Annotated in this window: 48 protein-coding genes and 1 riboswitch; of the genes, 17 read left to right on the forward strand and 31 right to left on the reverse strand. The window is 44.8% G+C overall.

All coding sequences use genetic code 11. From position 1 onward, the window contains the following. Positions 1-243 precede the first annotated feature (243 nt). Positions 244-747, reverse strand: a complete 504-nt coding sequence (locus SSCH_RS14500) for a zinc ribbon domain-containing protein (protein WP_044666099.1) — start codon at positions 745-747, stop codon at positions 244-246. A gap of 551 nt (positions 748-1298) precedes the next feature. Here SSCH_RS14500 and SSCH_RS14505 point away from each other — a divergent pair. Next, a complete protein-coding gene (locus SSCH_RS14505) occupies positions 1299-2111 on the forward strand; it encodes an SPL family radical SAM protein (RefSeq protein WP_044666100.1) in 813 nt (270 codons plus the stop codon). A 12-nt stretch (positions 2112-2123) separates the two neighbouring features. Here the strand turns inward: SSCH_RS14505 and SSCH_RS14510 are convergent, their stop codons facing one another. From SSCH_RS14510 to SSCH_RS14525, 4 genes are read right to left on the reverse strand one after another with little or no spacing between them, the layout of a single operon-like run. Continuing rightward, positions 2124-2417 (reverse strand): hypothetical protein, encoded by a 294-nt coding sequence (locus tag SSCH_RS14510; protein ID WP_044666101.1) that lies wholly within the window; start codon positions 2415-2417, stop codon positions 2124-2126. Further along, the gene (locus SSCH_RS14515) at positions 2414-3469 is read right to left on the reverse strand and encodes a hypothetical protein (RefSeq protein WP_044666102.1); all 1056 of its coding nucleotides are present in this window, start codon (positions 3467-3469) and stop codon (positions 2414-2416) included. Before SSCH_RS14515 ends, SSCH_RS14510 begins: the two co-directional genes overlap by 4 nt. Beyond that, positions 3466-7203, reverse strand: coding sequence for an ATP-binding protein (locus SSCH_RS14520; RefSeq protein WP_156972333.1), 3738 nt, complete (start codon positions 7201-7203; stop codon positions 3466-3468). The genes SSCH_RS14515 and SSCH_RS14520 overlap by 4 nt, the downstream gene beginning before the upstream one ends. Beyond that, positions 7154-9601: a hypothetical protein gene (locus SSCH_RS14525; RefSeq protein WP_156972334.1), complete on the reverse strand. Its 2448-nt coding sequence runs from the start codon at positions 9599-9601 to the stop codon at positions 7154-7156. Before SSCH_RS14525 ends, SSCH_RS14520 begins: the two co-directional genes overlap by 50 nt. A gap of 421 nt (positions 9602-10022) precedes the next feature. Between SSCH_RS14525 and SSCH_RS17810 the strand changes: the two genes are divergently transcribed. Further along, on the forward strand, positions 10023-10775 hold the full coding sequence (locus SSCH_RS17810) for a CAP domain-containing protein (protein ID WP_084711222.1): 753 nt from the start codon (positions 10023-10025) through the stop codon (positions 10773-10775). Between the two features lie 222 nt (positions 10776-10997). Here the strand turns inward: SSCH_RS17810 and SSCH_RS14535 are convergent, their stop codons facing one another. Next, positions 10998-11210, reverse strand: coding sequence for a DUF6199 family natural product biosynthesis protein (locus tag SSCH_RS14535; RefSeq protein ID WP_198142523.1), 213 nt, complete (start codon positions 11208-11210; stop codon positions 10998-11000). A gap of 646 nt (positions 11211-11856) precedes the next feature. Here SSCH_RS14535 and SSCH_RS14540 point away from each other — a divergent pair. Continuing rightward, positions 11857-12288, forward strand: coding sequence for a hypothetical protein (locus SSCH_RS14540; RefSeq protein WP_052835707.1), 432 nt, complete (start codon positions 11857-11859; stop codon positions 12286-12288). 331 nt (positions 12289-12619) lie between these two features. Here SSCH_RS14540 and SSCH_RS14545 read toward each other — a convergent pair whose 3' ends face one another. Beyond that, the gene (locus SSCH_RS14545) at positions 12620-13066 is read right to left on the reverse strand and encodes a peptidylprolyl isomerase (protein ID WP_044666106.1); all 447 of its coding nucleotides are present in this window, start codon (positions 13064-13066) and stop codon (positions 12620-12622) included. Between the two features lie 131 nt (positions 13067-13197). Then, entirely contained in the window at positions 13198-14430 is a 1233-nt protein-coding gene (locus SSCH_RS14550; protein WP_044666107.1) for a putative manganese transporter, read from the reverse strand. Positions 14431-14460: 30 nt separating this feature from the next. On the opposite strand from SSCH_RS14550, the gene SSCH_RS14555 reads away from it, so the two are divergent. Together SSCH_RS14555 and SSCH_RS14560 are read left to right on the forward strand one after the other, a co-directional pair. Then, positions 14461-14721, forward strand: coding sequence for a hypothetical protein (locus SSCH_RS14555; RefSeq protein ID WP_044666108.1), 261 nt, complete (start codon positions 14461-14463; stop codon positions 14719-14721). Positions 14722-15083: 362 nt separating this feature from the next. After that, entirely contained in the window at positions 15084-15635 is a 552-nt protein-coding gene (locus SSCH_RS14560) for a hypothetical protein (RefSeq protein ID WP_044666109.1), read from the forward strand. 72 nt (positions 15636-15707) lie between these two features. Here the strand turns inward: SSCH_RS14560 and SSCH_RS17015 are convergent, their stop codons facing one another. Then, entirely contained in the window at positions 15708-16529 is an 822-nt protein-coding gene (locus SSCH_RS17015) for an HD-GYP domain-containing protein (protein ID WP_052835708.1), read from the reverse strand. Then, the gene (locus tag SSCH_RS17020; RefSeq protein WP_232294512.1) at positions 16507-18045 is read right to left on the reverse strand and encodes a sensor domain-containing diguanylate cyclase; all 1539 of its coding nucleotides are present in this window, start codon (positions 18043-18045) and stop codon (positions 16507-16509) included. Before SSCH_RS17020 ends, SSCH_RS17015 begins: the two co-directional genes overlap by 23 nt. Positions 18046-18253: 208 nt before the next feature. Between SSCH_RS17020 and mscL the strand changes: the two genes are divergently transcribed. The 3 genes from mscL to SSCH_RS14575 all read left to right on the forward strand — a co-directional run bounded on the left by mscL (position 18254) and on the right by SSCH_RS14575 (position 19878). Further along, positions 18254-18649 carry a large-conductance mechanosensitive channel protein MscL gene (gene mscL, locus SSCH_RS14570; RefSeq protein WP_044666110.1) on the forward strand — a complete coding sequence of 132 codons (396 nt, stop codon included), beginning with the start codon at positions 18254-18256 and terminating at the stop codon, positions 18647-18649. Further along, positions 18650-18808, forward strand: coding sequence for a hypothetical protein (locus tag SSCH_RS18495; protein ID WP_156972336.1), 159 nt, complete (start codon positions 18650-18652; stop codon positions 18806-18808). A gap of 530 nt (positions 18809-19338) precedes the next feature. Continuing rightward, on the forward strand, positions 19339-19878 hold the full coding sequence (locus tag SSCH_RS14575; RefSeq protein ID WP_044666111.1) for a zinc ribbon domain-containing protein: 540 nt from the start codon (positions 19339-19341) through the stop codon (positions 19876-19878). A gap of 468 nt (positions 19879-20346) precedes the next feature. On the opposite strand, the gene srtB is transcribed toward SSCH_RS14575, so the two are convergent. From srtB to SSCH_RS14590, 3 genes are all read right to left on the reverse strand, one after another. Next, positions 20347-21090 carry a class B sortase gene (gene srtB, locus SSCH_RS14580; protein ID WP_084711223.1) on the reverse strand — a complete coding sequence of 248 codons (744 nt, stop codon included), beginning with the start codon at positions 21088-21090 and terminating at the stop codon, positions 20347-20349. 175 nt (positions 21091-21265) lie between these two features. Beyond that, positions 21266-22291: an NAD/NADP octopine/nopaline dehydrogenase family protein gene (locus SSCH_RS14585; protein WP_044666113.1), complete on the reverse strand. Its 1026-nt coding sequence runs from the start codon at positions 22289-22291 to the stop codon at positions 21266-21268. Positions 22292-22795: 504 nt separating this feature from the next. After that, positions 22796-23968 carry an SAM-dependent methyltransferase gene (locus tag SSCH_RS14590; RefSeq protein WP_044666114.1) on the reverse strand — a complete coding sequence of 391 codons (1173 nt, stop codon included), beginning with the start codon at positions 23966-23968 and terminating at the stop codon, positions 22796-22798. 787 nt (positions 23969-24755) lie between these two features. Here SSCH_RS14590 and SSCH_RS14600 point away from each other — a divergent pair. The 5 genes from SSCH_RS14600 (at position 24756) to SSCH_RS14620 (ending at position 30530) form a co-directional block, all read left to right on the forward strand. Next, positions 24756-25631 carry a DUF1002 domain-containing protein gene (locus SSCH_RS14600; protein ID WP_044666116.1) on the forward strand — a complete coding sequence of 292 codons (876 nt, stop codon included), beginning with the start codon at positions 24756-24758 and terminating at the stop codon, positions 25629-25631. Between the two features lie 767 nt (positions 25632-26398). Beyond that, positions 26399-27397 (forward strand): ABC transporter substrate-binding protein, encoded by a 999-nt coding sequence (locus SSCH_RS14605; protein ID WP_156972337.1) that lies wholly within the window; start codon positions 26399-26401, stop codon positions 27395-27397. Positions 27398-27575: 178 nt separating this feature from the next. Then, a complete protein-coding gene (locus SSCH_RS14610) occupies positions 27576-28490 on the forward strand; it encodes an ABC transporter permease (protein WP_232294513.1) in 915 nt (304 codons plus the stop codon). Further along, positions 28483-29298 (forward strand): ABC transporter ATP-binding protein, encoded by an 816-nt coding sequence (locus SSCH_RS14615; RefSeq protein ID WP_044666117.1) that lies wholly within the window; start codon positions 28483-28485, stop codon positions 29296-29298. The genes SSCH_RS14610 and SSCH_RS14615 overlap by 8 nt, the downstream gene beginning before the upstream one ends. Before the next feature lie 740 nt (positions 29299-30038). After that, positions 30039-30530 carry a prolyl-tRNA synthetase associated domain-containing protein gene (locus SSCH_RS14620; protein WP_044666118.1) on the forward strand — a complete coding sequence of 164 codons (492 nt, stop codon included), beginning with the start codon at positions 30039-30041 and terminating at the stop codon, positions 30528-30530. Between the two features lie 121 nt (positions 30531-30651). Here SSCH_RS14620 and SSCH_RS14625 read toward each other — a convergent pair whose 3' ends face one another. The 6 genes from SSCH_RS14625 to SSCH_RS14655 all read right to left on the reverse strand — a co-directional run bounded on the left by SSCH_RS14625 (position 30652) and on the right by SSCH_RS14655 (position 36594). After that, the gene (locus SSCH_RS14625; RefSeq protein ID WP_273701360.1) at positions 30652-32406 is read right to left on the reverse strand and encodes a UGSC family (seleno)protein; all 1755 of its coding nucleotides are present in this window, start codon (positions 32404-32406) and stop codon (positions 30652-30654) included. 79 nt (positions 32407-32485) lie between these two features. Continuing rightward, positions 32486-33055 (reverse strand): DoxX family protein, encoded by a 570-nt coding sequence (locus SSCH_RS14635; protein WP_052835710.1) that lies wholly within the window; start codon positions 33053-33055, stop codon positions 32486-32488. A gap of 292 nt (positions 33056-33347) precedes the next feature. After that, entirely contained in the window at positions 33348-34289 is a 942-nt protein-coding gene (locus SSCH_RS14640) for a cache domain-containing protein (RefSeq protein ID WP_232294514.1), read from the reverse strand. Between the two features lie 84 nt (positions 34290-34373). Continuing rightward, complete coding sequence (locus SSCH_RS14645; RefSeq protein ID WP_044666122.1) at positions 34374-35060, reverse strand: cytochrome c biogenesis CcdA family protein; 687 nt, start codon at positions 35058-35060, stop codon at positions 34374-34376. After that, positions 35060-35482 carry a thioredoxin family protein gene (locus SSCH_RS14650; RefSeq protein ID WP_052835711.1) on the reverse strand — a complete coding sequence of 141 codons (423 nt, stop codon included), beginning with the start codon at positions 35480-35482 and terminating at the stop codon, positions 35060-35062. The genes SSCH_RS14645 and SSCH_RS14650 overlap by 1 nt, the downstream gene beginning before the upstream one ends. A 146-nt stretch (positions 35483-35628) precedes the next feature. Next, positions 35629-36594, reverse strand: a complete 966-nt coding sequence (locus SSCH_RS14655; protein WP_044666123.1) for a cache domain-containing protein — start codon at positions 36592-36594, stop codon at positions 35629-35631. A 632-nt stretch (positions 36595-37226) separates the two neighbouring features. On the opposite strand from SSCH_RS14655, the gene SSCH_RS20535 reads away from it, so the two are divergent. Together SSCH_RS20535 and SSCH_RS17815 are read left to right on the forward strand one after the other, a co-directional pair. After that, complete coding sequence (locus tag SSCH_RS20535) at positions 37227-37919, forward strand: LysM peptidoglycan-binding domain-containing protein (RefSeq protein ID WP_052835712.1); 693 nt, start codon at positions 37227-37229, stop codon at positions 37917-37919. Continuing rightward, positions 37835-38251, forward strand: coding sequence for a C40 family peptidase (locus SSCH_RS17815; protein WP_198142526.1), 417 nt, complete (start codon positions 37835-37837; stop codon positions 38249-38251). The genes SSCH_RS20535 and SSCH_RS17815 overlap by 85 nt, the downstream gene beginning before the upstream one ends. 690 nt (positions 38252-38941) lie before the next feature. On the opposite strand, the gene SSCH_RS14670 is transcribed toward SSCH_RS17815, so the two are convergent. The 4 genes from SSCH_RS14670 to SSCH_RS14685 form a co-directional block, all read right to left on the reverse strand. Continuing rightward, positions 38942-39727 carry a hypothetical protein gene (locus SSCH_RS14670; protein WP_044666124.1) on the reverse strand — a complete coding sequence of 262 codons (786 nt, stop codon included), beginning with the start codon at positions 39725-39727 and terminating at the stop codon, positions 38942-38944. Further along, complete coding sequence (locus tag SSCH_RS14675; RefSeq protein ID WP_156972338.1) at positions 39728-40465, reverse strand: hypothetical protein; 738 nt, start codon at positions 40463-40465, stop codon at positions 39728-39730. Next, positions 40452-41354 carry an ABC transporter ATP-binding protein gene (locus SSCH_RS14680; RefSeq protein ID WP_044666126.1) on the reverse strand — a complete coding sequence of 301 codons (903 nt, stop codon included), beginning with the start codon at positions 41352-41354 and terminating at the stop codon, positions 40452-40454. Before SSCH_RS14680 ends, SSCH_RS14675 begins: the two co-directional genes overlap by 14 nt. Positions 41355-41548: 194 nt before the next feature. Beyond that, on the reverse strand, positions 41549-41923 hold the full coding sequence (locus tag SSCH_RS14685; protein WP_044666127.1) for a GntR family transcriptional regulator: 375 nt from the start codon (positions 41921-41923) through the stop codon (positions 41549-41551). Between the two features lie 288 nt (positions 41924-42211). Here SSCH_RS14685 and SSCH_RS22585 point away from each other — a divergent pair, with 288 nt between their 5' ends. After that, the gene (locus SSCH_RS22585) at positions 42212-42406 is read left to right on the forward strand and encodes a peptide-methionine (R)-S-oxide reductase (RefSeq protein ID WP_084711230.1); all 195 of its coding nucleotides are present in this window, start codon (positions 42212-42214) and stop codon (positions 42404-42406) included. A gap of 226 nt (positions 42407-42632) precedes the next feature. Here the strand turns inward: SSCH_RS22585 and SSCH_RS14690 are convergent, their stop codons facing one another. The 4 genes from SSCH_RS14690 to SSCH_RS17825 form a co-directional block, all read right to left on the reverse strand. Then, positions 42633-42833, reverse strand: coding sequence for a hypothetical protein (locus SSCH_RS14690; RefSeq protein ID WP_044666128.1), 201 nt, complete (start codon positions 42831-42833; stop codon positions 42633-42635). Between the two features lie 49 nt (positions 42834-42882). Continuing rightward, positions 42883-45669: a cell wall-binding repeat-containing protein gene (locus tag SSCH_RS17030; protein WP_052835714.1), complete on the reverse strand. Its 2787-nt coding sequence runs from the start codon at positions 45667-45669 to the stop codon at positions 42883-42885. 815 nt (positions 45670-46484) lie between these two features. Then, a riboswitch (molybdenum cofactor riboswitch) is annotated at positions 46485-46604 on the reverse strand. A gap of 415 nt (positions 46605-47019) precedes the next feature. Further along, positions 47020-47220 (reverse strand): sortase, encoded by a 201-nt coding sequence (locus SSCH_RS14700; RefSeq protein ID WP_198142524.1) that lies wholly within the window; start codon positions 47218-47220, stop codon positions 47020-47022. A gap of 341 nt (positions 47221-47561) precedes the next feature. Then, entirely contained in the window at positions 47562-47723 is a 162-nt protein-coding gene (locus SSCH_RS17825) for an aspartyl-phosphate phosphatase Spo0E family protein (RefSeq protein WP_156972340.1), read from the reverse strand. A 163-nt stretch (positions 47724-47886) separates the two neighbouring features. Here SSCH_RS17825 and SSCH_RS14705 point away from each other — a divergent pair, with 163 nt between their 5' ends. Then, entirely contained in the window at positions 47887-48279 is a 393-nt protein-coding gene (locus tag SSCH_RS14705; protein WP_044666130.1) for a helix-turn-helix domain-containing protein, read from the forward strand. A gap of 120 nt (positions 48280-48399) precedes the next feature. On the opposite strand, the gene SSCH_RS14710 is transcribed toward SSCH_RS14705, so the two are convergent. The 4 genes from SSCH_RS14710 to SSCH_RS14725 form a co-directional block, all read right to left on the reverse strand. Next, complete coding sequence (locus tag SSCH_RS14710) at positions 48400-48579, reverse strand: Sec-independent protein translocase subunit TatA/TatB (RefSeq protein ID WP_044666131.1); 180 nt, start codon at positions 48577-48579, stop codon at positions 48400-48402. Positions 48580-48895: 316 nt separating this feature from the next. Then, positions 48896-49783: a DegV family protein gene (locus tag SSCH_RS14715; protein ID WP_044666132.1), complete on the reverse strand. Its 888-nt coding sequence runs from the start codon at positions 49781-49783 to the stop codon at positions 48896-48898. 632 nt (positions 49784-50415) lie between these two features. Beyond that, on the reverse strand, positions 50416-50658 hold the full coding sequence (locus SSCH_RS14720) for an EamA family transporter (protein ID WP_198142525.1): 243 nt from the start codon (positions 50656-50658) through the stop codon (positions 50416-50418). Further along, a complete protein-coding gene (locus SSCH_RS14725) occupies positions 50652-51173 on the reverse strand; it encodes a DMT family transporter (RefSeq protein WP_044666134.1) in 522 nt (173 codons plus the stop codon). Before SSCH_RS14725 ends, SSCH_RS14720 begins: the two co-directional genes overlap by 7 nt. Between the last annotated feature and the right edge of the window lie 214 nt (positions 51174-51387).

Consider the following 51387-nt stretch of genomic DNA (forward strand, 5'->3'; position numbering starts at 1 on the left):
ACTTTGTATCCCATATTGGCCAAGATCGCCGCGGCCAAAAACGATTTATCACTACATTTACCTGAACTCAGCTAAAAGTTTGGGCTGGAAACGATGCAAGCCGGTAAGTCCAGATGATAGGGGATAGCTCCGCCAACAAAACTCTGAACGAATTCGACTTTCTGAACCGAATCAAGATTTTCTTTTTCAGCTTGCATGTCAAGCCACTGGGCAATATAGCCAGTGAATTGGTAATTATTACTTTCAGTTACCCAAGGAACGTAATTTTTTTTGGATTGCATCCTGGAGATATTTTTTCTGAACACTGGGCATCACCTTGTACATGGCTTGCCGTTCAGATTTGCCTGCATTCAGGTACTTCTGAAGATCATTAGTAATCTGGCGGTCATAATTCAGAAGGCTTAAGGGTATTTCGACCTCCCATTGATAGGACTTGCCCCGGTAATCCCAGGTGTAGTTCTTGGATTCGACGGGCGTACCCTTGGAGAAAGCCAGAACTGGCATTGTAATGGTGCGGGTTGAAGAAATAGCAATTAGGATGATGCCTATTACAACAGCCACCAGGATGTTTTTCCAGCTTAAAAGGGAGCGGCTATTGCTTGTTTTCTTAAAATAGCTGCCGCGGATGACCGGTGTCGCTTCGTTAATCGTATCCAAAAGCCACTGGCCACACTTCAGACAATATTTTATTTCCGTGGGATTGACTGTTTTGCAAATCGGACAACGGTATCCGATGATCCGCGGCATTTACTTCACTCCCATCTTCCCCGCGGTCAAACTTTATAGCAACACTTAAACCATGAAAACTTTGTGCAACAACCAGATAATCCTGATATAAACTCCATTGGTAACAATAAATGCTATTAATGTTACTTACTATCAACAATTCGGCGCAAAACAAGAAATTCCTTTTTGAAGTTGCTTAACAGCAGGCTATAACACTGGCGGTGACCGTTGGCGATGACACGCACCTGGGGCGGTAACACTGGTGGTGACCGCGGGCAGTGACACACACCTGGGGCGGTTACGCTGGCAGTGACACGCACCTGGGAGATACAACCTGAATACACCTGTATATACATATTTGCCCAAATGGTGACAGTCACCAAAGGCGTAACTTGTATATACAAATTCAGCTAAATTGTGACAGTCACACCGGAGAAGTCACCGGGGTGAACCTGTAGTTGTTAGTTGGTAATAGCTAAATGGTGACAGTCACCGTTAATGCTGTCACTGGTAATGCTAGCAGTATGCTAAGATAAGAAGGTGAAAATAAACCGTGAAAGGGGTAGGCCTTTGTGCTGATTACCGAAAAAGAATGCCGCAGTGCTTTGAACCGCTGTGGTATTCCGGGAATCGATTACTGTCTTAACCCATATACAGGGTGCAGTCATGGATGCCTTTACTGTTACGCCAGTTTCATGAAGAAGTTTTGTCACATCCCGGAGGAATGGGGTTCGTTTGTGCAGGTTAAGGTGAATTTCGTCGACCGCCTAAAAGCAGCTTTAAGAAAAAGCAAACACGGCTGTGTTACCCTTTCCAGTGTTACTGATCCCTACCAGCCGCTGGAACGGAAGTACAGGCTAACACGCTCCTGTTTAGAACTGCTCGCTGACACCGATCTAGCTATCAATATTCTCACCAAATCTGACCTGGTGCTTCGAGACCTGGATATACTAAAAAAACTTCCACAAGTGAAAGTAGGGTTAACAATTACCACCTTAGACCCATATACCGCAAAAATACTTGAGCCTGGGGCACCTTTACCTGAAAATCGTTTGCATGCACTCGACCGCCTTACCGCAGCAGGAGTTAAAACATGGGTTTTCATCTCCCCAGTAGTGCCAGGTCTTGCTGATACCGATGAAAACCTGGCGTCCATTCTGAAAAAAGCCGCAGCAGCCGGCGTCCAGGAAGTACACTATGACCCCCTAAATTTTTACCCGGCGGCTGTATCCAATCTGAGAGCGGTAATTCAACGGCACTGGCCGAAACTGCGTCTTCTTTTTGAGGCAGCTTGTCGGGACCCCTATTATTACAAGGAGCAACTGCGCAGCATGGCAGATGAGATCTGGCCTGTATATGGGTATGACTCGAATTTAACACCCTAGTATTGATGACGGCTAATTGGTGACAGTCACCAAGCTCTCCACCTTCTTTACTTCACTGATCATCTGCGAAAATTGTAACCAACCCAGGGGTTCGTAGTGTGCCAGGTTGTTTCTTGCCAGGCGCAGATAATCGACTGGTCTGCGCAGTTGTTTCAGCACTTTGCTTTTGCTTTCATTCAGCCGAAAAAAGTCAACAATAACGCTGTATTCTGCGACACCATTTTGACAGGAAGCATCGCCGGGGAGGTTTGGGTTTCTATTGGCTTCACAAAAGGAGACCCATTTCTGTTTGAAATTCCTGTTCAAGTAGTCGCATATCTCCTGTCTGACTCTATCGAGGAGTGGAAGGAGAACCCTGGCTTGTCCTCTCCAAATTCGGTGTTCAAGGGTTGCGGTATCCCCCTGCAAGGCAAGGGTGGCGGAATGGATGAACACACCATCATTATCATTCCAGTTAGCCATCCCTGCACACCACAGAGGGTCAAGATCTGGAAGGGGGTGTCGAGGGGGCGGTTCTGGGCGAATTCGTTATTGTTCCCACCTGTGTCAAGACCAGCACTGACTTGTTCCTCAGCCCACCCCTTCTCCTCACAAAAAGCAAGCAGTTGTTCGTTCATCTGATCCCGCGTTATCACATCCCCTGTTATATCCCGCGTTATCAGATCCCGCGCACTGGAAATATCAGTCACACGACAGCGATCCAGCAGCCAAAACAGCAATTCGGGATCTGTTCCGGCTAGCTCCACAAAAACAGATTCCACCCACAGGCTTTCCTCCAGAGTAAGCCCCAGTTCCCAGGCAATACTCCTTGCCACCAAAAGCAGTTCCACAGTGGAAATCCAACCCCAAAAATAATACCTCTTCAGGTACACATCATCTTTTACACTTCTGCTCAATTCCGCTTGATTGATAACCACCATCAGTGCCCTGGGACACTGTTTTGTCCTGGCTTGATATGTGCGGGCATATGCCGACCACTGCCGTAACATCCTCGTCCAGTGCCTCACCATATCAGAAGATAGTTCAGAGAGGGTGATGATGGTCACATCTGCAATCCCACCCTCTTCAAAGATCTGCTCTATACTGACCTGTTCACCGGGAGAAAGCCTTACCCCACAACATTGGGCAATATAGTTTTCGGGTAATAACTCAGAGGCGTCATAGGCGAAAATTTTACACTCCACACCAATTTTTCGACACTCCTCAGCGATGACTAAATAAAAAACATCTTGCTTGATCGGGACAGGTAAAGTACAAATTATACTTATACCGTCACAGAGATCGCTCACAATTTCATTCAATCTTCTCCTGGGTTCCGGCAAATATAAAAATTCTTCGAGCTGTTCAGGGGTTATCATCTTTTCCCGATCACCCCCGCAGCAATGGCTTCTACCTCCAGTCCCGCTTCACTTTCAACCAGCACATTTAGCCTGTGCAGTGTTTCTAAAGAAACCCCCACCTTTTCCCGAGAAAGATCAAGGAGTTTAGCATTGCCATAGGTCTTGATACCGTCATCAATCTCATTGCGGGAAATGGAACCCAGCTCCTTGAACATGTTGACCATTTCCAGGCCACATTCCACTTCATCGACTCCCAGGGCTGCCAGAAAGCCATCTGCAATCCCATCAGCGTTATCAGCCAGCCTTTCTTTGAGCAGATCAGCAGGCTTGCGTGGATCCTGGATGTTTGCAGGATCCTTCATCAGTTTCCATAACTCATTTAACAGGTACGGCCAACCGCCTGTTACCTCGTATATCTTTTCAACAACCAGCGGTGTAGCTAAAATATCACGATCAGCCAAATACTTCTTGATCATCTCTTGGTCCCAACGCATCAAATAAACCACAGCATCAATTTGGCTCTCTACTTCCATCCAGTTCTCAGGAGACTCCTCAAACCATCTTCGGATAGCAACGGCATCGAAAATAAGAACCCAGCGCACGATGCTGCTGCGCCTGCTGTATTTGGATAAAAACCGTGAGGTGTCACAAATAGTGTCCACAAGTGAAGCATCCAGAATCGGAATATCGCTGGCAAAAGTATAGAAAAGATCACTGCCAGCCTGTTTTCGAGATATCGAATTGCTAAACAGGCGGAACAGCTGGTCCAGGGTAACTATGTCAGGGGGCAGCGGCTGACATCTCTCGCTGAAATTAGAGCCCATCAAAAACTTCAGTGTGTGAGGCACAGCAGTAATACCGGTGGCAGCGCTACCGAAAACTATCCCTACACCGGAGCAGGTCTTAGTTAATTCATTTGATTGTTGTACAGTTAGCGGGCTTCTCTCCTCGCTATTTAGTTTTAAGCGGTAACAGCGCGCATCTTCCACTGTATCTGGTGCAGGCTGTTCAGCCATATTGATCAGGCGCTCAGAGATCTCCTGCTCAGAGCCCAGTGCCCTGACCACATTACCATTTTTCAGGCGGTACTTGCCATTGATCCGCTTGACAAGCACCCCCAAACCAATCAGTTCATCCAGTAAGGCCTTTGCCTCATCCAGCGATACGGCAGCAAATCCACGAGACCACCAATAGGTAGCACAATCAAGGGCCTCTGAAACCGTAAACTCCCTCCTGTATCCATCCTTATCATGCAACTGTTTGGCGATCATAGAATAAACCATCACCTGATACCTTATATCCAGATCCAGTGTCCAATTAAACCGCTCCCGCATAAAACTGCGGACATCTTCCCTGCGGTAAATGCCTTCAACATCGGTAATAGTTACCTGATAAGGGGGTTCCTGCTGCCGCTTCCGCACCAGTTTAACAAGCTCACCACAAAAATACTGTATGAGAGCCGGGTGATAATTTGTATAACAAAGGATCCTCAGCACTGCATCCCTGGATTCATCCCCATCAAAGGAGAAACCTATAGCCTCCATGGGCTCCGTAATGAGCGAACGAGCCTCAGCGGGTTCCAGTGGGCCAATAACCAGGGGGCGCGACATCATCTGGGCAAAGGGGTGATTCTGTCCGGAACAATAGCGCTGAACACTATGCAAACCGCAGAAAACCACCTTAAAACGCCGCTCTGTCTGATCCATGATCCGCCGCAACTCATGAACCTCTTCGAAGTTATGTTTGGCATCAGCAGCAAGAAAATTGTCAGACTCATCAAGCAGCACAATCACCTGCATCGTTTTGTTTTTATTCAATTTTTCAATGATTTTCTGGGAAATGTGCTCGCGGTCGTGCCTGACACCTTTATACAAAATACCTCTTCTGATCAACATTTCTCTAAGCCGGTTCCAAAGATCCTCCGGGTGATAATGACCCTGGGGATCCCCCAGCGGCTTAATATCATCATAAATTACAGAGACCTCCCGCTCAGGATTATCATATTCTCGCTGGACCATATGCAGGATTACAGTCTTGCCGAACTGCCGGCCACCGTAAACGATGCAGCTTCCCCCAGGTTCGGCTAATTCCTTCACCATCAGGTTCCTCCCTTTAAAAATTTCGGGAGGGATCACCCCGAAAGAGCGATAGGGAATCAAATACCCCCAGGCAGCTCCACAGGAAATAAGCGCAGGCAGTCTGCTCTCCCTCTGCGATGCCAGATAGTAGAGAAGCAGTTCATCTACCAGCAGGGCGGTAAGCCCTTCCCTCCTGCAGTAGTTGCTCCATTCCCGCCGCTGAACAACATTCATCCTGCCAGTAAAAATGACGATGGGGCAATTTGAAAAAACACCATATGTATGTAATATATTACCTATTGTCTCCGCATGCGGCCGAGAATACACTAAAACAATATCGTAAACCCCGTTGCGCTGTGAACCAAAGTCAGCCAGCGGGGAGAGCTTCCCTGCATACATTGTGGCTTTATAATAGAAAGATTTACTGCCGCCATCTTTGTATTCAACCTGTGGCCTTTGAAAACCGGCATACTCCATCAATTTCCTCAACTGCTCCCCCAGCAGACCGGCATTTTTCCTCACTTTCTTGTACCTTTTAATATTTAACCAGGCATCCAAGCCGCTTTTGATCTCTTTATAGCGCGCACCGGGTACCCTCTTCATATCAAGACCAGCCTCGGATTTTCCCTTAGACAACGATTCTACCAAACCCCGTGGGCTTCGATGCTCTTCCGCTTCCAGATAGTTATTCAGGCCATTGATCACACCCGCAAATTCCTCCACATATTTTACCTTATCAGATTCTTCCTCAACTTCAATTTCCATCCCTGTATCAATGGCGCGTTCGGCATAGTGTACAAACTCATCAGCTAAAGCAAGATCCCCATTTCGGAGAGCCCCCTCACTTCGCTCAAGATGCCTTTTGGCAATAACCAGATTATTTTGCTCACCCGATATTGCAGCTCTATTATCTAGATCGGAACATAACTGTTTAATATTATCTCGAAGGGACTCATGACGTTCTCCCCGCAGGTTGGAGATGTTTTCGGCGATCTCATCTAACTCCTGAAACAACAGATAAAACTGCCTGGTTTTCTGTTCTTCAATGGAAAGTAGCTGCCCCTCCAGCTCTGATCGAAGCTCTTCTGTTAAAACATGGTCGATGGTCGCTTGTACAATCAGATTACGCGTATGGTCTATTTTATCCTTGAGCATTAAACAAGCGCTTGATTCCAGCTCTTCAAACTCTTGATATAATTCGGCAGCTTGATGATCGCCGGAATCCTGCAGTTCTTGGATCACAAGCTCAGCAAGCCGGAAATCATTGCGCTCAAGGTGATCATTTAAAGCATCCTTCAGTGAACGCTTGTCCAAAACAGCTTGAAGAAGGGAATCCTTGGTCATCAAGGATCCGTCAATATCAAAATAGCCCTCTTCATCAAGGGGCACACCGCGCAACAATAGCAGCGGCCTGGAAAGTGCCTGTTTCCAGTCTCTCTCCTGCTCTATTCCCTGTTCGCTTAATGGATCAGCCAACTCCTCCAGCAGCATGTTAAAGACACCAAGGGCATAGGAGCGAATCGCCTTTCCCTTAATCCCCACCTCATGATCAGGATAACCTGTTAGCTCATGCTCGAATGCATCCCAGCAGTTTTTAAATGTCCGCTGAAAATCCCGAGTCTTCTTATACCACCAGTCGTTTTTTTTGTTCCTGGATGTCACCAATCTGAACACTATCCAACCATTTAATAAATAACTTGCGGAGTTGATACAGCGGTCTCATGATTTGCTGCACCGACTGACCATCAATAACCGGCACCCTGGCCTTTCTCTTATATAGTTCCTGAGTAGTCTGAAGTCTAAGTTCACTCATGCTTTTACTGCTGTCTAGATACCGGTTAAGGGTAGAGGTCACTGTATCATGTTTTGCAAAATCATTCTTTATAACTACATCCAATGCATCACTAATTAAACTATCGGGGCCTGCCAGTGTGCGCAGCGTCTCTGTTGCCGGTCCAAAGATTATTCTTTTGGCCGCGACCTCGTCTCTCCAGGCTGCCACCTCTTTTGAGACAGACTTCGCTCGTTCTCGCCAATCGATGCTATGAACTGCCTGCCAGTGCAGCTTGCGATCCAGCGATTTGCCATGCAGGTAAAAATCCAAAACAGTCTGCATCAGTTCTGAAAAGGGATCAGCGGGATTATTCACCAGGGATAGCGCTTTTTCGACCCAGGAGCCAGCAAAGGTTTCAGGTGCAAAAAGAGTGGGGCGCAGGACAGCAGCCGCAAGAAGCAGTGCCAGATCCCGCTCAGATATATCCATCTGTTCGGAGAGAACATCAAGGTGATCTGAGTGTTTCATGCAGATATGATAGAGATGATCTTTTTCTTCTATCTCGCTCCAGGATGCCTCTTTACCAAGAAAAGCAGACAGCAAAAGCCAGGAAGGAACCGGTGGCTGCAAACCACCTTCCATCTCCCGCGTCAGCCAATAAGCAGTAGCAAGATCACCATCTTGAATGGCTTCCCAGAGGCACCTTTCAGCATCAGAAAGAACTGCTTTAGTTTCCTTCGCCTCAATTGTTATGGTAGGTTCAACCACTGCCACTGTGGCAGCCGTTTCAGCGTCAGCAGCCACTCGGGCAACTTCTGCAGCATAGGTTTTTTCAGACACAGCGCGGGCTAAAGTGGTAGGTGATGGATCATCGGGTGTCAGCTCTGCTAGATGCAGTTCTTCCGGTATCGGCTCATCAAGTTGCGGTTCATCTATTGTCAGTTCCTCTGTTTTCGGCTCCTCAGGCGGCGGTTCTGCCAGCTTCGATTTCTCTGTTTTCGGCTCCTCAGGCGGTGGTTCTGCCAGCTTCGGTTCCTCTGTTTTCGGCTCCTCGGACGGCGGTTCAGCCAGCTGCTCCGGGACACGTTCTTCTTCCTCAGCGCAAGATATCTCCGTTTGTATATCATCCGGCATCCTTACGTCCTCTATAATGTGGAGATCCCCCGGTTTGCACCATTCAACTGAAGCACTATCAACATCTTCGTCAGATAAAGCCGCCTTTTGAATATCCCCTGGTTTATCCTCATCTTCCGCAACAAAAACCCCTTCCGTCTGACACTCTAGCGATTTTGAGCCTTCATCGGATTCGATGTCTACAGTACACTCGTCTTCTATGCCCTCCAGTTGTTTTTGCTCCGGTTGCTCCGGCTGCTCCGGCTGCTCCGGCTGCTCCGGCTGCTCCGGCTGCTCCGACTGTTCCGGCTGTTCCAAAATGTTGTCCAGTAACTTGTATTTCTGTTTAAGTTGTTCGTCAAGACATGTGAGCTGCTTGGCCGTTTTGATATTGCTGCCCTCTTTCGCCAACAGCAAACCGGCTTCCTGACAAATTGCATAAACATCATTCAAGAGCCCCTTCACTTCGGCATAATCAGAGGGAACGACATTTTTATAAAGCTCGACTTCCAAAGGAAACCCCGGTATTACTAGAAAATACTCCAGCACTGTATTATGTTCCTTAAGCTGCTTCAAATAGTTGCTTATCTCCGACAGGTATTCTTGTCTTTGAGACCGATGCTTTTTGAAATCCTGCCATGATTTTAATAGACTGTTAACTGCCGCATCTATTTTCTCAACATCCTCAATTATTTGACCCCCGTGAAACACATCAGCAATCTCTTCTAATTTATTAAGAATGTCACCCTCGCTCCCGTTTCCATCCTGTATTGCCTCATCTCCTGCTTCAAAATCATCATCTCCGTCATCCTCAACCGGTTCTACCTCATCTCCGCGCTCGTTAACCAGCTGATAACCTATTTCCTTCTTAAATCTGTCAGAATTGATGATCAAAACAAAAACCATCGATTTGACACCAAACCTTGTTACCAAATCATTGAGTTCATTACGACATTCATCCCGGGATTTACTATTAATCTCTTCCCTGGCTTCCTTGTGCTGTTCATCAAAATAAGCAGATATTGCTACCTGTAAACTATTAGGCCCCTTTTTCCAGGCACTCTTGAGCATATCATAAGCATTTTTCTTCTTGTTGACCTTTATTTCTACAGCCTTCAATGCTGCTATAACTTCTTTAATTGTTAACGTATCAACATACCAGTCAATAAATTGATTATCTGTCATGATCAAAAGCTCGCCCCCCCCTTTGGTATAGGTTTCAATTAACCCCTAATAAAGTATTTGTGACCAGTTTATTCATGGGATATTTCGACAATAATGTAACAATTCCTGCCTGCTTACAGTGCCAATTACCTGAAGTAAACCGGGAGTTGATTATGCTTCTTCGGGGTCCGTTATTATTTCTCTGTGTAATGCCACAAAACCCACAACTTGTCTATACATATTCACCAAAATGGTGACAGTCACCAAAAGGCGTAACTTGTATAGACAACCCTGGCTATTTGGTGACAGTCACCAAAAAAACATCGACCTATCTAGCAAAATATGTTAGATTATAAATACAGCGTCATTGGTTTTGCATTAATTGGTGGATAGAGCTGAGAGCTGTGCAAAGCCAACACCGGAAAGTACGGGATCATGCTGTATGAAAGGAGGGGCGGCAACTCCCATCGAGATTTATGCACGGGGTTTCTGTTGCCTGGTTTTTATGAATTATGAGAGACCTAATCTCCCTGCCTTTTTAACTGTAGTTTTACTGGTTTTGTTATCAATCATCGTTTTAGGGGAAGTGCAGGACTATTATAATCCGCCGATAACCGAACAACACAATCCGGCGCTAACTGCTGAACCGGACTCTGCTTTAGAATTAGATAAAGAACAATCACAACAGCCTCAACGCCCTTCCTCTGAATCAGAAAAACAACCACAACAGCAGCCACAACAACCAAAGCCAACGCCAAAACTGGTATCCACAATCCAAGTACAGTCTGTTACACCTACAGCCGAAGAACTGAAAATGATCAATTTAGTAAACCAGGAGCGCCAAAAAGCCGGTTTGCAGCCTTTGGCAATAGACAACCGATTGGTGTACCTGGCACGCTTAAAGAGTCAGGACATGATCGACTATGATTATTTTGATCACACTTCTCCTACTTATGGGGAGCCATCACGCATGATCAGCATCGCTGGTATACCTTATCTCTGTGCAGGTGAAAACCTTGCCGGCGCTTATAGGGTAGAAATAGCACATAATGGCTTAATGAACTCCCCAGGCCACCGCGCCAATATTCTGCACCCCGACTTCACCCATATTGGCGTTGGCGCTGCCCACGGCGGCCCATACAAAAGAATGTTTACCCAGCTATTTGTAGGTGTCAATAGTAATCGTACAAATTAAGGCCAGAGAAGAAGCAAGAAGGCAGCAGGAAGAAGAAGTGGATAAGACAATAGAAGAGGAACCCCCTTCAGGTTCTTGATAGGGTGAGCGGGAAACCCATATAACTGCAGCGAAGTTTGGATGGTCACAAATCAAGATTATATAAAGCAAGTAAAAGAAGAAGCAGTAAAATGCGGGCACTTATGCAGTCGAAAAACCGGCGGGGTTAGATACTAAACAAAACTACCCATTTGGGAAAAACAACCATACAATTATTAAAACAGCTATTGCTCCTATTCTTGATGCTTTCAAATAACTTTCGCTTGGTTCAACATTTTTATATTTCCAACCTTCACCCATTCTCCAAGCAAGCTCGGGATTAAAAAATCCAATAAATGCAAGAATACTAATAATAATTTTAAATAATAACATTTTATCTCCTTCTTTTTTCAACATATCTTGCTAATATCTTGCTAATAAGCTCTCAATAAAAAATGGTTCTTGTTCCCATTCTTATACCTAGATTATCTTATTCGACAAATTATAAGAAAATCCTCCATAAATATATACCTTAGTAAAACTTATCTATCCTGGGCTTAAGCATGTGAGCCTCAACCAGCAGGTCTAATCCTTTTATGCGGAAAATAAAAAACCGCTGATCCGGTACTAAAACACCTGAATCAGCGGTAGATTTTAATTTTGCGGATCGGGCAGCCGCTGTCTCGCCTGCTGCGCTTAACGTCCCTGTTATCAGTGAACTCCAAGGGTTTAGTGCGGGTGGTTATCTTTAACCATTAGTTTTCTGCTACTATTCACTGAACCTAACTTGATAGTTCCCGCCCCGATCAATTTTCCCCATTACCTAGCCAGCGAAAAAAAGCAGACAGCGACAGTCACCTGGGATTAACTGGGTGATGGTTGGGGGGGGCATCTTCGAGGGTTATCTCTACCAATCCAGTAATGCCGAAAGCAAAAAACAAGCCTGGTCCCAGGCAAAGTCCAGCCAAATGAAACCTGGCCGGTTATTTCAGTTGCAATAATCACAATAAAAAAGTATGATCTGCTGAAGGATGAAAGTTATTTTGTATAACTATAGAAAGCGGTGAGCACCTTAAAACCGTTAAAAGTTTTGGGGATAATCCATATTTTTGTCGGTATTGGAGCATTATTTGGGGGAATGGCAGCAATATTGAGCCCCAGTGGGAGTGCAGTCGGAATAACAGCTTCAGAGGCATTGCAAAATGGCCCCTTTACAGACTTTTTGATACCGGGTATTTTTTTATTCGTTGTGCTGGGGCTTGGCAATATAACTGCATTTATTACTGCAAAATTTAAAAATAAATATCAACCATATATAAGTGGGGGTTTTGGAGTAATCCTTTGTCTGTGGATTATCATACAGTGTTACATGTTATATATGATTAATGTATTGCATATTATCTTTTTTATCATTGGCCTTATACTGATTCTTTTATCAAAAATACTACGGAATAGCGCGGTCACATTCCACGGTTCCAAAGACTCCTTCAGGTAACGTTCCTCTTGATAAGTGGGACATCTTAGCGGAATCCCCGCTTGTTCCAGAGACTCCTTGAGGCAACGTTCCGATTGATAAGCCGGTCCTCTTAGCGGAGTCGCCGCCCGTTCTAGAAACTTCATCAGGTAATATTCCCTGGAGAGGGCAAAATCAAAGCATATAGACATTAGACGTTCCTAAAAAGCAAAACCTGTCCATCACCAGTTCCAACATGGATCAAGAGAACTGTCCCCTTGATCAACCTGTAGGTTGCCCACCCCCATCGGTCACCCATGCCACCCCAGGCAGAAAGTAAATTACTCAAGCCTGACCCCGTTATTTTACCCCGTTATTTTACCGTCTGCATCTGGTCGCCTGTTTTGATCTGGTCGACCACATCCATTCCCTCTGTTACCTTGCCAAAGACGGCATACTGCCCATCGAGCCAGGAAGCATCCTTTTTGAGGATGTAAAACTGTGAGCCGGCGGAGTCGGGATCCATAGCCCTGGCCATGGCAACCGCCCCCCGCACATTCCTCAGCTGCGGATTGGTCTCCAGCTTGATCGACCAGCCGGGACCGCCGGTGCCGTTGCCCTTCGGGTCGCCCCCCTGGATCACCCAGTCTTCGACCCGGTGGAACTTGAGCCCGTTGTAAAAACCGGACTGCACCAACTTGTCGAAGTTGGCCACAGTGATCGGCATCAAGTCAGGGTAAACTTCAAGCACGATCTGGCCCTTAGCTGTGTCGATGGTAACATTATGTGGCACTTTTTCCTGATTCTGATTTTCGGACATTGTTTTCCTCCTTAAAGTAAGTACTGAATAACCTTTGAATTAATATCTCACATCAACCGGAAACAATAAAGCCGGCTTGACCCAGTTAGCACCCCTGTCCAGCATGTTATGCAGTGGCCAAAGTAAATTACTCAAGCCTGACCCCATATCCAGAAGGCAAGCAGTCCCACAATAAGTGCCGGAATGGTGCTCAGCACAGTGCCCAATAATGCAGACTTAGGATGCATTGCGAACAAGGGAAAGAGGGCATCTCCATCTTGAGAAATAGTGTTGGCCAGCAATGCCGCAAAGGGGAACATTCCCTTTAAGTACAGGGACACAAAAATTACTTGAGGCCCACAACCTGGAACCATTCCTAACAAAACCCCCAAAATAACTGAGGCCAGGCCTGCCGAAGTCATGGCTGCCGCTACTACCTCGGTTCCCCCTGCAAAATAGACACCCACCTCATAAACCAGATAAGCCGCAAACACCCAGGTTCCTACAAGAGCAGTTTCCTGTGCATTATGAACAAGCGTTTCTTTCAGAGAAAACAATTTATGTTCTACATCTTCATGACTTTGGGCCTTGATTAGCCTCTGCGAAACAATCACATACAACAGAGTAACAATGGTACCCACACCGCCCACAATAACACTTAGATAAGGGCGTCCCAAAAGTGCACCGAGATCTATCCTAAATAAATCCAGAAACCCCAGCACAAATCCTGCGGCCACAATAACCCAAAATACGATATACGCGTTGTGGGTAATCTTATACCGCAATCTACGGGGATCCTCGGGTTTCTGATGATGGAGGATTAAATCTATGCTATCTCCCTCTTGATGCCCAATGTGCTTCAGCATACTGGAACGACAGGCGTTAGGATGCTCACAGTACACCCCGTTTAAATAAGCTTCCGCCTCTCTATGCGCTCCATTTAAATTATTTATACCCTTTATTGCTGACGTTCTCTGTACCCAATCCCCTATCTTGAAGTAATCTACAATATAGCCCGTAATAACGCCTACAACAAAACAGATTGCGGTAACTATCACAAATTCCTTTGGAACCTGAGTCAAGATAACAAAAGCCGTATCACCTGCAGTAGCAATCAAAGTAGCCATAACCGCACCAAAAGTAACAGTACCCTTAACATAGAGCGGCATTAAAAAAATTGAACCCCCGCAGCCGGGGACAATCCCCAACAATGCGCCAAACAGGGGTTGGTATTTCTTTGATCTTTCAATAGTCTGTTGAAAATCACCCTGCTGCTTAAAATTGATGTAGCCGAATAATAAGAGAATACCCCCAACGAAGACAGTAACCTCAATAAAAGAACTTTCCGCACAAGTCAAAATGATTTCCCATATATCACTAGCCATACTGCTTCTCCTACCTGAATTGGATGTCAGATGCCTGAGGTCGGAAATCGGAAGACCGCAGAACTGCCTTACGCTTATTCTGTGACATTCCTGACTTCAGCCTCTGTTCATCCCCTGCTTGCGCCGGCCTGGACGGCATTGGCGTTCCCGAATGGAGGTTGGGAACTGGAGATCGGAAGCCTGCCGGAAGAGTACAAGAACATCCAAACAACGGATCTAACGGCCTTAAATCTAACATCACATCTGTTTTTATTATCTGCTGATGCCGCCTGGGCAATCCCTGGGCAATAGTGGTCTGCCTAAAACAAACCTTCTACTAATTCTAGACCAATCTCGACATTCCCTGCCATAGTCTGGGGAGAATGAATTCGCCAGGCCGCCAGGCATTGTAATCATCTGCTCCCGAACATAACACTCATCTAGTATACAGCATGAACCGTCCCCCAGAAAGCCGAAGAGGCCAGACATCACGACACTATTAGTTTTCAACAGATTATTAGTATTGTTCCACCTCTGAGCCACCCTGATTCCATACTGAATCAGAAGCCTCTCTATTGGTAAGAATAGCCTATAAGCACAATTACTGAGTCGAAACAACTAGCACAGGATACTTTGTTATAGGATGATAGCAGCAAGCAGAAGGGTGATATTGGATGCAACATTTCAAAGTTGCAGCATCGTTATTTGTGTTAATCGCTGCAGTTGCTGCGGCCTGGCATTGGGGAATACTCAAAACAGGATATCCAAATTTAGAAACACCACCGACCCAGCAACAAGTAAAACCCATACCTCAGGTTGAAGAACAAATTGATGCTGCAGAAAAGATGTATGATGAATCAAGAGAAAAGAATAGGACAGTTTTGCAGGAAGAGATCGAAGCCCGCTATACTGCCCAACTGTTGAATACTGCCCAAGATTACGAAAAAGAATTGAACAACCTGGCAAATACCGCCTGGGAAGATTACACTAAAGCTCAACAAGAGGGGGGAAAAATATCTATACAGATGGCTTTCCCTTACATCACAGAGGGTCTGAAGTTGAAAACGAAGTGCGACAACGAAATTAATACCATTTTGCAGAAGTTTGAATCTGAGCTGCGTGCAAATTCACTCCCAGTAAACAAGGCTAAGTTGTGCCGGCAAGAATATGAACGGAGAAAATCAGAACGCAAAGAGGCAATTCTTGAGATCCTTACTAGCATTTAAGGCAATTTAGCAGTCCGGACAAAGGCACAGCCAAAGTAAAATCCCGCGCAGGAGAGTAAATAACTCAATTACTCAAGCCTGACCCCACAAAGAAACAAACACTTTGACGACATCGGGATCAAACCGGCTTCCCGCGCAGTTCTTAAGCTCTGCTATGGCTTTTTCCTTATTTTCGGTTTTTTGATAAGCTTCTTGAGCGGTCATAACTTCATAGGCATCGGCCACAGAAATAATCCTCGATATCAAAGGGATCTCCTCTCCTTTTAAGCCTTCCGGGTACCCTTTTCCATCCCATCGTTCATGATGATATAGAACATATTCAGCCAACCCTGCGTATTCATCCACCGATTTAAGAATCTGATAACCTGCCTCAGGATGTCTTTTATACACTTCAAATTCTTTTTTGGATAGTTTACGGTTTTTATTTAAAAGTTCTGCCGGCACAATGATCTTCCCGATATCATGCAGCAAAGCCGCTGTTTTTATGTCATTCATTTCTTTTTCATTGAACTTCATGGCCTTACCCATAGCCTCACAATACCGAGATACCCTTTCCACATGAATTCGTTCTCTGCCATATTTGGTATTAATACTGTTAATGAAACTTTCAATGGTTTGGCTTTTAACTCTTTTTCTATATCTCAGCTTATCTTTGTACATACGGTTTTCAGCCTGGATGTGTATTTCTTTAATATCCTGGTCCGCACTTTCTTTGACAGCGTAGCCAATGGCCAAAGACACGACAATGGAATCCAACATGGTTGTTGCAGCTGTATCAATGATTCTTTTCTTGATTATTTTTGCCTTTATTTCGTCTGTCTCCGGAAGCAGTATAGCAAACTCGTCTCCACCGACCCTACCGATTATTTCATCAGCCCTGCATACTTTTTTCATGATATCGGCCACTTTTTTTTAGCAACCGGTCTCCCATTTCGTGTCCAAAAGCATCGTTCGTCAATTTTAGTCCATTTACATCTAAAACCATGATGGTAAAAGGCAGATTCCTTTTCGTGTCCAGCCTTTCAATCTCTTCTTTTATGAACCTGCGATTATATAAACCCGTGAGATCATCATGAAAGCTTAAGTATTCGATTTTTTCTTCAGCTTGTTTACGCTTTGTGATGTCCATAATTACCGCTAAAAAATACTCTTTCCCCTGGCTTTCGATAATTTCTCCAGAATACAAACCATTTAACATCTGTCCATTTTTGGTTTTTATTTTTAGTTCGAAGTCGCGAACCTTACCGGTTTTTTGCAGTTCTTCAGCAAATTCCTTCTTTTTTTCCTGTTTATGAAAATAAAATAGATTTAATTCTTCAGCCGTTTTACCTGTGATCTCATCCCTGGAATAACCTATTTTTTCAAGAAAAATATCATTGACCTCTGTAATGACCCCTTCAGGCATCATACTTACCGCCATCAGTGCAGGATTACTCACAAAAAGCCTGTTGAATTTTTGCAATGCTTCCTGTTCTGTTGATAAGTCTTTGGAAACGCTAAAAATACAATCTTCACCATCCCATTTTCCACGCCAAATCCGTGTTTCTACAGGTAAAAACCTGCCGCTTTTTGTCGCCAGCGGCAAAGGACAGGTATCTCTTTTTCCGGCAAATATCTCTTCAAATATCTGTTCAGCCTCTTTCCGCTCGCTCTTTGGATAAACCTCCAACAGGTGAATATTGTTCAACTCTTCGAGAGTATAACCAAGTATTTTAGTCACTGCACTATTGATAAAAACTATTTTTCCTTGTTCATCATTGACAAAAATCAGATCATTCATTGTTTCAAAAAAGACCCTGAAATTTTTCTCGCTTTCTTGTAATTTTTCTTCCATCTGCTTTCGATCGGTGATATCACGAAATATACCCCGGGTGCTGACAAAATTACCTGCATCATCAAACCTACAATTTGCGCTACCCTCAACATATAAGGCCTTGCCATTTTTCGTCTGAAAAACAGCTTCGACAGCATCAATTTCCCCGCCTGATATTACCTGCTGGAAGACTTTCTGACAGTGTTCTTTTGACTGCGAGTGAATAATATCCCATAAAAAAAGGTTACCGATATCTTCATTTGCGTAACCAAGCTTTTCTTTCCAAGTTTTGTTGACATAGATGAATTTTCCGTCACTGTCAACACACTGAATAAGATAGGATGCGTTGTCTACAAGCCCCTTATAGTCCTTTTCGTTAAGCTTATTCTGAATAAGCCCCATAACAATTACACACCCTTGATGTTGTATTTTTCTACAATATTTCCAATATAGCCATATATTTATCTTATCATCACTATATAAATTGTACCATCTAAATAATCGAAAACACTTCTTCGCGATTTGGCAATGCCAATTAGTTGGCACAGTTTGTGCTAAGTGGTGACAGTCACCATTTTGCCAAATATGTATATACAAGTTAGCCTAAATGGTGACTGTCACCAAAATGCCAGATCTGTATATACAGGTTGGGGTAATTCAGACTGGGGATGCTCAAGCCGACGCTGTGTGTATTTTTTTCTATTGATATTAATTTACCTGTTGCTATAAAATCATATTACAAATAACTGCAGTCCTTGATAGGATGTCTGCATTTATTAACTAAGTCAGAGGGGCAGGTATTATTATGTTAAAAGAATTCAAGGAGTTTGCCGTAAGAGGTCCAGTGATCGACCTCGCAGTTGGTGTGATCATCGGTGGTGCATTTGGAAAAATAGTTACTTCATTAGTAAATGATATTCTGATGCCGTTATTGAGTATCCTCATCGGGGGAATTAACTTCACTGATTTAAAATATGTGATCACTCCGGCGAGTGGAAATGCTGCAGAAGTAGCCTTCATGTACGGCGCCTTTATCCAGTCAGTTATTGATTTTCTGATCATTTCATTCTCCATTTTTCTGTTTGTTAAATTAGTATCATCCCTAAAGAAAAAAGAACCGGAGCCTGAACCCATTCCTCCGGAACCCAGCAATGAAGAAATCCTGCTTCAAGAAATACGTGATTTGCTTAAGGATAAATAAGTGCAACTTTGTCGGAAGTTAGAGATCAGAGAAAAAATGGACCCCCGCTATCTTAAAAGCAAAAAAGCAAGCCTGGCTAAAATAGAGGTGAGAAGCGGGAGGTTGGAAGTGGGAATAGAGGTCGGAAATGCCAGAGGTTGGATGATCGGAAAAAGATGACCGGCACTTAGAAGCATAAAGCAGAAAAGCAAGCCTGGCCCCGGGGATATACCGGAGGTCAGGCTTTTTTATATCGAAGGGATGGATCTACGCTAATCACCCTGGATTCCCGCCGATTCATAACGAGAATCCAGCTAAAACCAATAAAATCAAGGGTTTAAAGCCTCAGCTGCCTTTAAAAACCATCGTTATGATAAAATCACATAACGATGTCACTTTCCAATATTTATACGGATTTATACCCTCCTCGTTACGTGTTCCCGGGAATCTAGGAATCACCGCTATGATAATTCCACCTGTAGGAAACTAAGAATAGGAGGAAGTGCCAACATACTGTTCGATGCCAGATGATAATTCCACCTGTAGGAAACTAAGCGTGGTTCAAACACACAAATAACACTCCGGTGCTGGATTATAATTCCACCTGCAGGAAACTAAGCAAACAATGCCTAATAAGAAAAGTATGCATTATTATGTAAAACGATGTCGATATTGCACGTAAATTATCTAATATTTAAAGGAGGGCAACTATGTTCTGTCCAAAATGCGGCAGCGATGTAGACCAACAAAATTCTTTTTGTACTGTTTGCGGAAATCCATTTGACTTTGAAGATCAACACAGCAGTGCATCAGAAAAAACACAGGCCAGCTTACACTCCATAAATAATGTGCCATCAAAAATAATTATAGGAGTTATTATTGCTGCCGTTAGTATTCTTTTGATTTTTATATGTTATAAGCCTCAACCACAACATACTGTAACCAGATACATAAAAGCAATTAACAATAACGATATCGATAGAATTATGTCCTGTCTTGAGCCAGAGGTTGAAAATCACTTTAAAGAGCTTGAGGCTGATGAACAAGCCAGGGAGCTTAATTACTTACAGGCTTTTTCAATTAATGATCACAAAATCTTATCCAAAGAAATAGATGGCAATGAAGCGGAAATATTGGTTGCTGCTGTAGTAGATTATCCTGACAGCGACGAGCCTGAACCCGAAATGGTTAAATTTTTGTTGAAAAAATTTAACAAGGGTTGGAGAATTGTGGACATGGAGTATCTATAAGGGGTGGAAAGTCAGGTTCATGAACAGGCGGTACTGCCCTCTGGCAACCAGTAACACCCAAATGGAGAACTCGGAGCCCACATGGTGACTGTCACCATTTTGCGTCACCATTTTGCCGAATATGTATAGACAAGTTAGCCCATTAGGTGACTGTTACCATCTTGCCATTATCTACTGAAATATAATGGATAGACGCTCATGCCTCTTTATGGCAATACCTCAGAAAATGAAAACAGAGGCTGACGCTGAACGTTGAGAAACCAGCAAAGGACAGATTCTTCACAGCTTCCGACCCCCAACTTCCGGCATCGGGCATCTATTTTCAGGTTATTTCGGATTGTTGGCACCAACACTGTAGGAGAGGGAAATAAACAATGAAAGGACTTACCCAGAATTGAATCAACATCTACAAGTCGGCCATCAGCAGTAACAGCTTACTTTACCATAAAAAACGGCGTTTTCGGCCTTTTATACCCTCTTAGCATGAATCACAAGCCTGGCATTTTTAAACTCATAAGAACAGGTCACAAGAGTCAATATCTTATCATCTTTAGTTACTTTGACATCAGTCTCATATTTTGACCTGCTCTTAACCATATCCAAATACTGTGCATATTCCACATCATTAATAAAGGAAACCTGTAAAAAATCGCTGTTTGGCTCAGTAAGATATACCGAAAAAATCTGCCACCTCATAGGCTGTTGGAGCGAATCATATTCAATAAAGGCGTGATCAGCATAAAAAGAGCGGTCTTTGTAGGCGGAAAGGCCGGCAAACATACAACCGTCCTTCATATTATGGCCATATATAATCGTATTATGGTCCTTTTCATCATTGGAGTTTCTGTAATCCATGAATATGGAGCCCCGTGAGGACCTTTCCTTTTTAAGGTTATGTTTCAAATAGAACTCATTATCTTCAGTTTGCACAACAGGATAATCAATTTCCGTACCCGGTATCTTGATCCAGCCAACCACATCTTTGTTCATCCCTAACAGACTCTTAAACGGATCGGTCGGGTCGCCCGGATCGCCTGGATCGGCCGGGTCGGCACACCGCAGTTGATGGTATTCTTTCCTCAATCCCTCATTAAGAGCCCTGCTGGAATAACCATCATAAAGATAGCTGCCGATGTTTACACCACTGTAAATCAATACAGCAGACAACAAAATAATCAAAATTACCTTTATCTTCTCCCGGTGCTTCATCATGGCCCTCCGCTTGGGGACTGTCACCAAATTGCCGAATATGTATAGACAAGTTAGCCCATTTGGTGACTGTCACCATTTTGCCGAATATGTATAGACAAGTTATGACCGAGTCGCTAACCGCTCCCTTCACCATCCCGGGCCAAAAGCAATAAAGCAAGCCTCACCCCGGCAGTGTCTATTCATTCAATAATTGGAAAAGCTCATCTGTATTATTGAACTCAATATCCCAAAAATCATCGATTTCTTTAAAATAATCCGTACTATTTATTACACCCGCTAATGTGATTATGGAATCGCATACCGGAGTAGGGATATTGAGATTGGCACCCAACACGTGCAGTAAACCTAAGCCTTTTGGGACATCTTCGGTAATGTAGCGATTATCCACAGTGGAAGTTTTTAAGTCCTTAACGCTCTCTGCATATAACTCAAAACCTTCCTCGATGGTATAGTCGTCAGAATTTTCAAATGTCCTAACCAGAAATTCCTCAAAATACGACCGCGGCTTTGCTCCAATGCCTTTTAACACAGCCATTTTTTCATCGTCCAGTTTATTTACAATTTTCCATATTGACGGTGTAAACCCTTCAGCATACATTGAAAAAGAGCCCGCCGAAGACTCAATACACCCCGCATTCATTGTAATGCCGACTGTATGCATTATCAGATTGGGATTATGTAAAGCTATTTCAAATACATTATTTCTTTCTATCCATTTGCCTGGAACCGGTGGCAGAGCTTTAACGATTTTTTGAAAACAGTGCTCTCCTAAAGCAGCTATCGGATGGCCATAATTCGATGAAAAAATACATACAGTACCCGGTTTTATTATGCGGGATGAAAACAGTAGTGTTTCACCTTCTACAAATAACACTTTCGCTTTATTATTAGCATTGTTCACAGCATTTCGAAACAATATACTACCTACATAACCTGGAGAGATATAAACAACTTGGCCATCCTTAAAAAAGGGCGCTAATACCCGAGCTAGATGCCCGTGGAAGAGAGAAACATAAAAAACAAGGATGACATCCGCATCCTTCAGCGCCCCTTCCACATCTCGAGTTACATCGATTAGCGGATATACTCCTTCCCCCATAACTCCCTCCAGGCGGATTTCTTTTGTCTGTGCAAGCTTTTCAAAATTACTTTCATGAATATTACTCCCCATTTTTAATAAAGTGACATTAAAACCTCGCATTGCATAGTATGCTGCCGCAGCGCAGCCACCATGCCCTGTCCCTATAATTGTGATATTAATTGGTGATAGCCTCCATTTCTAATCTAGCAAATTACATTTGTATTATGCGTCTATTACTACTTTGGGGAACACCCTAACCCCCTTGTCAGATACAGATATAATAAGGTTCTGCTTAGAAATCTAGTAGAAATCTAGTAGATAGGTTATCCCGGATTGGCTCAAAACGGTTGGATAGAAAGCAGAAGAAATCCATTATGGAGAGCGCATGGCCAAAACCTGTCCATCCAGTATTGATCATATCATAATTTGGTCCACATAGGGCCCACATGGTGACTGTCACCATTTTGCCGAACACCAAATTACCGAATTTGTATATACAAGTTAGCCCATTTGGTGACTGTCACCATTTTGGTGAATATGTATAGACAAAACAGTGGCCCCAGTGGTCATCTCCAAGTAGGTAGTGCCACCCGATAGCAGCCCCGGAGCACCGGTTGCTGCGGCTTAATACAGATAGTGCCTCGTCATGGGCAGCTCATTATTGATCCCCTTCTCCAGAATAAATTGATGGAGATCCACCACACGGTAGCGGAAGCCGTAGATACATGAATTCAGATAAACCTGCCACATGCGAATAAAGGGCTCATCAAACTTCTTGCGCACAGCATCCAGATTCTTTTCGAAAGCATCCGCCCAGAACTTCAGGGTCCTGGCATAATGCAGCCGCAAACTTTCCATATCCTTGATATAAAAATCATGCTCCGGCAGTGTGGCCACCAGCTCCCTTATCGAAGGTATATAACCCCCCGGGAAAATATAGCGCTCCATCCAGGCGTTGCTTTCCGATTCTACCTGTTTGGTGATCGTGTGGAGCACAAATACTCCCCCATCTTTTAGCAAAGAATCCGCCGCAGCTGTAAAATCAGGTATATTCGCCCGGCCTACATGTTCCAACATCCCCACACTCACCAGCCGGTCAAACTGAACCCCCGAAGAAGCCAGTTCACGATAATCCTGAAGCTTTACATCCACCTGGCCTTCCAAACCCTCATCTTTTATTCGCTGCTTGCTTTTGGCAACCTGTTCTTCACTGAGAGTTACCCCCAAGCTCTTGACCCCATACTGCTTGGCGGCACGGATAATCAGCTCACCCCAACCGCTGCCGATATCCAGCAAGGCCTGCCCCTCTTTCAGGTTCAGCTTTTTTAATAAATAATCGACCTTGTTCATCTGCGCCTGGTACAGCGAATTATCCGGCTGCTCAAAATAGGCACAGGAATAAGTCATGCTTTCATCCAGCCACAAGCCGTAAAAATCATTACCAATATCATAATGATACTTGATGTCTTTTCTATTGCGGTTCGGCGACTTGGGGATTAATTTCGAGATTGCCCCCAACACTTTGCTTTCTTTTTCAAACATGTCCTTATTCTTAAAAACCAGGTCTAAAATAGCGCGCAGATCCCCTTCATAATCGATATCCCCGCCCATGTACGCTTCACCGAAAAACAGAGCCGGGTCATTAATGATCTCCTTTTCCGGAAGGGGCTTATTCAGAATAAGAGTAAATTTGCTCTCACCTTCCCCAAAATGCTCCACACTGCCGTCCCAGTACTTCACAGCAAAAGACCCACCTTCAATGCGTCCAAACAGCTTGTTGAGAAAAAACTTCTGCATAATCTGCTCCTTTCCCTGATCTTAAATCAGAACAATCGATACACAATTAGTAGTAAGACATACCCTAAACACGGCAGCACCGAGACAAAACCTACCAGTTCTTCCTTACTGTTTGTTTCTATCATAGTATTGATATTCCTGCCTTGTCAAAGCCTTCCCCCGGCAGTCTACAGCAATTTTGGCACAAAAAAACAGACAGACATCAGGTCTACTCTCGCAGGGCACCTGGATGCACCAGGCACCTGAGACTGCAACCTGTATATACAAATTCAGCAAAAAATGGTGACAGTCACCAATCAGGCCAGATATTATTTGGCCGCTTCTGCCCAAGAGCCTTCCCCCAAAGAACATTAGCCCCCCATAACGGAAATTATTGTCGTAGACCACAGGAGCCGTTAGTAACCAGGGCGCCTCCCACCATTTTCCCTAAGGTTTGCGTAGTCTGTTAAACACAGCCCCAGCGAGCAAAAGAAACCTGGCCTACCCATCCCTAGAATACCCAAGGTTCAACCTTGAATGAACCAATTGATTAATTCGGTGTATCAGCAAGTCTCCTTTTTTTGGTGACTCAACTGTACCTACGACTATCTTAATTGTATTATCTGAATGTCTGATTTTACACTCCCAGTGCCAGCCATCACAAACAAAAACGCTGTAATCTTAATACCTGCCCCAGGCAGAAAGTAAATTACTCAAGCCTGACCCCATTTAGTGATATAATCATAGAACAGCGCATACATTTATTCAGGTCAATTAGCTTTTATTAACCTATAAAGGGGTGTTCTTTATGAGAAAACTGATATCCATCATAGTAATGGCGGGGTTTTTAATGGTCATCTTTCCCTTGGCAGCTATGGCCGGTGCCCAGGAAGTAGTCAGCCTGGGGGCAGATCTGACACCACAGCAGGAACGAGAAATACTTGACTTCTTCGGTGTTGATAAAAATGACGTCAAGATCATCAAGGTAACCAACCAGGAGATGAGGCAGTATCTATCCGGCCTGGTACCGGAAAAACAGTTAGGAACCACAGCTTACTCTTCAGCACATATTACTCTGGTGTCCAAGGGACACGGAATCAGTGTCAAGACCTACAACATAGCCTGGGTAACCAAAGAGATGTACGCCAATGTTATGGTAACTGCGGGTATCGAGGATGCAGATGTAGTCGTAACAGCTCCTTTCCAGGTATCCGGAGCCTCTGCTCTTACCGGCATCACAAAGGCTTTTGAACAGGCCTCCGGCAAAAAACTTGACGAAGATGCCAAAAAAACCGCTAACGAAGAACTCGTGGTCACCATAGATCTGGGAGAAGAAATCGGCCAGGAGCAGGCGGCAGATTTTATGCGGGATGTCAAAGAAGAAGTCGTAAAGAAAAAGGTCAAAAACCCAGACGATATTATCGAAGTGATAAAACGAATCGCAGACGAGCATAACATTGAGCTTACCGATGCACAGATTCAAAGGATTATGGAATTGATGCAGAAAATCAGCCGGCTGGATCTTAACCTGAACAAAATTAGCAAACAGCTAGAGAATATCAATAAAAGCGTTGATGATATCAAAAAGGCCGTAAAAGACAACCAGGGTATCCTTGAGAAAATAGCAAACAGCTTACAGAACTTTTTCAACTGGATAAAAGATAAGATACGGGGTCAGGCTTGAGTAATTGAGTAATTATAGATTCAGGGATATGTAGATCAGTATTTCCTGGTGACTGTCATCATGCAGGTTGTCACCATGTAGAATGTAGGTTGTCATCATGCAGGTTGGGTAAAACGACGAAAACCGCCGAAATGGCGACTTTTTACACGCCACAACTCTTACCGCTAATAGCGGTAGAAACATATTCGGGTGGTAACCGATACCTTAGGGGATTGACGCATGAGTCACAAACATAGCACTGCATGAGGTGTTTGAGCGATTGGGCCAGAATTTTTATCGCATAAATTGCCCACCTCGGCTCTTAGCTGAGCAGATATGCGGTTATTTTTAATGCGTCAGCAGTGAGCCTGGCCCCGGGGGATTGACGGGGCACTGAGTTGTTGCTAAAATAAAAGAGCAGAATAGTAGGATGGCAGGAAGATAATTTTAGCTCATGGTAGTACGGCCGGATGGTAGGAGCGTCTTGAATATTGCTAATAAATGGCACTCCGGCTAGGAGTGTCTTTTTTTATTCTGTTGACTGCTCATTGACTGCTCCATTGACTGCTCCCTATATCAGCCAAACACAGTGCGGAAACGGCTAATACGGCAAAGTCATTAACCTGATGGGCATCACAAAAGCGACTGCAGTGATCGGGAAACGGCATATGACAAAGCCGCCCATTGACTCTATTAACTCTCCGGACTGCTCCATTGGCTGACAATCGGCGACAATTGACTGCCCAGAGACTGCTTATATTCCTGCAATCCAAATAGGGGGGAGAAACTTGAAGAAGTTGCTGGCATGGGGAATGATGTTTGTTTTGCTGCTAGCGGTTGTAACCGGATGCGGAGAAAGCTCTAGCAATACCGGGGGGCAGCAGGACGCCGAGAAGAAGGTCAAATTGGGTATTATCCAGGTTGCGGAACACCCTGCCCTGGATGCTGCTCGCGAGGGTTTCTTGGACACTCTGGCAGACAATGGTTATGTGGAAGGAAAGAATTTGATCGTTGACTACGGAAACGCCCAGGGTGATCAGACGGCACTGAAAACAATCGCCAAAAAATTGGTGACCGGCAATTGTGATTTGATCCTGGCCATCGCCACCGATTCCGCCCAGGCTGTGGCAGCGGAAACAACAAAGATACCGATTATGATCACCGCGGTGACCGACCCGGTAACTGCCAAACTGGTGCAGTCCAACGAAAAACCAGGTACCAATGTGACAGGCACCAATGACATGAACCCTGTTAAGGAGCAGGTGGAACTGCTGCAAAAACTGGCCCCCAAGGCAAAGAGGATTGGGGTTGTCTACAATGCCGGAGAGGTCAACTCCGTGGTACAGGTCGATATGGTGAAGGATACCGCTTCCAAGGCTGGACTGAAGGTTGTCGAAGCCACTGTTTCCAATACCAGTGAGGTGATGCAGGCAGCCCAATCCCTGGTGGGGAGAGTTGATGCCATCTATATTCCGACAGATAATACGGTCTCTTCATCTGTAGAATCAGTTATCAAGGTTGCTGAGGCCAATGCCCTCCCGGTTGTTGTGGGGGAAGCAGCAATGGTTGACCGCGGCGCCCTGGCTACCCTGGGCATTGACTACAACAAGCTCGGCAAGCAGACCGCGGAGATGGCCCTCAGGGTTCTGAAGGGAGAAAAACCACAGGAGATGCCTGTGGAGGGGCAGAAGGATATGGAACTGGTGCTGAACATGAAAGCAGCCCAGGCGATGAAAGTCACCATCCCAGAAGAGATGAAAGCACAGGCAGCAAGAGTTATTGAATAAGAGGTTGCGGCTGCTTTACCCTGTCATCATAGTCTGCGACGGAATGCAAGAATTACTGAATAAAAGGTTGCGGCTGCAACCAGTCATGTTCAGTTCCCTGGGAACATTCGGCTTCGTTATAACAGGTTGCAGTTGCAACGGAATCTGACAGCAGACATAATAATATTTTTGAATCGGAGTGGAGAAATTGCTTTATGTACTGGCAGGCACACTTGAACAAGGACTACTATTCGCTTTGATGGTGATGGGTGTATACCTCACCTTCCGCGTATTGAATTATGCGGACTTGACCGTTGACGGAAGTTTCACAATGGGAGGGGCTATTGCGGCTAGCATTATTTTCGCCGGAGGAAATCCATGGCTGGCTACACTGGCAGCAATTTGCGGGGGACTTCTGGCGGGAACCATCACCGGGCTGCTGCACACTGTCTTCAAGATTACCCCTCTGCTTTCAGGAATTCTGACTATGACTGGCCTTTACTCGGTCAATTTACGCATTTTGGGGCGGGCCAATGTGCCACTTCTTAGGGCAGACACGGTGATCACCAGGTTTAATTCCTGGCTGCCCCCGGACAGTATATATGGAGCCACTCTGCTGGGGCTGCTGATCGTGGTGCTGGCAGTTATTGCGCTGTACCTGTTTTTAAAGACAGAGGTCGGCCTGGCACTCCAGGCGACAGGTGATAATGAACAGATGATCCGGGCTCAGGGTGTCGATACCAACCATATGAAACTCCTGGGCCTGGCCATCTCCAATGGAATGGTTGCCTTCTCCGGAGCACTGGTAGCGCAAAACCAGCAGTTTGCCGATGCAGGAATGGGAATCGGGATGATTGTGGCCGGCCTGGCATCGGTAATTATCGGGGAAGCCATCTTTGGCAAACGCACCCTGCTGCAGCACATTATTGCTGTGGTGTGCGGCTCAGTGGTTTACAGGGCGGTGCTGGCACTGGTGCTGCGGTTGGGGCTGGCACCAACTGACTTTAAGCTGTTGACAGCCTTGATCGTGGTGGTGGCTCTGGCTTCACCCCAGGTAAAAGGCTGGCTGGGAAAAGGAAAAAACAACCGGAAAGGAGAGACCCTCGATGCTTGAGTTGACAGATATCTGTAAGGCGTTTGAGAAGAATACAGTTAATGAAAAGGTGGCCCTTGACCAGGTTTCTCTTTCACTGAACAGCGGGGAATTCGTCACACTGGTCGGAAGCAATGGGGCAGGTAAATCCACCCTGTTAAATGCTGTCGCCGGTGTCTACCTTCCAGACTGCGGGAGAATAATGCTGGACGAAAGAGAGATCACCCATCTTTCCGAACACCAGCGAGCGGCCTGGATCGGCCGTGTCTTTCAGAACCCATTGACAGGCACCGCACCCCTGATGACCGTTGAAGAAAACCTGGTGATGGCGTGGAGGCGCGGCCAGCGCCGCAGGCTCAGGAAGGCGATTCGCTTCCAGGAGCGCTCCTTTTTCCGGGAACAGCTGGCCACACTTGGATTAGGACTCGAAGATCGCCTTACCACCAAGGTCGGACTTCTCTCCGGCGGGCAGCGCCAGGCCTTGACCCTCCTGATGGCCACCCTAAGAAAGCCGCAGCTGCTCCTGCTTGATGAGCATATCGCATCACTGGATCCGCGCACCGCTGAGATAGTCATGGATCTCACCTGCCGGATCGTCAACGAACAGCAGCTGACCGCCATCATGATCACCCACAACCTGGAACAGGCCCTGGATGCCGGAACACGGACAGTGATGATGCATGAAGGGCGAATTGTGCTGGATATTCGAGGACTGGAGCGGAAGCGCATGAACGTCCTAGATCTGATGAATCTCTTCGAGAAAAACAGCGGCGCCAACCTGAACAGCGACCGCGTTCTTCTCCAAACGGGGTCAGGCTTGAGTAATTGAGTAATTATGTCAGGTGGTAACGGTACCTTTGCGAAGGAATTTGCTTTTTGTCTCCTTTTTGTCTCTAAGTTTGCTAGAGCCAATACTAGAGCCAATAAATGAAATGAAGAGACCCACTTTACCACGCTACAACTCTCACCGCTAATAACGGTAAAAACACAGTGAGCCCCGCGCTCTACCCAACCCCTGGATCAGGGGGACGGTTTTCCTGATCCATTTTTTACCCATAAGGTATTATTTCGCTCCCCCCGCTCTGCCCAACCCCTTTCCCCCTATGCTTGCTATAGGCTACAATAGTACATAGGGTGAACAACATAATGAATAAAAAACATATTAAACTGAGCAAAACTATGGCTCATGCTTTAAGACATGCTCCACAAAACTATGGTTTAATATTAGATGAAAAAGGCTAAACCTCTTTGGATTTCTCCGCTGGGGTTTTTATTATTCTTACTATCAGCTTTCAATAAAAACAGGGTAGTAAAAGTACCTTTGTGAGGGGAGTCGCTTGCTCCCTTAGCTTGCTAAAGGTTTGCGTAACAAATGTTCCCCACCGAAGGTCTGATATGGAGAGTTGACCTCTCTGCATGTAGCCCACGGCTTGACTAGATATTTTTTACACAGCTTGCCATCCCCCCCCGTCATCGATATGATAATAAGTGACAAAATGACCGTCCCCGTCACGCGCATCACACAGCGCCATCCCTACATCACAACTTTTCAAAGGAAGGAGAAACGAAATGAGCAATATTCGTCAGAAGGTATTTGATATTATGAAAAGCATGAATATTCCGTATGATGTCACAGAACATCCAGCTGTGTACACCATGGAGGAAATGGAAAAATTGAATATTGACAGCAACAATGAGGTAGTGAAAAATTTATTTATTAGGGATGATAAAAAGAAACGATTTTTTCTCATTGTTCTTCAGAAAAACAAGAGGGCGGATTTAAAAGAAATAAGAAAACAGCTGAATTGCAGGCCACTTAGTTTTGCATCTGAAAAATATTTATTTAAATTAATGGGGTTAAATACAGGCGCTGTTAGTCCTTTTGGAGTATTAAATGATGTTGATTGTACGGTAGAAGTCGTTTTAGATAAAGATATTCTGGCATTTGAACGAATTGGAGTCCATCCAAATGATAATACAGCAACTGTTTGGATCCGGCCACAGGACCTAGAATTGATAATAAGAAATCACGGCAATGATATTTCTTATATCGAAATCTAGAGCAGGCGGAGCGGGCGCCGTCTAGCCGTCTAACCGTCTACCTAAAGGAAAAGGGCTACCCCATCTTTCAGAGGCAGCCCATTCCTTTTTACTTATCCACTCTTCCACTAATTCACGACTTCTATTTGCTCAATTCCTTTGATATGACAACTTTTTCTTGTGATTTCGGTGATTTGAAGTGTTGGAAACCGCCCCAATACTGTGAATGCTTACCGGCACCTCCGGTTACAATGATTCTAATTTGTTCTGGTGTTCTAACTATCGGGACATTAGTGTCAGGACCTACCGGTTTTTCAAGATATTCAGATGCCCAATCAGCACACTTCTCGGCATATTCTTTGGCAGGACGTTGAGAATTCTCCCAAAGCCAGTTCTGCAATTTCTCTTTGGTCCATCCTTCCTCAGCAAACATTTGGGCATGTTCTTCGTTGATCAGAAGCACTACTTGTCCTTTTGATGCACAAGTGGTGTTCTGTCCTGCGTTATTTATTGTGTTTGCAAAAACACGCAGCAAACCATCGTTACCAACGCTGGTATGATCCTGTATGTTCGTTGGAGGGCCTCCGGCAAAAACAGTTACGATACTATCATCTTTCTTGAAGCCCTGCTCCTCATTGAAAAGCTCCCACGGACTATTTTCGCTTTCAGCAACAACCGTCGCAACAGCATTTCCAACCCAGCCAAGGGAAGACTTATCCTCAGTTTGCGGAGTTGAGCCACCGACGACATCGGTCATCAAGGCAAGTGCGTAGCCAATAGCCATATTGGGTTGGCTAAACCCACTGGCAGCACCAACTCCAGATGCAATACCTAAATCCTTGGCGATCTTTCCATTCACAACCACCAGTAAACCATTGGGATGTGTGGTTGTAGTAAGTCCACGCCAGTTAAAACCTTCATCTTTCATTCCTTCCAGAGCACTTAATAAAACAGGCATATATTCTGGTTTACAGCCAGTCATAACCGCATATGCTGCAACCCCTTCTACAGTCAATATGCCATTGCGCGGAGGAATCACCCAGACAACCTCATCTGGATCACGACTAGTTCCCTTTAGCATTGCCTGTACTTTCTCAGGTGTAGGCGGTACGATAGGCAGTCCGTTTGACCAGCCTTTTTCAAAGAAGTAGTTATTAACATCCTCTACAGTTCCCTCCACCTCAATAGTCGGTGCAGGATAAACCTCTCCTTTTATTGTCACCTTGCCTGTAGCTTTTTCAGGCTGCCACTCCGTAGCCATTTTCATAACTTCTGGAAAAATACCCTTAGCCTTTTTCTGAACAGAACTAAGACCAATACCTCCAATAGGATGTTCCACCTCTACCAACGCGAGGTTCGGAGCTCCCTCTTGTGTAGCCGTTGTTTTTGCCAATCCAATAAAATCTGATGTAGCTATAGTAACTGTGGGGATACCAACCTTTTCCAGTCTAAGCTGGTTCACGACCAGCCATGATGTACAGGACCCTCAATCAGCTTGTGCAGCAATTACTAGATCAGGCTTCAATGCCTGAATCTTGCCAATTACCTCCTGAGTAAAAATATTTGGTCCATAACCTTGAGATTCAGGAATTTCCTCATATATCTTAACTACTTTAACATCCTTTACCGTTTTCTCTAACTCTTCGGCAATAGTGTTTAATAAATTGTCACCATTCTCTTTACTATTCCAAACAAGGCCTACAGTCTTACCTTCTAGGCTCTTCGGATGCTCATTCAACTGCAAAGAAGCGACTTCGGTAGCTCCTTCAGGATTGACCAGTGTCCAATTCCGCGAAGCTTCGGCATCAGAACCACAGCCTGATAGCATCATAGTTGATGCTGCAAAAATGCAAAACATTAATACAGCTAATATTTTGCTACGTTTAAGCTTCCGCACTAAAAACACCTCCAATAATAAATTGATTTATCTTTATTTTCTGTAGTTACGATACTTCTATTAATTAACAACAATAATCCTAAGACAACATCTTAATCCATTTCGGCAAACCAGAACATTTCTTCTCCATAATACTAGTGAGTGAAAAGAAATTTCTATTCTTAGAGGTAAATACTATCACAGAGAATAGGATTATCGCTCCACTGAGATAAATAGTCTGAGAAACCATAGTGCCCATTAGCCCTGGGAAACAGCCACAGTCCATATCACGCCCTTGAAGCAGCACAAGACCTTCACCTATTACAAACGATAATCCGAGTAAACCTCCCCCAAAGGAAGCTAATCTTGTTAGCACCCCTAAAAGAAGTGCTATTCCCACAGCTAACTCTGCAAAGGGAAGAATATAACCGAATATAGCAGCTAGATCAATAGGTTCAACCGGGAGTATGCCATATTCGTATACAACATTTACCGAATTTAGCTTGACATTACTAAGCTTTAGTGATGACCCTAGTATAAAAATAGCACCAACTAGAATCCTTGAAGCAAGAGTAAATCCTTTGCTGTGAATTATGTCTTTGAGCAGTTCGTTTCCCCCCCCTCCAATCTGTTTATTAAAATACACTTTTTCATGCTTGGCTCGCGTCACCACCTCTTTACTCTAAAACTGTCTAGACAGTAACAGATGCAGGTATACCTACTAACTAAACTATAGCCAGTGCCTATTATCACGGTCAATAAAAAGTAAATAGATTAAATAAGCTTCTTTTGCCTTCTTAATTGCAAGCGGCATAAGCAGTAAAGTGAAGGAACTAGCGGCCATAAAAAACACTTTATAAAATAAACTAAATTAACAAACATTTAATAAACAATAATAAACTAAATAAAAAAATGCCCCCCCTTAAGAGAGACAACGGAAAAGAGAAATATGATACTCTTTTTCAACCCTTCAGTTTGTAAAGTTTTAATGGCCTACCAACAGAACCATACTCTTGCTCAACATCAACCAATCCACACTCCTCCATGTAATCCAAATAACGCCTCACAGTAACTGTTGAGAGAGACATGGATTTCGATACATCCTTGACAGTAACTTCATCTCCATCGTTTTCCAATAAAAATAATAATATCTCCTTAAGAGTAAGGGGATTCAGCCCTTTAGGTAATTCCTGCTGCCAATCAAGCAAAGTATCAAGCATATCAAAATCATTATCCTTAATACTGTTATGTACCAGTTCCTGTTTAGGTGATCTCCATATTTCTGCATCTACCTCTCGCAACGGTTTAGATTTAACAAGCTTCCGGTCAACAAAATACCGGGTAATCAACGCTATTAAGACGGCTAGGATAAGACCGGCAATTCCTATTGTTTTCATCGAGCCATAAATAATGCTATTATATAAGCTGCTTCGTGTACCAATATACAGAACACCAATTACTTGCCCGTCATCGTTAATTATCGGTTTGTAAGCTGCCTGGCTGACCCTACCTTCTACTTCAGCTTGCCCTAAGTAGATTTGTCCGGCTTCAAGAACTTTACTTCTCACTTCCTTAGGAACGGATTGATCAACAGCTCTGATATAACAATCTCCATCTATCTCAGTTGTAGACACACATACGTTATTCAGATAAATAGAACATGAAGCTCCAGTTAATTCCTTAATGTAATCTACCAAAAAATAATTATTATTAACTTCAGCCTGACCTTTGTAAAGGATTCCTCCTCTTGTATGCCAGGGTCCTGGATGCTTGAGATCAATTATTGCCTCTGCTGCAGCAATATCCCTTTTGGCTTCGGTTTCCGTATTCATCAGCAGAATAGGTCTGGCCTGTAAATAGAATACTAATATGACAATCATTGTAACCAGCGCAATAATTCCCATTACGAGGAGGGTTACCTGATTCTTTAGCGAGCGCATATTAGATTCACTCCAATATATTTATTGAATATCTCATAACTATAAATACTAAATCCCCAGGTAGAACAGGTAGAAGGCCAGAATGATCATCAACAGGCCCAAAAGACTTTTCAGAACCCTACCCCACTTTTCCGTACGTGAAGATGAAGCTAATTTGTTCACAAAACCAACAGAGGTTCCGGCAATTAACAATAAAGCGCAGTGACCAATTGAGTAAACTGCAAGCAGACCTATTCCTAAATAAATGCTGCCTTTCCCGGCTACAAAGGCTAAAATCGCCACTAAGACAGGTGTTGCACAGGGAGAGGAAAGGATGCCCCCAACAATACCCAGCAGAAAAGCACCCAATAACCCTTCTCTTCTGGATGGCATTCGACATGAACTCGATCTGAATTGAAAGATCCCCAGCAGCTGCAGTCCGGCTGCGGCCATAATCAGGGCGAGCAGAAGATACCACCACTTTCCCGCCCCGGTCATCATTTTTCCCAAAAGTGCTGAAGCTGCACCTAATGCAGTGAAGGTCAGCACAAGTCCTGAGCAGAATAACAACGAAAATTTCAAGGCTCTTTTCTGGTCATCCCCTGCATATCCCCCTACATAACCGATGATCAGAGGTATAGCAGATAAAACACACGGACTGAAAGAGGAGATCAATCCTGCAACAAGTGCCATAATAAATGCAAACCAGATATTCTGTGACAAAAGTTCGCCAAAATTTAATAGGAGGGCCTCCATTATCTAACCCCCATTTTTCCTTCTATAGCTTTGATCAGTTCCTCTTTGGGAATAAAGCCCTCATGCCTTCCTATTTCTTTGCCATCGGCATCCAATAGAATCTGTGTAGGAATAACCCTGATCGAGTATTTTTGCACTTCATCAGGTTGTTGATCAATGTCAATTATCTTAATGTTAACCCGGCCATCATACTCCTTTTTCAATTGCTCCAAAATAGGAATCATCTCACGGCAGGGAGGACATGTAGTAGAGCTCAACTCCAATAACGTTGGCAGGTCCTGAACCAGCTGCTGGTTCAGCTCTACACTCTCCCGGGGCGATGTGCGGTTTTTATAAATAAAAATACCTACTGCAATTAGTACAATTAAACCCACTGCAATAGCACGTATCAAAGTGTCTTTGTCGGTACCTGTATCCCTCATCAAACTCCCCCTCTAAGATTCAGTCTTGTTATTTGTTATATATTATACAAACTGTTTGAACATAACAAGACTCCCCTGATACTTCATAGAAATCTACACAGCACCCTTCAGCTTCCTTTTGATCCCACTGTTGCCGGTGGTGCTGATCAATGCTTTAGCCTGTAGATCTTTAATGGTCTACCGACAGCACCATATTCTTGCTCAACATCAACAAGCCCGCACTCCTCCATGTAATCCAAATAACGCCTCACAGTAACTGTTGAGAGAGACATAGATTCCGATACGTCCTTTACAGTAACTTCTTTCCCCCCATCCTCTAATAAAACTGAAAATATTTCCTTGAGTGTAAGGGAGTTTAGGCCTTTGGGTAATTCCTGTTCTAAATCAAACACAGCATCAAACATCTCAAAATCAACATCTTTATCGTTATTATCATGAGCTTGCTCCTGTTTAGGCAACCTCGATATTTCTGTTGGCAGTATTTTATCAAGCTTCCGAGTAACAAGAAACCGGGCAGTAAGCGCTATTAATACGGCCAGGATAAGGCCTGCAATCCCAATCGTTATCGGAGAGCCATAAATAATGCTTTCATAAAGGGTATCTTGTGTACCGATATACAAAACACCAATTATTTGCCCTTCATCGTTAATTATCGGTTTGTAAACCGCTGAACAAAACCTACCCTCTTCAACAGCTTGCCCTAAGTAATTTTGTCCTGTTTCAAAAACCTTACTTCTCGCTTCCGTAGGGATAGGCCTATTAACTGCCCTAGCATCACAATCTCCGCCTATCACTGTTGTAGATACACACCTATTGTTCAGATAAATAGAGCACGAAGCGCCGGTTAATTCCTTAATGTAGTCCACAAGAACGAAGTTATCATTAATTTTAGTCTGACCCTTGTAAAGAACTCCTTCTTTTGCCTGCCAGGATCCTGGATATTTGAGATCGATTATTGCCTCAGCTACAGCTATATCCCTATTTGCTTTGTTTTCCATATTCATCAACAGAATAGGTTTAGCCTGTAAATGGAATACCAGTATGACAACCATTGTAACCAAGGCAACAATCCCTATTACAATAAGGGTTACCCGATTCTTTGGTGAGCGCATTGGCGATTCACTCCAAAACATTTTTAAATCAAAACAACGCAACTGAGGACAGAAATTACCAGTTCTTTTGTAAAATTAGCACTCTTGGTAAATAATCGAATAAACTCGAAGAAAATCGAAAAATGAACCTTTTATATTCTTCTATATTCTTCGCCACACCATAACCCTAGTCCTTCCGAAGTAGTCCCCTGCCGTAAGCCCTCTCCCTACATACAGTCCCCCTGGCCAAATGGTGCCTGTCACCAAAAGGCGTAATCGGTATATACAGGTTTATACAGATCCGGCTGCTTGGTGACAGTCACCGGAAGCTGTCACTAGAAGCTGCAAAAGTAAATTACTCAACCTGCCCCCCACTAACATCCCTACCATCGCCGACCGCCTGCCATCACTTAATCTTGCCGGCTTTGACCCCGCCTGTAGTAATCAAAAAAGACCCTCTCCAAATTAAATCCCCTAAATCCCCTATATCACCTGATTTAGGCTAAATCATCACACTAATCGTCTTTGACATATTGCACAGATAGATGCCATGCCAGCCGTGCCATCTTTTACCTCAAAAAAGAAGAAGGAAATTTGACGATTGATGTCTAACCATATTTACTATCCAAAACTATATTATGGGAGGTGAGCCAGTGCATTTTATTAGGAACAAGTTTTTACAGGCTCTTGGTGTTGTATTGATCTGCGGTCTGCTTTTCCCGGGCATCTCAGAAGCCGCTTCCTACACTGTGAAATCCGGCGACTCCTTATGGGTGATAGCGAATCGGTACAATACTACTGTAGCCAAGCTGCAGCAGCTCAACAACATCCCCGGATCACTGATTTACCCGGGACAGGTGCTGAAGGTGAGCAGTGAACCAGCTCAGAACCCAAATCCACCCGCTTCCCAGCCAAGTGCTCCTGGCAGCAGCACGTACACTGTGAAATCCGGTGACTCGCTTTGGGTGATAGCGAACCGCTTCAAGATGACTGTTGCCCAGCTGCAGAAGCTCAACAACATCACCGGGTCACTGATTTATCCGGGGCAGGTGCTGAAGGTGAAAGGTGAACCAGCTCAAAACCCAGATCCACCTCAGAACCCGAATCCACCAGCTTCCGAACCAAGTGCTCCTAGCACCAGCACGTACACAGTGAAATCCGGTGACTCCTTATGGGCGATAGCGAACCGATACGGGATCACTGTCAGCAAGCTGATGAGCCTCAACAACTTAAAGGGGACTACCACTCTAACCCGGGCCAAGTGCTCAAAGTTGGCGAACAGACTTCAGGAGACAACCCGAGCCGCGGTGGCAGTTCAATTGTCCAAACAGCCTACCGCTACCTGAATGTCCCGTATGTTTGGGGAGGCATATCATCATCGGGATTTGACTGCTCCGGTTTGGTTAAGCATGTCTATTCCATCCACGGGATCAATCTCCCCCGTGTAGCCTGTGACCAGGCAAATGCCGGGACGAAGATATGGAGTATGTCACAACTCCAGGTGGGAGACATTGTCTGTTTCTCCGGCAAGAGAAACGGTTATGTCGACCACGTTGGCATCTACATCGGAAGCAACCAGATCATCCACGCCAGCAGCAGTGCCGGCCGAGTTGTTGTATCTTCTCTGAGCGGCAACTGGTACCAGCAGACATTTGTCCATGGTGTGCGCGTATTGTAACAGGCGTATTGAAGCAACGCTCATTGTAGCAGTTAAGTCATTTAAGGTAAAAATACAGGAAAAACGTTGAAAACATTATGTTAAGCAAAACGGCCAGGATAACTAAATTGGTATCCTGGCCGTTACTTATTATTGGGTGCCGGTGCTCTGAAAACCGAAAACAGGTCATAATAAAGAAACCGGCAAAGAGGGAATCGGATGCCGTTGCTCTGACGCAAACCGAAAACCTTATCTTTGATATAGCCCGACACCACAACATGTAGCATGCCTTGCAGTGAGCAGCCTCACATATCGCAATGTAAAACCTGGTTGGACATCTTTTACACAGGCTGCCGTCCCCGTGATCTCCTGATCTCCCTGTGATCTCCCGTACATTTCTACCGTTATTAGCGGGGGGAGTTATAGGGAGTTATAGCGCCAAATAAAGTGGGAGATAACAGCATCTGCCTAAGACTAATGCCCCCATTCCCAGAATGCAGAAATGCACCAGGAACCGTCCCCACTGCATCTTTTGGCAAACTTGACAGACGATCTCCAGGCAGGGATATTGTTATATTATAGTGCGAGTGAGACGCGAGAACCGTCTCCGCCTCTTACCGCGTCTTAAATGGCGATAGGGCCGGAAGGCCGTTGGCGACAATCACCGGTAGTGGGTGACTGTCACCGGCCTTTCAGCGATCAGAAAGTAAATTACTCAAGCCTGACCCCACCTTCGACAAAGGTAATTGGATTTTTCGATTGTACATCAACATCTGCAGGAATACGTAAATAGAGCAGCTGTTCTCCAGGGGTAGTCCTGGAGTCATGCTCAGACATATTACCGGAATCTAGCCCTGGGCCAGGTATGATCACCGGTGATCCACCAGTGGATTGATGCTCAGGCGTCGACACTTCAGACTCACCTAATATTTGGCTGACCACAAATTCCCTGCTAAACATTCCCAATTCCACCTTCAGGCATTCCGGCGCTTCTACTTTCAAAACATTACCATCCAGAGTTATCCGGTGCGGCATCATCCTTTCAGAGAAGTCAAAGAGCTCAACGATGGTTTTCGTGGCATAACTGACAGCTTCAATTTTACCATCCGCCCTGTCCTTCCTTTCGGCAACTATATTTACATCCTCCTCGTGCTGCTCATGTTTATGAAGCATCACCACATTAATCAGGCTGCCGCTAAAGGGAAATTCCCATTGTTTCAGCACAAAAGCCCCTTCTGACTGCTCCGGCCTTCCCTCAAAGGCCTTGCCAAATAAATCTCCATGATTAACCAAATCCTTTTCGCTCACTGTTTTCATCTTCATGTCAGCCAGGTTTTCTACCGGCAGCATTTGGAGAAGAACAGGGGAAACAAACAGCAGCAGGATATAACCAGCCGTGAGCCAAAACTGTATATTATGTCGCAAGGAGAAACTGCTGCGCTTCACCATCAGGATAACCAGAAAGAGAATTATTAATAAAGGGATGACAAAAGCCATCTATCTGACCTCCAGTCTGTTTGACAGCATAATGGAGCAGGCATAAATCAAACCTGCTGCAAGGATTACCTTCACAGCCAGCAGAGCCAAGGAGCTCTCCCCACGAAAGAAATCAAATACCTTCAAGAGCTCCGGCAGGTGGTGTCCTCTACCAGCGAGAATAATTAAGCCGAAATATGTGCCTGCCATCAGCACAATAAACACCTTGCTCAGCTGCGCCAAAACCCCACAAAAATACCCCAGCGAACCAAAAAGGAGCAGATACAACAGGGTAACGGCAATACCTGTAAAAATAACTTCGGGGGTTACAATAAAATTCTGGCTCAACAGATAGCTGCTGCCCTTAAAATAAACTATTATCCTTAATAAAAAACCGCTCAGCATCGCTGTCACCCCACCAATTAATGCAGCAGTAACCAAAAATGCCGCATTGGAAAGATTGCTGCTCAAGCGGTTAGATACAAAGGTAAAATCGATATTTTGATAATCCTTTGTGGTAAGCCAGACAGCGACAACAATAATCCAGATACATGTAAAACCAATGACCATTTCACTGGAAAAAAACCTAATAGAGAGATTTACGTATTGTGACCCCATACCATAACTCATCACACCTCCCAGAGAAAACAGCAAGGCCATTACCTGTACACCCACCATGGCCAAAAACATTCCCAGGTGGCTTTTCAGCTTATATAAATACTGGTTCTTGACAGCCTCAAATAAGCTAGTCTCTGTCAAAGACATCATCGATTCCTCCCCTGTTTCTGTTAGTGAGGTAAACACAGAGGTCATCCGCCTTTACCGGAAGGATTTCCACACCGGATGCGCTGCTCTTTTTCAATATTCCATCAGCCGCATCACGCCTGATCACTATATAACAGTGATCCTTGCCCACGCTTTTCTGATAATAAATCTCCTGTCCCGCTGTTAGCTCAAGAACTGCTTCTTTTTTGCCCCTCAAAGCGACAGCAAACTCCTTCAGGTCGGAAATCGGCAGATGCAGTCGTTTTTTACCATCCTGAAGCAGGAGAATGTCCTCCAAAATATCCTCCACCTCACCCAGCAGATGGCTTGAAAAAATAATGTTGCGGGGTTTTCGCAGGTAATCCCTGAGCAGAGCCCGGTAAAAGTCCTTTCTTACCCCGGCATCCATTCCAGCAGTCGGTTCGTCAAAAATAGTCAACGGACAGCGCGCCGCCAGCCCTATTATCATATTAAAAGTGCTTTTCATCCCTTTGGAAAGGTAGCGATGCTGCTGCCCCGGATCTAAAGAAAAATAATCGAACAGCCCCTTGGCCAGCTCCATATCCCAGTTCTCATAAAAAGCAGCTGCCGATAACAGGATCTCTGCCAGAGATAATGATGAAGGAAACTTCATGTGCTCATCAACAAAGATCAGATTGGATGAAACCTTCAGACTGTTAAAAGGATCTTCCGAAAAAACCGTGACCTGCCCAGAAGAAGCACGCATAAAACCCGCAATGATTTTCAACAGTGTTGTTTTTCCTGCCCCATTTGGCCCTATCAGTCCTGTAATCCTGTTTTCCTCAATAGTAAAAGACAGATCATTGACTGCTTTTACTCTCCCAAAATTTTTGGTCAGCCCCTTACACGAAATTACATCCATCCTGTAGCCCCCTTAAATGATTCCCCTGAGGAAACCCTGTATTTCGTCAAGTTCTTTCCTGGCCTACCACTGCTGACGCATCAAAAATAACCGCATAACCGCATACCCGCTCTGCTGAACCGAGGTGGGCAATTTGCACGATAAGAATTTTGGTCCAATCGCTCAAATACCTTATACAGCGCCATGTTTGTGACTCATGGGTCGGGTCTGCCGGCCTCCCGCATCATGCCAATCAATTCCTCTTCGTCAACTCCCAGGCGCCTGGCCTCAACCACCACTTCCTCCACCAGTTTTTTTAAAGTATGGTTCTTGCGTCTATACTGAATTTTTTCCTTTGCCTTGGCTGAAAGAAACATGCCCAGTCCACGCTTTTTATAGAGGATACCTTGATCTGCCAGTATGTTGATCCCCTTGGCTGCGGTAGCAGGATTAATATTAAACATCTCCGCCAGCTGATACTGAGAATATATTTTTTCGTTTTCCCTTATTCTCTCGCAGAGTATTTCGTTTTCCAGCCACTCCGATATCTGCACATATATTGGTTTGTTTCCAACCATATCAAGCTCCAACAACACACCCCCTCAGAGTACAGCAGTGCGCTACCCCTGTAATGTACTATACCAGTTAATTATTTGTATGTCAATAGTGGATCACGTACAGGACTGGATCACGGGAACTGGATCAGGGGAACTAGATCAGGGATCAGGGAGCGGTTCTTCTAATCCAATTTAAAAAGGTTTTATGGTGACTGTCACCGTTTAGCCGAATTTGTATAGACAAGTTGCGTTCCCGGGTGACTGTCACCAATTTGCCATTGATCCATATTAATTGGATCGAGGGAACGTTTCTCCTAATCCATTTTAAAAAGAACTGGCTTATCTTCTGGTGGAACGAGCGATGGGGAATCACTCTTTAGCCCACAAGATAAGTATGGTTCGATTGATTCGGGGTGCGGCTGGCCCTGCTTTACCAGGCCTCTTCATACCGAAAGTGTAAAAGAGAAACCTGACATGCGCTATCACATGATACGCATCGAGGTAAGAAACAAGTGATCGGTAACAGTCACCTTAAGGCATCTTGCCGGTCAGAAAGTAAATTACTCAAGCCTGACCCCATTCGGCACTTTGGATTCCTCCGCAGAGGTTCTCATTACCCTGCGCAACCTATATATGCAGGTATATGTATATTCAGCTAAATGGTAATAGAACCGGAAGGCCGTTGGCGACAATCACCGGTGGTAGGTGACTGTCACCAGCCTTTCACCGATCAGTAAGTAAATTACTCAAGCCTGACCCCATCTTCGTGAACTGCTTTTTTCAGCTCTTCGCTGATAAAAACATACCACTGTTGACGACTCTTCTCTTTAACTGCAGCTGCAAAAGGGTCAACCCCTTTACCTATATGGTTACGGCTTATAGTATAGATACAAATCATCTGCATAAACCATATAGACGAAAAAGTAAAGAGACCAGGTAACATCCCCCACCTGGTCTCTTGCTTTATCTGAACAAGAAGGAGTGTCCTGCATCTATTTAAACCATTGTTCTAATTCGCTGCTCACAACCGATGAGCCGCCAAACATTGTTGCACCTGTAAATCCATGCTCCACATAATAATCCTGTATCTGTTGGATAGGTACTGTTTGATTTCCCTGAACCAGCAGCACACCGCTGTTATTCTTGGCTGCCAGGACTCCTCCGGCAACGGCATCGGGGAAATCCAGACCTGTAGCGACATAAACATGTTTTGTGCTCTTGGGCATGAATTCTTTTGCCAACTCCAGTGCGGTCAAATAACGGTCATTCCCAAATACCCGCTTTGGATTAGGCAGCTGATCAAACACACTTTCACTTACAGCCCCCGGCCCACCGCAGACAACCGTATTTTTTATTCCCAGGTTTGCTATGGCATCTGTTGTGGCTTGTGGCAAGTAATTGGTGTCTGTGAGCAGGATAGGCTGCCCCCTCATAGCAGCATAGCTGCTGGCAGCCAGTGCATCCGCGAAGTTGGTGCCTACAGCTATAAAGGAGCTGTCAAATTTGGCACCTTCACTGGCCAGGCGCTCTGCTATGCGGGCTGCGGTTTCATAGCGGTCTGCCCCCTCAATGCGCTCTACTGCAAGGCCGATGCGCTCAAGCTCTCCCCTCACATTGTCAGAGATGGCACCAGGCCCTCCCAGGATAATTACCCGCTCTGCTTTCAGACGCGTTATCTCTGCTATGGTTGCTGAAACGATGCTGTTAGTTTGAGTAAGAAGAATCGGTGCATTCAGTTGATGCGCAAGAGGCACCCCGGCCACAGCATCGGCAAAATCATCGCCCCTTGCCAGAATCACGGTACCGGCTGTTGTCCATCCAGCCTGGCTCACCTTTACTGCAGTTTCGTAGCGGTCATCTCCTGCCAGGCGCTTTTCATTTACTAACTGGGTATCGGTCTTGATCTCATCTATGGCAGCTTTAGCTGCTGCTAATGCGCTATTCACTCCTTCAATATCTACTGCAGCGTCAATAGCGGATTTCCCTGCTGCTATCGCTGCTGCCAGTTCGGCCTGCTGGGCCTCACTGTAATCATTGGGGTGCTTGTAATTGTCTAATTCATCCTTTGCTGCTTCCTTAGCTGTTGCCAGTTCTTCCGCTGTTAACTGGGCATCGGTCTTGATTTTATCTATAGCGGCTTTGGCATCTGCTAACGCACTATTTACTCCCGCAATGTCTTCTGCAGCATCAATTGCAGCCTTACCTGCCACAACTGCTGCCGACAGTTCGGCCTTCTGGGCTTCACGGTAATCTGCAGCATTCTTGTAGCTTTCTAGTTCATCCTTTGCTTCTGTTTTCGCTGCTGCCAACTCTTCAGCTGTCAACTGGGCGTCAGTTTTGATCTTGTCCATTTCGGCCTTGGCGGCTGCTAAGGCGCTGTTCACCGCGTCAATATCTGCTGCAGCGTCAATGGCAATTTTCCCTGCTGCAACTGCATCTGCCAGTTCGGCCTGCTGGGTATCCCGATAATCTATAGGGTCCTTGTAGCTGTCTAATTCATTCTTTGCATTTGTTTTCGCTGTTGCAAGTTCTTCTGCCGTTAACTGGGCATCGGTCTTGATTTTATCTATGGCTGCTTTGGCTGTTGCCAACGCACTATTCACTCCCGCAATGTCTGCTGCAGCATCAATTGCAGCCTTACCTGCCACAACTGCTGCCGACAGTTCGGCCTTCTGGGCTTCACGGTAATCTGCAGCATTCTTGTAGCTTTCTAGTTCATCCTTTGCTTCTGTTTTCGCTGCTGCCAACTCTTCCGCTGTTAACTGGGCATCGGTTTTGATTTCATCTATGGCTGCTTTGGCTGTTGCCAACGCACTATTCACTCCTGCAATGTCTGCTGCAGCATCAATAGCATCCTTACCTGCTGCAACTGCTGCTGCTAATTCATCTTTTTGGGCTTGCCGGTAATCCGCGGGGTTTTTGTAGCTGTCAAGTTCATTCTTAGCTGCGGTTTTTGCCGCCGCCAACTCTTCTTCTGCGCTTCTGTTCATCATTTGTGTGACTGTGGCATCATTATAGCCGGCAGCCTGCACTGTTATGAGATACGTCCCGGCTTCTGTGAATACTGGCGCTGCAATGCTGATCTTGCCAGCGCTTATTGTGTACTGCTCGGCTGGCAGTGCAGTTCCATTGACCTTGACCCCACTGATAGCGCTTCTCCAGGCTTCATTATCGGTAAAAGTGATCTCCACCGCCTGACCCACGGTGTTGTCCGTGGTATCGGAGGCCAGTGCCGGAGGGGTTTCAGGTACGCTGAACTGCCCGTTATTCGCCGTTACGGGCAATACTATGCGATCGCCATCATGATATTTCACTCCGGTCAGTTCCAAGGCGCAAGCCGCCCCCGGACTTGCCCCCGCGGCAACCTCAAATTGCATCACAGCTATGACGACTGTCCCGGCCGGTATACGGTTTGCTCTCGCCAGACGAAGATGCATTACGCGTATATCGCCACTTTCAAGCTGGTTCGACAACATTCTAAAACTTGTAGAAATATCGTCTCCTGCAACTGTTTGCTTGTAAGTCAGCAGCGAAAGATCAATACTTAAGTCATATTGCCCGCCGGCCACTTTACCCGAACTGGTCAGCGTAATCGGCACCTCAACGGTATCTCCGGGATTCCCGGTTACCGTCCCGGCGGTCAGTTCAATCGGATCATCTGCCAAAGCTACGGCCGGCTGCTGTACGAGACTTGCTCCGAACGAGCCGGTAAACAGGAATGCTACTGCCAGCAGCATTCCCGCTACTTTGTTGAATTTTGATTTTTTGAATCTCTGCATTTCAATTTCCTCCTTGCTAAAAACAATTTATCCAGGCGTTTATGTTTTTCAACCTTCCCTCTGGCTTTTTTACACGTGCAGTCAACGAAAAAAATGGCACCGATAGCTTGAATGAAACACAACAGCGCGACTATACGGGAAACAGCAAGTAAGATCATCCTTCCGATGATATTCTTTGACGCTGTCAGATCGTTTGTTTCCCAATTCGTCGAGGGCTTGTTTGACTCCCAAACATCACCACCCTTCGCAATGCTCCTTATGCTTTGACCATATCCCCGGGTTCAACGTTGAACCTGGACTTGCCCCGCCAACAAGGTCAAATCCGTTATCAGCCCCACACCCATTAATTCCCAATGGCGATAGAGATCCAATAACCGCTTGTCAGCGCTATGCGTAAATTGAGCATAAACGATAGTAAAAAAAAATATTGGTATGTATAACATAAACCCCCAATACAGCGAGAAACACATGTGCGCTGGCACTTGCAGTTGCAGCAGCCTGCACTGAATAACCTCCATTCTTCGCAACCGCTGTTTAAGTTATTTCCATACAGAGTACCTTTGGAAGCAATATTTTCACACACCTAACCGGGCTAATGTGCGTTTAAGAGTGGAGTTCTTTTTGCGTGGCTTTAAGTTTATTATTTTAGATAACGGGCTGTTCGTGCAGATTTTTCTTCTTTTAAACATTGGCTAAATACTCTTTAATTCTCTTTTGCCCTGAAAAATTTTTAAAACTATTTGTTAACTGTTCATGTGTCGAATTAAGTGTGCTCAAAATTAAAAACCGGGGTGCGTAAAGTACACCCCGGCTAGCAAGCCTTGCCGTAATCTCCTTTCCGCACTGGGAGGCGCATCCGTTTCCAGGTACACCCTATCGATCCGACCGCCATAGCAACTTGCCACAGGACAGTGGACTCGGAGTATTTATTCTTGTTAAATGACTAATTCGCCGTTCTTTGGGTATTTCCTGCCAGGTTGTGAATATTTTGATTGATATTCCTTATTAAGTCAAAACAATGGCTTAGCCATGCGGTTTCCCCATCACATTATCTACTGAAATATAATGGATAGACGCTCATGCCTCTTTATGGCAATACCATCATAAAATGAAAACAGAGGCCGACGCTGAACGTTGAGAAACCAGCAAAGGACAGATTCTTCACAGCTTCCGACCCCCAACTTCCGGCATCGGATCTCTATTTTCAGGTTATTTCGGATTGTTGGCACCAACACTGTAGAAGAGGAAAATAAACAGTGAAAGGAATTATCCAAAATTGAATCAACATCTATAAGTCGGACATCGGCAGTAACAGCTTACTTTACCATAATAAACGGCATTTTCGGCCTTTTATACCCTCTTAGCATGAATCACAAGCCTGGCATTCTTAAACTCATAAGAACAGGTCACAAGGGTCAAAATCTTATCATCTTTAGTTACTTTGACATCAGTCTCATATTTTAGGTTATGCCACCGGTGGCTGTCGGTAACTGCCCCTTCACCATCCCGGGCCAAAAGGAATAAAGCAAGCCTGGTCCCGGCAATGTCCAACAAATTTGGTCTGTCAAATGATTCCCAAAACCGGTAGCCGCCGTAAAACCAGGGTTGGGGTCCCTTATCCCTAAAAACAACCTGTATTTAGTCGTAAGTGGGGTAGGAAAAAGGGTACAATATTTTCACACAGTCTGACGGTTCCTCTGCGCAGTTTATACGGGTGGTGATTGCAGGTGGTGACAGGCACCAAAAAGCGCACATTACCCATACCCTGCGCAGCCTGTATATACAGTTATATACAGATTCGGCTGATTGGTGACAGTCACCGGGATGCCATTATCGCTTGCTAGCCCCAACTGCATTTTTTTTATTCATTCCCGAGGGTAATACAGTAAACATTAACAAGAACATGTTCTTGTATTTTTACCTTCATCTACATTTCGGTTTTCTAGATAATACTTAACAATATACTCATCAATTTTTTGACTCTTTTTTAGGATAATTTCTCTGTTCATGTTCATATTTGCCGCATTATATAGGGCATCTCTTGCTATTTCTATCTTTCTTTTTTATGTTCACTCCCCTTTCACTCCCTATACAAATAATCTAGACATGATTTTACATTAAATATTGGCATATTGCAAATAATATATATGTGCTCCTTGCACGTTCCGATAAAATGCTAAGTCAGATAAAGTAGCCTTTAGTAGGGAGTGAATGATAATGGCAAATAATGTTGAGATAGATAACAGAGCTATCGGGCAGAGAATACGGAGAAATAGAAAAAAGTTCGAACTTTCGCGGGAAGAGTTCGCTGAAATCATTGGATTATCTGACTACTATGTCGGACAACTGGAAAGAGGGGAACGGCAAATGAGTCTCCCCGCTTTAGTTAAGATTGCCAATTGTTTGCATGTATCGTTAGATTATCTAGTTTGGGGCAAGCTACCCAGTGAGGCATATTATGTTCATGATGGCCATAATGGTTACTGCGCTTCTTACGGCAGTAAAGATACAGAACTGAATGAATTAATCAACAAGTGTTCACCAAAAGAGTATGAGCTAATCAAAAAAATCATCAAAACCATACTCCCATATATGAGCATTAAAAACTAAAAAAATTGGAATATTGTCCTGGCAATAGGCCAATGATATAGATAATTCTCGATCCGATATTGAAACGCCGTCCCATTCGCTGGTATTCGGCAAAAGGCAGTTGGTAACCGATAACATCCTTTATTTTTCTATACTATCCTTGGATGTCTCACCCTCACCGGATACTTTAGCCTTGCGAAACTCCCTTATGCCATTACCTAAAGACTTCCCTACCTCCGGAAGCTTACCAGGCCCGAAGATAATCAGCACAACAGCAAGTATTAAGATCAGCTCCCAGGGACCAACACTAAAACCAAACATCAGAAATCCGCCCCCTCGTGTTTAATCACCATCTGCCCACATAGTACGTCAGTATCGCCCTGCCCTCCAGGAACCTTGCTACGGAGACCATGAAAGGTTGCCCACATAAGTACGTCAGTATCGCCTTGCCCCATCTAACCTAATTTTCCGGTGACTTTACAGTTTGACGCTCCCCGTACGAGATATTGTTATGCAAAAGTGCGAGTAAGTCGCAAGAACCGCCTCCTTAGCTGGCCACCTTGCAGGGAAATGTGACCAGCCACAAGAACCGTCCCCTTGGCTGGTGATCAGGAACCTGTCCCGGCCAGAAAGTAAATTACTCAAGCCTGACCCCACCGAAAAAGAAAAGTGCGACAGTACCGGGCCCCGTATGCGAACCGATTACGGTGCCCACGCTGTTGATCATCACCCTGCCGTTGAGGTGGGGGAATTTTTCCTCTATCAGGTCGGCCAACTTGCGTGCATCCTCATAGCATGCCGAATTGGAGATAAAGCACTTGCCAGAGTATTCAGTGCCATTTTGCGCATGCACTTCCATCTTATGCAGAATCTCGTTGATGACACGTTTTTTGCCGCGAATCTTTGTGCGAGGGATGAGTTTTCCGTCATAGCTCATATTACACAGCGGGCATATGTTCAGCAAAGTCCCCACAAACGCAGATGTAGCTGATATACGGCCACCGCGTTTATAATGTGTAAGGTCGGTGGTGAAAAACCAATGGTGCACATTGAGCTTGTTTTCCTCTACCCAGGTAAACACATCTTCAAGGGCTGCGCCATTATCCCGCATGTCGGCAGCCGCATCAGTGAGCAGGCCATAACCAGATGATGCACCCAGAGAATCCACAACCAGGATTTTCCGACTCGGATATTTTGATAAAAGTTCTTCCCTGGCGAAACAGGCCGAATTGTAGGCTCCTGACAAACCAGTGGAAAGGGAAATATGCAAGATATCCTTGCCATCTTTTAAATACGGTTCCCAAAAATCGATAAACTCCCCCACGTTCACCTGCGAGGTGGTAGGCATCGCTCCTGCCGCAATTCTGGCATAAAATTCTTCAAAAGGCATGGTTTGTCCCAGGTCATCCGGGTATTCTTTCCCATCCATATTGAAATGAAAACAGACATAAGGGATATTCCTTTTTTTGAAGTACTCATCTGGCATATCCGCTGTGGAACAACAAGTTACAACATAATCAGACACATTCAACGCTCCTTTACATCAAGGTAATGAACAATCACGTTAATCCACCACTCGCTTTTGTACAGAATATATTTCGTTTTACTCCTCATCTGTTTTCTGTTCAATCACCGCAGGCCGCGGAAGGGAGACGAAAATAACGCTATAAACGTCTCCCGTCCAACTCTCGCAACACTTTCTGCATCTTAATAATTCATGTATTCTAGGTGAATTATCTTCTTATGTATAATATACCATAATAATGAGCTTTCCCCCATCGCCGGCAACGCCCATAACTACGGATTTCAATATCCCCGGGTGGCAACCGGCACCTTTGCTTTACCATGTAGATTTCGTTAAAGTGTTTATGGCGAGCTATAAGGGTAATGTTGTATTGTTTTGCAAAAGCTGCAATCCAAATATCATTATCCGGATTGGGCATCCTCTTTTATGAAATAATAAAATAAGAGATGGGGTGGACACCGGACGGTTCCGCTGTCCACCCCAAAGGGTAAGGGGAGCTATGGAATGGGGGTAACAAGTAGACGGACACCTTGTTACAAAAGGGGCGCCCTTGTCATACCCATTTGATCATCGCGCCTGTGGCCTTATTCCAGCGATACACTCAAAGTCATCACTTGTGATGCCCGATTAATCTAAGGCAACACCTCATCTCCGCCGCCTTGTAGTGCTATTAGCATCACAGAAGCGATAACTAAAGCGCTGCCAAAAATTATTTGCCAGGAAAGGGGTTCTTTGAGTACGAGAAAGCTGGCAACGATGCCTACTATGGGTTCCAATGTGCTTAATATCGATGCGCTGGTAGGGCCTATCATATTGACACCTTTGGCGAAAAGAATGAGGGCAATGGCAGTGCAGAAGATGGAAACCATCACCATATAGAAAATCCCATGCATGGTAAAATTCCAATACCCAGTTCCCTCCCAACACCTCCAGGAACCAGAGAGGAGATGCAGGAAAAAAGGCAGATATAAAAAGTTAGGACTGTGCTATCTAACTCTTTTAGGTGCCGGCTAGCTATCCCTACTACATAAAAGGCATAAAGGACAGCAGAGAAAATGGCGAAGAAAATCCCCTGGATGTCAGTTACCCCACAGCCATTGATGCTTAGTAAGAGGACACCCCCCACCGAGAGGAGCAAGGCAGTTTTTTTTGCTGGATTTAGATGTTCTTTGTAAAGGAGTACGGAAAATACGGTAACAAACAGTGGATAAGAGAAATGGATGGCAGTAGCAAGCCCCGCTCCCAGCAGTTGATAGGCGATAAACAGGGTAAGATTCATCCCCATATAGCCTACTACAGCACAGAATACAAGCACCAGTAACTGCTTCCTGCTTACCCGTAAGTCTTTTTTTTTGTGGTAAAAGGTAAAGAAAAAGGAAGAGCGCAGCAAACGAAAATCTGATCAGGATAATTTGGTTCGTTTTAAGCCCAGTGTTTAATGCGAATTTGACAAAAATAGGCAGGATACCAAAGAAAACAGATGATATTACAGTGTATGCTGTGCCTCGCAATTTTCATATGTTTTGTGTTTCCTTTTATTAATTATCTAAGCATCCAGTGCTACGCTCCCCTTTTATAACTGGAAGTACCAGAAACAAGTTAAA

The organism is Syntrophaceticus schinkii (assembly GCF_000946815.1).
GTDB classification, from domain to species: domain Bacteria; phylum Bacillota; class DSM-12270; order Thermacetogeniales; family Thermacetogeniaceae; genus Syntrophaceticus; species Syntrophaceticus schinkii.

Bases quoted from the DNA above. Each gene is read 5' to 3' on its own strand.
- SSCH_RS14535 (WP_198142523.1), bottom strand. From the start codon at position 11,210: ATGTTGAAAAAAGAAGGAGATAAAATGTTATTATTTAAAATTATTATT.
- SSCH_RS14590 (WP_044666114.1), bottom strand. From the start codon at position 23,968: ATGCAGAAGTTTTTTCTCAACAAGCTGTTTGGACGCATTGAAGGTGGG.
- SSCH_RS14615 (WP_044666117.1), top strand. From the start codon at position 28,483: ATGCTTGAGTTGACAGATATCTGTAAGGCGTTTGAGAAGAATACAGTT.
- SSCH_RS14500 (WP_044666099.1), bottom strand. From the start codon at position 747: ATGCCGCGGATCATCGGATACCGTTGTCCGATTTGCAAAACAGTCAAT.
- SSCH_RS14645 (WP_044666122.1), bottom strand. From the start codon at position 35,060: ATGGAGGCCCTCCTATTAAATTTTGGCGAACTTTTGTCACAGAATATC.
- SSCH_RS14575 (WP_044666111.1), top strand. From the start codon at position 19,339: ATGTTCTGTCCAAAATGCGGCAGCGATGTAGACCAACAAAATTCTTTT.
- SSCH_RS14655 (WP_044666123.1), bottom strand. From the start codon at position 36,594: ATGCGCTCACCAAAGAATCGGGTAACCCTTATTGTAATAGGGATTGTT.
- SSCH_RS17030 (WP_052835714.1), bottom strand. From the start codon at position 45,669: ATGCAGAGATTCAAAAAATCAAAATTCAACAAAGTAGCGGGAATGCTG.
- SSCH_RS14690 (WP_044666128.1), bottom strand. From the start codon at position 42,833: ATGTTACCTGGTCTCTTTACTTTTTCGTCTATATGGTTTATGCAGATG.
- SSCH_RS14720 (WP_198142525.1), bottom strand. From the start codon at position 50,658: ATGGTGATGGTTTCCATCTTCTGCACTGCCATTGCCCTCATTCTTTTC.
- SSCH_RS14620 (WP_044666118.1), top strand. From the start codon at position 30,039: ATGAGCAATATTCGTCAGAAGGTATTTGATATTATGAAAAGCATGAAT.
- SSCH_RS14515 (WP_044666102.1), bottom strand. From the start codon at position 3,469: ATGATAACCCCTGAACAGCTCGAAGAATTTTTATATTTGCCGGAACCC.
- SSCH_RS14560 (WP_044666109.1), top strand. From the start codon at position 15,084: ATGCAACATTTCAAAGTTGCAGCATCGTTATTTGTGTTAATCGCTGCA.
- mscL (WP_044666110.1), top strand. From the start codon at position 18,254: ATGTTAAAAGAATTCAAGGAGTTTGCCGTAAGAGGTCCAGTGATCGAC.
- SSCH_RS14710 (WP_044666131.1), bottom strand. From the start codon at position 48,579: ATGTTTGGTTTTAGTGTTGGTCCCTGGGAGCTGATCTTAATACTTGCT.
- SSCH_RS14555 (WP_044666108.1), top strand. From the start codon at position 14,461: ATGCCTGAGGTCGGAAATCGGAAGACCGCAGAACTGCCTTACGCTTAT.
- SSCH_RS14525 (WP_156972334.1), bottom strand. From the start codon at position 9,601: ATGACAGATAATCAATTTATTGACTGGTATGTTGATACGTTAACAATT.
- SSCH_RS14600 (WP_044666116.1), top strand. From the start codon at position 24,756: ATGAGAAAACTGATATCCATCATAGTAATGGCGGGGTTTTTAATGGTC.
- SSCH_RS17015 (WP_052835708.1), bottom strand. From the start codon at position 16,529: ATGAAAAAAGTATGCAGGGCTGATGAAATAATCGGTAGGGTCGGTGGA.
- SSCH_RS14585 (WP_044666113.1), bottom strand. From the start codon at position 22,291: ATGCGAGGTTTTAATGTCACTTTATTAAAAATGGGGAGTAATATTCAT.
- SSCH_RS14640 (WP_232294514.1), bottom strand. From the start codon at position 34,289: ATGGGAATTATTGCGCTGGTTACAATGATTGTCATATTAGTATTCTAT.
- SSCH_RS14680 (WP_044666126.1), bottom strand. From the start codon at position 41,354: ATGGATGTAATTTCGTGTAAGGGGCTGACCAAAAATTTTGGGAGAGTA.
- SSCH_RS14650 (WP_052835711.1), bottom strand. From the start codon at position 35,482: ATGAGGGATACAGGTACCGACAAAGACACTTTGATACGTGCTATTGCA.
- SSCH_RS14705 (WP_044666130.1), top strand. From the start codon at position 47,887: ATGGCAAATAATGTTGAGATAGATAACAGAGCTATCGGGCAGAGAATA.
- srtB (WP_084711223.1), bottom strand. From the start codon at position 21,090: ATGATGAAGCACCGGGAGAAGATAAAGGTAATTTTGATTATTTTGTTG.
- SSCH_RS14545 (WP_044666106.1), bottom strand. From the start codon at position 13,066: ATGTCCGAAAATCAGAATCAGGAAAAAGTGCCACATAATGTTACCATC.
- SSCH_RS14670 (WP_044666124.1), bottom strand. From the start codon at position 39,727: ATGGCTTTTGTCATCCCTTTATTAATAATTCTCTTTCTGGTTATCCTG.
- SSCH_RS14550 (WP_044666107.1), bottom strand. From the start codon at position 14,430: ATGGCTAGTGATATATGGGAAATCATTTTGACTTGTGCGGAAAGTTCT.
- SSCH_RS17810 (WP_084711222.1), top strand. From the start codon at position 10,023: ATGAAAGGAGGGGCGGCAACTCCCATCGAGATTTATGCACGGGGTTTC.